We start from the raw sequence: 57064 nt of genomic DNA on the forward strand, positions 1-57064 counted from the left end.
CAACCGCATGGCAATATAGGTCGCGTTATTGCTCATGAAGCTTTCCTTATGTGGATCAATAATTTGCCACACGCCATCAATAAAGGTAACCGTCCAGTTATGATATTCACGCGACCGAAGAACAGAGTCTTCTTTAACTACAAAACCGGACACCCCTTGTGTTGGTATGCCACTACTTCGATTAAGCGCCGTTAATAGATACATGTATTCAGTGCAATCACCTGATTTGGAGTTGATGGCGTATGCTGCCCCTCGATCATTTTGAACAAACCCTGCATCAGTGAGATTTTGGGTAACCCATTTAAAGTTAGCTTCGGCTGTCTCATATGGATCAGCCCCTTGAAGCTGTTTTGAAAGATTTTTAATTTTTGGTAAATCTAGTTCAATATACTGATCTGCCCTAAGGAAGCGTTTGGTGTCTATGTTTGGCAGTCGATTAGGTGATTCAGACATTCCAAGGCTGACGTTGACAGTGATCGTCTTCGTCCCATATGGCGGTATATCGCTTAGCGTAAACAAAAGGCGCTGATTACCCTGCCCATCGATTTCCAATCGAAAATCATTGGCCGATTGAATATCAAGTATTTTTTGGGTAGAAGTCTGCTTTACTGGCGCATAGGACCAGAAATCTGTTTGCTTGATGTATTTTCCCGACACATTCTTTATCAGGTAGCTGTACCTGATATTACGTTCAATTGGGTAGGCTGGTAACGCATTGGGCTGATTTTCAACAGGCTTCCACCATATCCAGTAAGCAGATACTGTGGCAAATAGAAGCAGGGTAAAAACAGCACTCCATGGCAATCGAAAACTCATTATATTTTACATCCCTGACGAACGAGAGGCCCACGCCTACTCTTTGCTAACTGTAATCCACGGCTAGTCAAATATTGCTTGTATCCAGCCAGCCCACCTTGAAGGAAAAACACCGGGTTTAATTTGTGTATTTCTTCTGTCACGCCAGGTTTCGGCCTCTCTCCGCTATGAGTAACAACAACAATATTCACTGGCACTCTTAAATCATTACCTGTGCTCAAAGACTGGATTCTGGTACGTAATTGCGAAGCGTTTAAATGTAGTGGGAATACGTACTCACTTTGCACAACCCACTTAACCGCTTGAACGTCGGCATCATTTGTCAAAAACAACCACATCTGTCGATTTTGTGAGTACAACAATTCTCGTGGGGAAATTTGATCGCCCAGTAATCCAGGCGCATCAGGATCCGTCACTATCGCTTTACCATTTTCAGCCCAAAGACTAATGCCGCCAATAAGTACTGAAACATCCTTAAATCCACTCTTCTTCAGACGTTGGCAAGTTTTGATGATACTTTCGTAATTTTGCCCATCATTGACGAGTAGTAATCTTTCTGTTGTCAGATAAGATTTTGTTCGTATGGCGTACTCAGGGATATTGATGGAATTGGGGATATGCGAGAGTCGATATAATTGGGATGGGCGAACGTCTACAACCTTGATTTTGTTATCCCATAATGCACGCTGAATACTCGCAAGCCGGACCAGGCAGCGATTTGAGTCATTGCTATCTGGAATATCCCAATAAACAGACGGATGTCCTGGACTATCTACCTCAACCGCATCGTCACTGGCCGGATCGAGAATACATGTGTAGGGCAGCTTGCTTGTTTCCGTTACCCTGGCAGGAGAGTTCTCTATTTCTTCATTAATGTGATTTACCGATGTATCTGTAGCAGTGGCAACACCAGAGATAAAAAATATTATAAATAGCGCCGACTTAAAAGATCCCACTTTGTTCCGTTTTATTATGTATGGCAGCCGCATAAGCCGATGAATATCCCTATCATGTAGTCAGCAATAATCTGGAAATGACGACTTATCAAAGCCTACATTTCGAGTAATAATTCCATATTAGACGAGACACTTTATGCCAACTTGGCCCTAATATACAGTAGCTTGTACTCTTTATTATCTCTAAGGCTTTTAATCCTATACAGCAATCCTTGCAAAAAATATCCCTACCGTCAACACGAGAATAATGGGAAGTAGTTTAGAGGTACTTCTTGAACGTACTCGCGGTCACCGCCACACTCAGCGCAAACAGCATGGCAAACGGCAGTACGACAAATGTCGGATGCAAGCTGAATGGTAAAGCGAGATAGGTGACCCAGGCCAACATGTAGTGGTCAAGTTATTTTGGCTACTACACCATCCGGTTATTCCAAGCAAGACAATCAGCCCACCGGCCAGATCGCTGACGCCGGACGATGGGAAACTTAGGACAATCGCGCGGTTATCAAGAGCCCCCTAGTCATATTTAGCAAATATCCCGCATAAACCCTCGCCCAATATCGGCCGGGGAGTAATCACTAGGTTACATCCCGAGACCTTACGCTTATATGTTCTATATTAGTTCCATAATATCCCTATCCCCTTACAATCGTTGCCTGGGTCATTCACGGATAGCGCTGTGCCTGAGAATCCTCACCACTGGGAACGTGTCATTGCCCTGGCCGACATGAACGCGTTTTTCTGTAGCGTCGAGCAGTTGGATAATCCTGGGTTGGAGGGAAGACCGATCGGGGTGACCAATGGAGAATGGGACTCCTGCATCATCACCAGTTCATACGAGGCCAGGGCCTGGGGTGTACGCACTGGCATGCGTGTTAAAGAGGCCAGGCGATTGGCCCCTGGATTTATCCGAGTGCCTGCCCGACCTGAACGCTATGCTGAAGTTTCGTAACCGTCCGGTGATCACACCTTGTCAGTGATCGCCGGCTTCCAGTTATGGGGCAGCAGTTCATGGATGGCGTTGTTCTTCTGCGTCGGCAGACGCGCCAGCACATCCTTCAGATAAGCATAGGGATCATGTCCATTGAGCTTGGCTGACTGGATCAGTGTCATGACGGCAGCAGCACGCTGGCCACTGCGCAGTGACCCGGCGAACAACCAGTTGGAACGGCCCAGCGCCCAAGGCCGGATCTGGTTCTCCACCCAGTTGTTGTCGATGGGGACAGCCCCGTCGTCCAGATAACGCGTGAGCGCTGCCCAGCGTTTCAGGCTGTAATCCAGGGCTCTGGCGGTGCCCGAGCCATCGGGGACTTTCTGTCGTTGGGCCATTATCCAACGATACAGGCCCTCGGCGATAGGGCGCGCTTGCTCATCCCGTAACTGCTGGCGTTTATCCGGCCCCAGTAATTTCGTCTGTCGCTCCAACTCGTAAAGCTGGCCGATATAGGTCAGTGCCTGCGCTGCCAGTTGGCTCTTGTTGGCCGCATGCAGGTCGAAGAACTTGCGCCGGATAATGGGCCATGCAACCGATTCCGGTGATGCCGTTGCCGAAGCCGGCCTTGTAACCGGCATAGTCATCACAGGAGGACTCTGCCGACACCAACCGTGAAATAATGGACACTGAAAACTGATGAAAACCGGACAATCTAAACTGACAAAAAGCGGTCAAAGTTCGCTGTTGTTGACACTGCTTCCCGCAGCGCGTCGACTAGGGGCTGGAGCTGTACGCCGCAGGCCCCCACCCACTCGGCCAGTGTGGAACGCGGGAGGGTCAGTCCGGCACGGCCGAAGATGCGTTCCTGCCGGTGCAGCGGCAGGTGGTCGGCGTACTCGTCAAAAATGGCGGGCGAAATAATTCGTATGAGCCAAACTGTCAGATTTCCGAAAATTTTCCGGCTTTTTCACAAGTCGACTATTTCCATTATGACATCTGGCATGTTTTATCGGGCTGTTGTCGGGCACTTTTCGGGCTGTTGTCGGGCACTTTTCGGGTTGTTGTCGGGCAGTTGTCGGGCACTTTTCACAGCCCCATCGCCTTTTTTATCGGGCTGTTATCGGGCTATTATCGGGCTATTATCGGGCAGTTATTGGGCTGTTTTCGGGCACTTTTCACGGGCTTTTTTGAATGTGACACAGATTGCCTAAATGTCCGCGAATTATGATGACATCCACTCCTTTTTTGGAGGGTTCTACTAACGATAGTATGCCCTTTTGCCCCCTCTAATATCATTACTGCTCCACTCATTAATTTTTTTTCATTCATTCATGACATGCACCCCCCTATTTGTCATGACCGATTTGGTACTACGCTTTTTTCAGGCACTCATTTCTCCGATTTTTCTCTTTTCGTGTCGTTTTTCCGCCCTTCCTTGCACGATATTGGTGCAATAATAACAGAGTCTACGCGGATTAGTGTGGGTCATTTTTGGTGAATTTCGGCAACGGTGGCAAGAAGGCGGCGATGATTTTCAGCTTCAGATACTCCTCATCGCGATAGCCATAGGCCCGCCGCTGCAGGACACGAATCTTGTTGTTAAGGCCCTCATCTAAACCGAGACTGACCTTGTTGTCAGGATCACAGTAGGAGACGATACCATCCCAATGTCGCTCGATCATGCGCGCAAACTTGCGGTAGGATTCCAGCCGCTGCCACTTGAGGGCGTCCTGCCAGCGCTCGAAGAAGGCCCGCGCCCCGCGTTCGCTGCGGTAGTCCCAAAGCTGGCCGAAGGACTCCTTAAGCAGGTAGGCGGTGTTGAGCCGCTTGTTGGCGGCGAGCAGCTTCTTGAGCGCATGGCGGCCATCCAGGGAGAGGGGACGTTGCGGGTAACGGAGTTGCGAAACGGCTTCCACATGTCCATCACGGCCAGTTCGATGCGGGCGGCCTTTTTCGGCCCCAGGGCAGCGAAAAAGCGATCAAGGTCGGCCTCCTTGCGCCCCTCACCGCCGACCCAGATGGGACGGCCCCGTTCAAGGTCGCTGACGATGACCCGGTAATTGTGGCCTTTGCGGATGGAGATCTCATCGATGCCGATGGCGCGCGGGGCAGGCATGCCGGCACGGGCCACCTGCTGTTGCATGTAGAGCTTGTCGAGATCCTTCACCGTGCCATGGTGCAGGCGCTCCATTTCGGCAACCGCCTTGTTAGGCATGTCGCGGCACAGCTTGCCGACATGCAGGGCAAAGCGCTGGGTATAGCGCGGGTTCTTCGCCAGCCAATCAAGGTGCTCTACATGCACGCCGCCGCACCTCGGACAGTTGACACGCCAGCGCTCGAACTCCAGGTAAATCCGCCAGTCGGCCACCGAGAGATCGCGTATCCGCTGAGTCCGTTTGTCGTAACGGCCGCGGCAACGATGGCCGCAGCCGGAACAGATGCCCGTTTTTTTCGCCGTTCGAGCGTGACAACCCGTGCGTAGCGATCGCCAAAAACGCCACCGAGTGTCGCGCGGGCTACAAAGCCCGGCATCGAAAACAGCTCACGCACCGTGCTGGGAGATTTCATATGACTACCCTGCTACTTGGACGAAACACGTTTCTTGCCACTCACAAAATGAGAAAACACCGTAATTATAGGGCTGAACTGCTATGAAATCCCATTTTGGCACCCACACTAATCCGCGTAGACCCACTTTTTTCAATACGATCTGGTCATAATTTTCGAGAATTTCTTCAGTGGTTCTTGGCTATTAGGTACGACCTAAATAAAAGGAAATATCGAAATGTCAGATCATACATATGCCGTCGGCATCAGATGGGTAAAACTCTCAAGGTATTGTGAACTCACTGGTGACACTAGAGATGCTGTTCATAGTCGGAGGCGCCGGGGAAAGTGGATTGACGGCCGCCAGTGCATCGTAAAAAGCGGGACACTATGGATCAACGTAGAAGCGGTACAACGTTGGATCGAGACAGATAAACCAAACTGATAAATCTCCTGTCAGTGCAACATAACTACAGATAGTCACAACCATGCTTGCGGCGTTTTTCAGCTGTGGTTTCATACCACCTCGGAGGTGATAAATGAAGTCAATACACGTTAAAGAAGGCGCCGCGTGGCTGCTATTGATCGGCGAGTACGCACTGGTTGTCGCGTCCGCGACGGTACTCTATTTATCCTGGGCTTCACCCCAGGCAAAGGAGGTTGTCGAGCCGGCGATTAGGGTCTTTCTGACATGAGCGAGAACGTAATCCGGCTTGAAGTTTTCACGGATCGGTCGTGTGAGAGATGCCGACTTATGTCGCAAATTCTTTCAACCCAGGCCGAGGGTGCAATTTGGAAAATATGCTGGCGTTGCCCAATTCCAACGTGCACCGAAGATGCCTACTTGCGCCTGATCGATCTTCAAAGATTCAGTGGACCTGGAAGGTGCGGTCCTGAAGCGAAATTCTGGGTCGCAAAGTGGCACTGGGAATGACTTTTTTGAAGAAACAGGGGTAGCGAAAATGCGTTGGGTGAAATTGGCGAAGTATCTCGAAATGAGCGGGGACACCAGGAATGCTGTTCACTCGCGACGGAAACGTGGCGAGTGGCTTGATGGTGTTCACTGCCAGGTTCGTGGTCGAGTTCTTTGGGTTTGTGTGGAGGCTGTGGAAAGATGGGTGAAAGGCCAGAAAAACCCCCTCGCGGCGTAACAGTTAGAAAATACGCCTCTGGGAAATCAGTTATTCAGGTCCATTTCAAATTTCGGGGAGCCCAATACCGCGAAGTTTTGCACGGTATGGATCCCGCCAAAAAGAACCACCTGAAAGCCGCCGGAAACCTGAAAGCCGAGATTGACTCGGCGATCAACCGCGGCCGTTTTGTTTATCAAGAATTTTTCCCGAACTCGAAATCCAAAAAAGCAGCCCTCCTCACCAACAAGGGCAGCGACATCACGATCGGGGAAGTCTTCGACGATTTGGTGAAAGTGAAAATCCGGAATCGCGGGAGCGTCAAGGAAAAAAGTTTTTACGAAAAATGCGTGAACATCCTGAAACCCAGGTTCAAGGATCTCAGGATTGCCGACCTGAAACCCTCTCACATAAAAACGTGGATCTATGACCAGGAGACCACCGAGAAGACGATCAGGAGTCGACTCACCCCTCTTCGCGATGCCGTCAAATTTGCCCTCGACGAACAGATCATAGAAAAAGACCCTTTCGTCAACATCGTGATCGAGCGCCTAGTGGCGGACGAGCAAAAAAACACTGGATCAAAAGCCGACCCTTTTTCCCAGAAAGAGATTGGGGCAATAATAGACACCGCCGACGAAATCTACGGCCCGTCAATCCGTAACCTGTTGGAATTCGCATTTTTCAGCGGCCTCCGAACCTCTGAATTATTTGGGCTACAGTGGGATATGGTTGATTTTGAGGCGGGGGTAGTAAAAGTCCACCGGGTAATCGTGGACCGCGTCGAGAAAGAGACGACGAAGACGGAAGCCGGCAAACGCGACGTCATTATGACCGCCAGAGCCCGAAAAGCGCTTCTCGATCAGCAGGCCTATACCAGGCTCGCAGGAAAATACGTTTTCGTTCGACCTGGTGGGCTCGGCCACTTTTTCGACTACGAACATCTCTCGCGGCGTTGGAAGAGAATCTTGAGAACCTGCAATGTCCGCTACCGTGTCCAGTACCAAACGCGCCACACCTACGCCTCCCAAATGCTTTCCGGTGGCGAGAATCCCTTTTTTGTGGCCCAGCAGATGGGGCATGTCGACGTCGAGATGGTTAACAAGCGATACGGGAAATGGATCTCAAATGGAGAAAAAACGGGCCAACACCAATTCACGGCGGAGTTTGCAAAATGAGGCCCGAATTGCACGCCTGTTGCACGCGCCGCCCGGTATATTCTATAACTCTTTGTTTTAATTGGCGATACGTGGAGGTTCAAGTCCTCTCCTCGGCACCATATTGAAAGACCATCACAGACTACCAAAAGTGATGAAAGGCCCTGTTTTTACAGGGCTTTTTTTGCGCCTGCCAGGCGGGCTATCTCGCCGGTTTCAATGGTGACTTGGTGGGTGCCGTAACGGAATGTCTTCTTGTTCTGTCTCATTGGATATCCTTCTGTATTTTCTCGTGTGTATTCTTGAGTCGGTTTGCAAAGCCGGGTTGCCCGCCGTGCGGCCGAGATCCGGCAACCGCGCCGCTATGGCGGCGGCTCGCCGCCCCTGGCCTTTACGATCATCGGTTGCAACCGGTAGCCCTCCCGTTCGGCGATCGCCTGTAACACCTCGATGGATACCTCCGCCGGCGCCTCCACCTCCGCATAGGCCCGCTTGTACAAGACGTAGCATCGGACACCCGGCAGCCGGCTCAGAGCGCCGCGCAGGCGCTCGGCGCAATAGATGCTTTTCAGCCCGTGGACACGGAATTCCCGCCTGATTGTTTGTTCGTGAACCATTCTCCGTTATGCCAGGAACTGCTCCCGCAGGATGCGCTCCTCCAGATGGTGCTCGGGATCGAACAGCAAGGTGATCGGGCTGTCGGCCGCCTCCTGGACCGTGACACGGCGCACGTCGCGCACCTCGTGAAAATCGGCCACCGCGCTTACCGGCCGCTTGTAAGGTTCCAGTACCTCGAACTCGATGCACGCAGCGCGTGGCAGCAAGGCGCCGCGCCAGCGGCGCGGCCGGAAGGGGGATACCGGGGTGAGCGCCAGCACGCCCGCGTCCATCGGCAGGATCGGGCCGTGGGCGGACAGGTTGTAGGCCGTGCTGCCCGCCGGGGTGGCCACCAGTGCGCCGTCGCAGGCCAGCGGATCGAGACGCACCACGCCATCAACCTTGATGCGCAGGGAGGCCGCCTGTCGGCTCTCGCGCAGCAACGACACCTCGTTGATGGCCAGGGCGATGACAATTTCGCCCTCGGCGGTCTCGGCACGCATGCGCAATGGCGTAAGCGTCATCGCCACCGCCTGGCGCAGGCAATCGTCCAGTCCCTCCGCGCGATACTCGTTCATCAGAAACCCGACGGTGCCGAGATTCATGCCGAACACCGGCAGGCGGCGCGGCAAAAACCGGTGCAGGGCGTGCAACAGGAAACCGTCCCCGCCCAGCGCGACGATCACCTCCGCCTCGTCGAGCGGCACGGGCGAATAGCGGTCGGAAAGTTCCGCCAGCGCCCGCTGGGCCGCAACCGTCCGGGCAGCGACGAATGCCGCCTTTTCCGGGTTCAGGGAACTGCTCAGGGTCGGCTTGCTCATGCGCCGTCGTGCAGCCGTTCGCCGTGCTCGCGTGTCTCGCGCAGCGCGATATCGGGCCAGCGTTCGCCGGTGAGCTGCAGGATGGCGTTGGACTCGGCGAGGAACACGGGATTGCCGTCCACGTCCGCCGCCAGCCGCGCCGGATTGCCTTTTTCGAACTCACGCAACGCCTTCCGGTCCGGCGCGCGCACCCAGCGGGCGGCACGGACGTTGACCGGCTCGAACAGGGCGGGCACGCCATACTCGGCCTGCAGCCGGTGGCTGACGATCTCGAACTGCAACTGGCCCACCGCGCCCAGCACCGGCGGCCCACCCTGGGACAGCTGGAACACCTGGATGGCGCCTTCCTCGCCCAACTCCTTGAGCGCGTTGTTGAGCTGCTTGGCCTTCAGCGGATCCTTGAGACGTGCCCGCATGAACAGCTCCGGCGCAAAATAGGGGATGCCCTTGAAGGCGAGCGGTTCGCCCTCGGTGAGGGTATCGCCGATGTGGAATTGGCCATGATTGTGGATGCCGATCACATCCCCTGCCACCGCCTCTTCCAGTACGGTGCGCTCGTTGGCCATGAAGATGAGCGGGTGCGGGATCTTGAACTGGCGCGCTGTGCGCACCTGGGTCACGCGGGTCTCCGGGGTCAGACGACCCGAACAGATGCGCAGGAAGGCGATGCGATCCCGGTGGCGCGGATCCATGTTCGCCTGGATCTTGAACACGAAGCCGCTGAATGCCGGCTCCAGCGCCTCGATCTGACGCACGCCGCCATTGCGCGGCTGCGGTGGCGGCGCCCAGGCGATCACGGACTGCAACAGTTCGCGTACGCCGAAATTGTTGATCGCCGATCCGAAAAACACCGGGCTTTGCTCGCCCCGCAGATACGCCGCGTGCTCGAACGGTTCGCAGGCGCCGCGCACCAGCTCCACCTCGCTGCGCAACGGTACCACTTCCATGGGGTAATGCGCATCCAGCACCGGGTCGTCGATGCCCTTGACCGCCTCCACCTTGGCATGGTGGTGGCCCTCGCCGGGGCGGAAGCGGTGCATCTCGTCGTGCAGCAGGTGGAACACGCCGCGGAACGACTTGCCCATGCCCACCGGCCAGGTGATGGGTGCGCAGCGGATGTTGAGTACGCTCTCGATCTCGTCGAGCAGCTCGACGGGGTCGCGCACCTCGCGATCCAGCTTGTTGATGAAGGTGATGATGGGCGTATTGCGCAGCCGGCACACCTCCAGCAGGCGGATGGTCTGAGCCTCCACACCCTTGGCCGCGTCGATCACCATCAGTGCGGCGTCGACCGCCGTCAGCACGCGGTAGGTGTCCTCGGAGAAGTCCTGGTGGCCCGGCGTATCCAGCAGGTTGATCACGTGGCCCTGATACTCGAACTGCATCACCGAGCTGCTCACCGAGATGCCGCGCTGCTGTTCCACCGCCATCCAGTCCGAGGCAGCGAAACGGCCGGACTTGCGCGCCTTGACCGTGCCGGCCAACTGAATCGCGCCGCCGAACAGCAGTAACTTTTCGGTGAGCGTGGTCTTGCCCGCGTCCGGGTGCGAGATGATGGCGAAGGTGCGTCGCCGGCGGATCTCGCGCGCCAAGGGTTGGTCGGATGTTCTAAAGTTCACCGTCTCTTGCATAAAACTACCAGCAACGGCCTTTCTTGAGCAGGAACAGAAGATGATCAAGGGGGCTCGGCCGGCTGATCAGCGGCCCCTGGCCCTCGTGGCAACCGGCCTGGCGCAGGAACTCGAGCTGATCCAGCCGCACTACGCCTTCGGCGCCGACTCGCAGGCTTTGCTTCTGCGCCGCCAGGCAGATGTCGCGGATGCGCCCGGCGCTGGCCGCGTCGCCCGGGGCCTGTTTCACCAGATCTTCGTCAAGCTTGATCGCCTGGACAGGAACCTCGTTGAGATGGGTGGCCTTGAAATCGGCGCTGGCCACGTGGTCGATGGCGATGGCATGGCCCTTGGCGGCAAGCCGTTGCAGCAGCGGCACCACTGTGCCAGGCGACTTGCTCAAGGCCTCGCACGGAAACTCCAGGCGCAGCTGCTCCGGCTTGAGGCCGCTGCGGGACAGGAACCCCTCGAGCTGCGCGGCCGATGTGTCGTTCGCGCAGGTCGCCGCCGAGATGTTCACCGCCACCGGCAGGGCGGTCACGGCCTCGGTCGCCAGCCGGTCCATCGCTACGACGACCTGTTCGAGCACGGCATGGTCAAGCAACCAGTTCGCTTCGGCTTGCTGCGCGGCCCGCAGCACGTCGGCGGCGGTGAGCTGTTGGCCAATGCCGCCGTTCCAGCGCACCCGCGCCTCGATGGCGGTGATCGCGCCGCTGTCCAGATCGACGATGGGCTGGAAATGAGCCTCGATTTGTTGGTGACGGATGGCCTGTTCAAAATCAATTATTTGCATGGATAGGTCGTCTGCTCCTTCGGTTGGATAGTGTTGAATGAAAAATCGGCGGCCGCCCTTCCGTTTGGCGCGGTACATGGCCTGATCGGCACAGTGCAGCAGGTCGCTGGCCGTCTCATGGCCTTTGGGACCGAGGGAAGCACCGATGCTCACCGAGAGCCTGTGCTGCTGACCCGACACACTGAACGGCACATCGAAGAGCGCCAGCAGGCCGCGGCAAAGGGACTCGGCCTGCGGCAGCGGATCTGTCTGCGGGGGGATCAGCACGGCGAACTCGTCGCCGCCAAGCCGGGCGACATCCACGCCGCCTTCGGCCTCGTGGGCCAGCGCGCGCAATCGTTTGCTGAAATCGCCCAACAGCCTGTCGCCCGCCTTGTGGCCGTGGCTGTCGTTGACGGCCTTGAAGCCGTCCAGATCGAGAAACAGCACCGCCAGTCGCGAGCCGGCATCCCGGCAACGATAGAGGGCGTTGGCGACGCGTTCGCGAAACGCCTCGCGGTTCAGCAGCCCGGTGAGCGTGTCATGGTGGACCATCCGCTCCAGCTGCTCCGCATAGTTCCGATGGTGCGAAACATCCGATAACAACAGCAGCCAGCTAGCATCTTCGGGTAGCTGCTCGGGCAAGGGACTGACGGAAGCGAGCAGCGCCAGCCTTGTCCCATCCTGCTTCTGGCCCTCTACTTCCCCCTGCCAAAAGCCGTTGCGGGTCAGTTCGGGGCGCGCCCGGTTCATCAGATTGGTCCCGGCGGGAAGAAAAGGCACCGGCGACGGTGTCAAACCGCTCAGGTCGTAGCCGGTAATGCGGGTGAAAGCCGGATTGGTCCACAGGATGTGGCCAGCATCGTCGAGGATCGCTGCCGCCTCGCCCAGGCTGTCCAGCAGGGTCAGGGCATCGCCGCCACCGGCTGGCCCGGTCAGCGCGAACGCGAGGCAGGCCACGCCCTCTGGCCGGCCAGCACTCGCCAGGGGCAAGGCCGCCATCATCACCGCGAAGGGTTGCAGGTTGTGTGGGTGGCGGCCGTGAAAGATGAAGGCCCGGGTCTCACCGGAGCAGGCGCGGCGCAGGTTGTGCAGGGTCTCTTCCAGCGCATGGGGCGAGGCCAGGCGCAGCAGGGCCTGCCCCCTGGCGGTACAGACATCGAGACCGAACAGCGAAGCGAAGACGGGATTGGCGTGCTGAATGACGCACTGCAGATCGCACAAGGCAAGGCCCACCGCCGGGTTTTCCAGCAGCGCATGCCATGTATCATCCATAGTGGTATCGGGCCGGTCCGCGTGCATCCGTCATTTGGGCAGCCGGCCGGCGCACCAAACGTCTGGCTGCGTGGCCGGCTGTTCGTGCCGGTACGGGGAGGGATAGAGAACGCACACCCCTGCCTACGGCGCGATACAACCGACATCGCGTAGCGGGAAAGACGTGCCCTTATTCAACCGGCCTGGGCAAAAGCGTGGCCGGGAAGCGTGAGACCGTATTTACCGACGAAGACGTCGGGGTCCGGAACGGCGGGCGCCACTCCTGGTCAATGAATGCGGCGAAGGCTATCATAGATACTGAGTTTGGGCCAAGCATTCAGAGTTCATTGATTAACAACATGCCGGATATCGATCATTTTCGTGATAAACTCCTCGCCGCCCGTGATGCTATCCAGGGCCTGGCGGATGCCCGCAAAGCCTCCACCGCCACCGTGGTGCTGGATCAGACCAGCGTCGGCCGTCTCTCGCGGATGGATGCCCTGCAGCAGCAGGCCATGGCGCAGAACACCCGCCAGCGGGCGGAACAGGAACTGCGCCGCATCGAGACGGCGCTGCACCGCTGCGACGACGGCAGCTACGGCTACTGCACCGACTGCGATGAACCTATCAACCCGCGCCGCCTGGAGTTCGACCCGGCGGCCACCCTGTGCATCGTCTGCGCTGAAATGCACGGCAGATAAGCAGTAAACCCACCAAACACACAAGGTCTCAGGGGGCCAAACTACTGGTCCCACTATTTTAATTCAGAGTAAGAAGTGTGGATTCGTTTTTTGATAAATGTCAGAATATTTAATTACTCCAGATTTTCGAACTAAAAGAGCTCTCTTGAAAATGACGCAATACAAACAATCGATCACCCCGCCATAGCGCTTTCCCCGGCGCATCCAGTCGCATCACCTTGCATTCGCCATTCCTCCATACCCGTCCGCTACGCCGGGCAGGGTCGTTTTGTTCAATAGGAAAGTAGTATGGTTCATTCACTCCGTGCCCAGTGGTTCGGCAACATTCGCGCCGACCTGCTCGCCGGCATCGTCGTCGCACTGGCCCTCATCCCCGAGGCGATCGCCTTCTCGGTGATCGCCGGGGTCGACCCCAAAGTGGGCCTGTACGCATCATTCTGCATCGCGGTGGTCATCGCCTTCGTCGGCGGACGGCCCGGCATGATCTCCGCCGCCACCGGCGCCATGGCGCTGCTGATGGTGACGCTGGTCAAGGATCACGGGCTGCAATACCTGCTGGCCGCCACGCTGCTCACCGGTGTGCTGCAAATTCTGGCGGGTTATCTCAAGCTGGGTTCGCTGATGCGTTTCGTGTCGCGCTCGGTGGTCACCGGCTTCGTCAATGCGCTGGCGATCCTCATCCTCATGGCGCAGTTGCCAGAGCTTACCGGCGTGACCTGGCAGGTCTACGCAATGACCGCCGGCGGCCTGGCGATCATTTACCTCTTTCCCTATCTCACCAAGGCGGTGCCATCGCCGCTGGTCACCATCGTGGTGCTGACGGCCATCGCCATGTTCCTGCATTTGGATATCCGCACCGTGGGCGACATGGGCGAGCTGCCGGACACCCTGCCGGTGTTCCTCTGGCCCGAGGTGCCGCTGAATTTCGAAACCCTGACGATTATCTTGCCTTATTCGGTGTCGCTGGCGATGGTGGGCCTGCTGGAGTCGTTGATGACGGCAACCATCATCGACGACCTGACCGATTCGGACAGCGACAAGAACCGCGAGTGTAAAGGCCAGGGCGTGGCCAATATCGCCTCCGGCCTGCTGGGCGGCATGGCGGGCTGCGCCATGATCGGCCAGTCGGTGATTAACGTGAAATCCGGCGGGCGTACCCGTCTCTCGGCGCTGGCCGCCGGCGTCTTCCTGCTCATCATGGTGGTATTCCTTGGCGAGTGGGTGGCGCGCATCCCCATGTCGGCACTGGTGGCGGTGATGATCATGGTGGCCATTGGCACCTTCAGCTGGGGATCCTTGCGCAACTTGAAAATACACCCGAAAAGCTCCAGCCTGGTGATGATCACCACCGTGGTGGTGGTGGTCGCCACCCACAACCTGGCCTGGGGCGTGTTCGTCGGCGTACTGCTGGCGGCGATGTTCTTCGCCAACAAGGTAGCCCAGTACAAGTACGTCACCTCGCAACTGAACGAAACGGGTACTGTGCGTTCCTATCTGGTGGTCGGTCAGGTATTCTTTGCCTCGGCGGACAAGTTCCTGGAGTTTTTCGATTTCAAGGAAGCGCTGGACAAGGTCGTTATCGACCTGACCCAGGCGCACTTTTGGGATATCACCGCCGTGGCGGCGTTGGACAAAGTAGTCCTCAAATTCCGCCGAGAGGGCACCGAGGTTGAACTCATCGGGCTCAACGAGGCCAGCGCCACCATCGTGGATAAATTCGCCGTGCACGACAAGCCGGACGCGGTGGAAAAATTAATGGGTCACTGACCGGAAAGGAATTACCATGACCAAGACCAATGTAATCGCCTGTATTGACGGCACCAAGGTCTCCACCGCCGTCAGTGACTACGCCGCCTGGGCCAGTCTGCAACTGGCCGCGCCGCTTATTCTGCTGCACGTACTCGATAAGTCAGCCTACCCGGTGAAGGGCAACCTCAGTGGGAACATCGGATTGGGCAGCCGCGAGGCCCTGCTGCAAGAACTGGCGGAGCTGGATGAAAAGCGCGGCAGGCTTGCATTGGAACAGGGGCGTGTCATGTTGGAAACCGCGCGACAGCAAGCACTGGCCGATGGGGTCAGCGAGCCTGTCGTGCATCAGCGTCATGGCGATCTGCTCGATTCCCTGTTATCTATCGAGCAGGACACTCGACTGTTGGTATTGGGCAAACATGACGAGAACCTGGGTGCGCACGTGGGCAGCCGGCTCGAAACCCTGGTCCGCAGTCTGCATCGGCCCATGCTGGTCTGTCCGGCGGCTTACAAGAGGCCCGAGCAGGTCATGATCGCATTCGACGGTAGTAAAACGGCCCACAAGTCAGTGGACATGGTCGCCGGCAGCCCGCTGTTCCGCGGTATGCCGTGCCATGTGGTGATGGTCGGCACCGATGCTGCCGCGCACCGAGAGCAACTGGACTGGGCCCGGCAGACCCTGGAAGCATCCGGCTTTGACGTCAGCACCACGCTACGGGAAGGCGATGTCGAGGCTACACTGTGCGATTACCGTCGCGAACACGCCATCGACATCCTCGTCATGGGTGCCTACGGCCATTCGGTCATCCGCCGCTTCCTGGTCGGCAGCACCACCACGGCCATGATACGCAACGCTCAGATACCCGTATTGTTGCTCCGTTGAATCATCCGCAACCAGACATTTTCTCTTTACGTCGGCAATGCCGCCGTAAAGCCTGACCTTTCACAGGGCGCTCCGCGTTACTACAAACGCAGCGCCAAATGTGCTATTTTTCCTAACCTGACAGTCCGTATTGTCAGCTTGGCGGTAATTGTAATCCGCCACCCTGCCCTCACCCGCGATTCGGGTTCGGGCCGGTCATTCCAGAGCGCACAGTGCGTTGCCGAACAAGCCGGTTTTCGGCTCGGGATGCAGTGAGCCGCCGCGGATGCACTGGTCGACACCCAGTTTGCCACCGATGCGGATCCCGATCCTCGTTATTTCAAAGGCCGCGCCTGCCGCCCTTATGTGTGCCTGGATGCCCCTGGCCGGAATGCCGGGTGCGACCAACCGGCAAACAGGTCGACGACTAAACGACAAGTGAAGATTAGTGTGTTCCAAAATTAAACAGATGCCGGCACAGGAAGCAAAGCGGCTTGGCGCGCTGATCCAGGCCTATGTGCACGCGCGCTGGGTTGGGTCCGGCGATACAGCGGCGGCCCAGCTGGAAACAAGCCTGGAACCCGGGCTCAGGGACCGCATAGACGTCCTCGGCCTGGATGGTGAACGGCTGCTGGACCTGAGCGCAGAGGCGGTGCTGGCCGAACTCGAAAAACTCGAACGGGCGGCGACCCGGGAAGACGCGCGCGTCGCAGCCGCGGCGGACCGGGTTCGCGCCCGGGAGGTAAATCGTCATGACGCAACGAACCCTGCACGGCGTGACCCTGGAATGCGTCCGGGGCGACATCGCCAACCAACCGAACATGGACGCCGTCGTCAACGCGGCCAACGCTGAGCTGCGCATCGGCGGCGGCGTAGCGGGCGCCCTGCACCGGGCCGCGGGCCCTGGGCTGGAGGCGGAATGCCGCCCACTGGCACCCATCCGCCCGGGCGAGGCTGTCATCACCGGCGCCCACGACCTGCCGAACCGCTACGTGATCCACTGCCTGGGACCGGTCTTTGGGCGGGACGAGCCGGCGGACGCGCTGCTGGCGGCCTGTTACCGCAACGCCCTGGACCTGGCGGAGGCCAAGGAGATCGCATCCCTCGCCTTTTCCTCCATTTCCACCGGGGCGTTCGGCTACCCGATGGAGGCGGCGGCGCATATCGCCTTTGCCGCGCTCCGGAAGGCGTTGCCCCGGCTCTCCCATGTGCGGCACATACGTTTCGTATTGCATGACGAGCCCAGCCGCCGGTTGCACGAAAGGGTGCTGGACGGGCTGGGCGCGGGTCCGGCCAACCCATCAGAAGGAGACAAGACATGACGGCAAAACAGGTCGAATTCAGTGAACGGGCGCGCGAACGCCTGCTGGCCGGGGTCACCAGGCTGGCCGACGCGGTGAAGGTCACCCTCGGTCCGCGCGGGCGTAACGTGGTGCTGGAGCGCGCCTTCGGCGCGCCCACCGTCACCAAGGATGGCGTCTCGGTGGCCAGGGAGATCGAGTTCGAGGACCGCTTCGAGAACATGGGCGCGCAGGTACTGAAGAATATCGCGGTCGCCACGGCCGACGCTGCCGGGGACGGCACGACCACCGCCACCGTGCTGGCCCATGCGATCCTGCGCGAGGGCCGCAAGATGGTGGCCATCGGCGCCAACCCCATGGACCTCAAGCGCGGTATCGACCAGGCCGTGGCCGCCGCGGTGGACGCGCTGAAGACGCTCTCCCGACCCTGCACCGACAGCCAGGCCATCGCCCAGGTGGGCACCATCTCCGCCAACGGCGACACGACCATCGGCCGGATCATCGCCGAGGCCATGGAGCGGGTCGGCAAGGCGGGCGTGATCACCGTCGAGGAAGGCTCCGGCCTGGAAGACGCGCTGGGCGTGGTCGAGGGCATGCAGTTCAACCGTGGCTATCTGTCCCCCTATTTCGTCACCGACCAGCAGGCCATGACCACCGAGCTGGATGAGGCGCTGATCCTGCTGCACGACAAGAAGATCGCCAATATTCGCGACCTGTTGCCGGTGCTGGAGGAAACGGCCAAATCCGGAAAACCGCTGCTGATCGTCGCCGAGGACGTCGAGGGTGAGGCCCTGGCCACCCTGGTGGTCAACAACATGCGGGGCATCGTCAAGGTGTGCGCGGTCAAGGCCCCCGATTTCGGCGACCGCCGCAAGGCCTGGCTTGCGGATATCGCCGTACTGACCGGCGGCACGGTCATCTCCGGGGAGGTGGGCCTGTCGCTGGAAAAGGCCACCCGGGACGAGCTGGGCTCTGCGCGCAAGGTTCGGATCACGAAGGATGACACCACCCTGATCGACGGCGCCGGGCAGGCGGATGCCATTACGGTGAGGATCGATGAGCTCCGCGCCCGGATCGCGGAGGCCGGCTCCGACTACGACAAGGAGAAGCTGCAGGAGCGTGTGGCCAAACTCTCCGGCGGCGTGGCCGTCATCAAGGTGGGCGCCGTCACCGAGGTGGAGATGAAGGAGAAGAAGGCGCGCGTCGAGGACGCCCTGCACGCCACCCGCGCGGCGGTCGAGGAAGGCATCGTGCCGGGCGGCGGCGTGGCCCTGGTCCGCGCCCTGGAGGCCACGCGGGATCTGAAGGGCGGCAACCACGACCAGGACATCGGCATCGGGATCGCGCAGCGCGCCATGGAGGAACCGCTGCGCCAGATCGTGGCCAACGCCGGCATGGAGTCCTCGGTGGTGTTGAACAAGGTGCGCGAAGGCCAGGGCGATTTCGGCTACAACGCCGCCACCGGCGAGTACGGCGACATGATCGCCCTGGGCATCCTGGACCCGACCAAGGTAACCCGCACCGCCCTGCAAAATGCCGCCTCCGCCGCCGGCCTGATGATCACCACCGAGGCCATGGTGGCCGAGGCGCCCGTGGAGACAACGACGGCGCCGGAGATGAATGAGATGGGGATGATGTAGCGTCGCCCTCTGAGACTGGAGAAAACGAATCCCGCATGACTACCGCTGAAACCAAAGAAAGGGCCCGTCTGGGAGCGTGTCAGACGAGCATCCGCAACGCGCTTGACCAGATCGACACACGGCTCAACGACTACGCGCGGGAAATCCAGACCCGCAAGGAGTACCTGTGGGAGGCCCGGCGTGACATGGATCACATCGAGAAGATCGCGGTGCGCCAAACCATCGAGCAGACCCTGGATTCCGCCGGGGTGCTCAAGGCCCAGCAGCAGAAGTTGCACAAGCTGATGCGCTCGCCCTATTTCGGCCGCTTCGATTTCCACAAAAGCGGCGAAGCGAATAGTGAATCGGTCTACATTGGCGTGCACCATTTCCGTGACGAGGTCGCCCGCGAAACCTTGGTCTACGATTGGCGCGCGCCGATTGCGTCCATGTTCTACGACTACGAGACCGGCCCGGCGCGCTACCAGGCCCCGGCGGGCGAGGTCGAGGGCCAACTGACGCTCAAGCGCCAGTTCCGCATTCGTAACGGCGAGCTGGAGTTCGTGCTCGAATCGGGCGTCCACATCGTCGATGATGTGCTGCAGGAAGAACTCAGCCGCGCCAGCAATGACGAGGGCATGAAGAACATCGTCGCCACCATCCAACGGGACCAGAACGCCATCATCCGCAACGACGACGCGCATACCCTGATCATCCAGGGGGTGGCGGGTTCCGGTAAGACATCAATCGCGTTGCACCGCATCGCCTACCTGCTTTACCGCTTCAAGGACACGCTCAGCTCCGACGACATCCTGATCATCTCGCCCAATCGCGTGTTCGCCGCCTACATCGGCAACGTGCTGCCGGAGTTGGGCGAGGAACAGGTGGCCGAGATCGGGATGGAAGACCTGGCCGATGAGCTGCTTGATTCCCAGTATCGCTTTCAGACCTTCTTTGAGCAGACCACGCAGCTTTTGGAGAAGAACGATGAGGCGCTCAAGGCGCGCATCGCCGCCAAGGCAACACCGGATTTCCTGCGCCAGATCGATCGCTATGCCGAAGAAATCGAGAAGAGCTCTTTCCAGGCCGCCGAATGGCGCACCGGCCGCAAAATCGTGCCCGACTGGTTCTTCGCCGAGACCTGGCAAAAGCATCGCGGCGTGGGGCTCACCGAACGCATCGCCCGCATGGTCAATGCAACCGAGAGCCAGATCGGCATTCACTACAACTACGATCTGCGCACCGACGAGCGGCAATCGCTACGCGAGACCATCCGCGGCATGGTGCGCAAGATGACCTTGCGCCAAGCCTACCAGGGCCTGTACGAATGGATGGGACAGCCGGAGCTGTTCAAGCCCGCCGGCGGCAAGCTCGAATACGCGGATGTGTTTCCACTGATCCACCTCAAGATGCGCCTGGAGGGTGTCCGAAATCCCCGTTCAGCGGTGAAGCACCTGCTGATCGACGAGATGCAGGATTATACGCCCGTGCAATACGCCGTTCTGGGCCGGCTGTTCTCCTGCCGCAAGACGGTACTCGGCGATGCGACCCAGTCGGTCAATCCCTACAGCAGCTCCACCGCGGAACAGATCGGCCGGAGTCTGAAATCCGCCACCGGCGTCAAGCTCACCAAGAGTTTCCGCTCAACATGGGAGATCATGCAGTTCGCGCTGGCGATCTCGCCAAACCCGGAGCTGGAGGCCATGAAGCGGTACGGTGAGGCACCACGGGTGGTGAGTTGCAAACGCCCCGCGCAGATGATCGAGCGTATTCGTGACGAGATCGAGGCATTCCGAGCATCCGACCACCACAGCTTGGCGATCATCGCCAAGACGCAGAAGCAGGCGAACCGGCTGCACAAGTCACTGGTGGACACCGGCGTCGAGGCGCGCCTTCTCGCTGCCGACAGCGCCGGCTTTTCCAATGGGTTGATCGTCTGCACGGCACACCTGGCCAAGGGACTGGAGTTTGATCGTGTCATCGTCGCTGGCGTGAGCGCGAGCAATTACCACACCGAGATGGATCGCAACCTGCTGTACGTGGCCTGTACCCGCGCCATGCACCGGTTGACCCTGACCTGCGTTGGCGCACCGGCAAGTTTCATACCGCAGAGGGCGGATGCGGCGGCTTGCGCAGCAGAATGACATCCGTGCCGATAAAGTCGGCCTCGCATCCATTTCGGCCGGCCCACCAGGCGAAAGTCTCGAGGGAAAAAAAACAGACATGGGTCGGGTCGAGTTTATAATGCCAGTTTGCGAAGGCGCCCTGATCGCTGACCAGCTTGGTCATCAATCCCAACCAGCCGCCGGGCCGGAGCAGATTCCATAGCCGCGTCAACACCTCGCCCGGTGCGTACAGATGCTCGGCCACCTCGCTGGCGGTGATAAAATCGTAGGTCCGCTGCAGCACGCGGCCATCCGGGGCGTAGAATGGATCGTAGATGGCCATGTCATAACCCGCCTCGGCGAACATCAACGACAGGGTCGGCCCCGGCCCGCTGCCGAAGTCCAGCCCCCGTGCCGGCGGCGCCACCCTTTCTCGCATGGGTTCGAACAGCCGCGACAGAAATCGGCGGTATCCCGGGTCGCCCGGGTCGTTGTCGTGCAGGTCGTAATGCGCCTTCTCCACCGTCGGTGACAAGCGATAGGCGGGCGGCACGAACACCAGCCGGCAACGGCCGCATTGCCGGTAGGGCCGGCGCTCGTCCTGGTGATAGAAGACCGTGTGTCCGTGGCGGCATAATGGACAGGGCATGGGCAATTATTTCTCCATGGTTACGGCGTAACATTATATCATTCCCCTCATGGCCTACCGTTTTCTGCACCTCACCGGCGTTCAGCAATCCGCTCAGCAACGATATACACCGCCTCCAGCTCGCTGCACCCACACTCGCGCATAATGGCCGCCCGTTCCACCTTCTCATGCTTCTCGGTCATCGCAAGGGCGAGTGACAGTGGTGGCGGCACATTGTGGAACAGGGCTTCCAGGTTGTCCGAGAGCACCACGCCCTCCACGTAGTGGTGGATGACTCGGTGGTGCGGGAATAAAATATGGTGAGGATGCGGGGTGGTTACAGTGTAACCACTCGTTGGCGGCTACTTACGATTTATCGAATGATGGTAATGGCCAACTCAGTTACCTGGTTGACGATGGCAGGAGGCGCTTTTTCTATCAACGTCACATCCCTGCTCTCAAAGTCCAGTGACTTCATTTGATGGATCAGAACAGCGCCCTGGGTTGACAGACCCTTGAGAACCACCTCGAGCTTCATGCCTCTGATGGTACTGGTGATGGGCGCCACAATGGCAAACCCGGTATGTTGATTGAACAGCTTCCGGGAAATGACGAATGCCGGTCGGCGTTTCATGATTTCCTTGCCGGCACTGGGATCAAAGTCGAGCCAAACGATGTCCCCTTTCTCAGGGATATACATCAAACTTCCTTACCGACGGGCGCAGCGTCGATCCACTCCCTGTCTTCATCCGTAATGCGGAAGCACTCTTTCGGGCTCTCGGCCAACAGGGCTTCCAAGGTGAGTTCCTCCTGGATGGGGGTCAAGGTGATCTTGTTGTCCTCGATGGTCAGGTCAAGTTTCGAACCCACATGAAGCCCTAAGGTTTTCACGATGGCCTTGGGGATGCTTACAATATTCGCGCCCCCTGATTGACGTACGACAACCGATGTCATGATGATTCTCCAGCTAACTAATGTTTTACGATTATATAACATATGATTTGTTTTACAATAGTAAAACATCGAGTATGGACAGCCCGTATTCCATACATCGGTCGGTAGAGCGGTCACGAAGGGTACTGAACAGGCCGGGTGGTTACAGTGTAACCACCTCCCTATCGCGCGTCCTGTGTAGCCCCCCTGTTTTTTATCGTACGTGATATATTGCGTGTATTGGCGCACTGCGCATCTTGATTTATCACGTACGGTAACTTTTTATTGCCGCCAGCTGATCCAGATGCTATTTTTTACCGTACGGTATCTTTATTGAGAGTACAGCCATGGCGCAGGATGACATCACTTATGGAACGGTCCAGACCGCCGAGGAACTCGGCCGCCTGGTGCGCACCCATCGCAAGCAGCGGCACCTGACGCTGGAAACCGTCTCCGGCCTCGGTAATTTGAGCACACGTTTTCTGTCGGAATTCGAGCGCGGCAAGGAGACAGCCGAGATCGGCAAGGTCCTGAAGGCGCTGCGCACGCTGGGTCTGGAGGTGATTATCCAACCGCGCGGCCAGGCGGGTGCACGGGGCCGTTCCGGCAAGGTCGGCGGGGGCATCTTATGAGCGATCCAGATGTGTTGAATGTTTGGTACGAGCAACACCTGGTTGGTGTCCTCCAGCGTAACCCGGTCGGAGCCGTGGGTTTTCACTACGATCCCGACTGGATCTCGGGCGGCGGCTTCGCGGTCTCCCGTTCCCTGCCGCTGGCAACGCGGGAATTTGCTCCTGAGGAAGGCAGCGCCCAGCGCTGGTTTGCCAATCTGTTGCCCGAGGGTGGAGTGCGCGAGCACATCGTTCGCGACCTCAAATTGCCAAATACCGATTTCGACCTGCTGCGCGCCATCGGTGGTGAGTGCGCCGGCGCGCTTTCAATCCTGCCCGTTGACCGGCAACCATCGGGACAGCGGCACTACCATGCACTCACGGACAAGGAGCTGGCTGACCTGGCAGCGCGGCGGGGGCAGAGCTATGCGTCCTGGCCGGCAGACGAGCGCCCGCGGCTGTCGCTCGCCGGCGCCCAGGACAAGTGCCCGGTGTTCCTGCGCGGCGATCGCTACTCCCTGCCCCAGGGCGAAGCGCCCTCCAGCCACATCCTCAAGTTCGAGCTGGCCGACTACCGCAATCTGCCCGCCTATGAGACCTTCACCACCCAACTGGCTGCGGCCATCGGTTTGCCGGTCGTGAACATCACCCTGCGGTCAATCGGACAGACCCGCTATGCGCAGATCACCCGCTATGACCGCATATGGGATGAACACGGCGAGGTGCAGCGACTGCATCAGGAGGATTTTTGTCAGGCCCTGGGCTACGGGCACGAGAAGAAATACCAGGAACACGGCGGGCCATCCTTCGCCCAGTGTTTCCGTCTGCTGCAAGAAGTTTCCAGCGAGCCGGCCATCGACACGCAACACCTGCTACGCTGGCAGATTTTCAACGTGCTGGCGGGCAACTCGGACGGCCACGCCAAAAATCTCTCTCTACTGCATCTGCCTGATGACACGACGCGTCTGGCACCGTTCTATGATCTGGTGTGTACCCGCGCCATCGCGCGCATCGGCTACCATCTCGCCTTCAATGTGGGTGGTGAGCACAATCCCAGTGTGATCATACCCGCCCACTGGAAGGCGCTTGCCCAGGCGTGCGACGTGCGGCCGCAATTCCTGGACAATCTGGTGCGTGAGACTGCGGCGGGTTTGCTGGAAAAGCTCGGGACGGTACGGGAGGTATTTGAATCTCGTTACGGCGCCTACCCAGCGTTGCAGCGCATTGAACGGGTCGTCACCACACAGTGCCGGCGTAGCGAGAAACGGTAGGGCTGCGGTGTTTGAGGGACACGGCAACCGACAGATTGCATATTCCGGCCCAACCTGAACACCCATTCCGGTTCAACGTGAACACCTGTTCTGATTGAACGTGAACACCCATTCCGGCGCAAGCTGAACACTTTTTCGGTTTTTCCGGAATCGGTGTTCACGATCCCGGAATCATCGTTCACGTTCAACCGGAATATTTTCCAACGCATTGTTTTTCAACCTTTTTGGTACCCTATCTCGCTTTTGGGGGAGAGGCCATGCCTGCGAAGAGGACTGCAATGCGAAAAATCCGAGATATTCTGCGCTTACGGCTATCGGCCGGGTTGTCGATCCGTGCTATCAATGCCAGCACCAAGGTCAGTGTCGGGGCCATCCAAAAGCTGCTGACTCAGGCCAAGGCGCTGGAGCTTGACTGGCCGTTGCCGGCCGAGCTCGACGACAGCCAGCTGGCCCGGCTGTTCTATCCCGAAGCCGACACCCGCGTCTCCTCCCGCTATCAGGCCCCCGACTGGGCGAGCATCCACCAGGAGCTCAAGCGCAAGGGGATGACCAAGCAGTTGCTGTGGGAGGAGTACACCCGGCAGTACCCCAACCGCTGCTACAGTTACTCCCAGTTCTGCGACCGCTACAATCACTGGCGGGGGCTGCAGAAACGCTCCATGCGCCAGAGCCATCGGGCCGGCGAGAAGTGCTTCGTCGACTACTGCGGCCAGACGGTGCCCATCATCTGCGCCGACACGGGGGAGTTCCGTACCGCCCAGGTCTTTGTCGCGGTACTCGGTGCCTCCAACTATGATAACCGAAAAATGGAGCGCGGATGGCGCGCCTCCAGGGCGGCGACGGCGTCACCCCGGATGCAGCCGCGACCAGGCCCGGCGGCCTGGTCGGCCGCAGCACTCCTATGTGCGGCATCGAACAGACCCGGCCTGACCCTGCAACTAAGCTTGCATATGAGCCTCAAAAGGATTTCGGTATGGATTGGGATGTGATTGAACGCCATTGGAAGCCGTTCAAGCGCAAGGTGGAACGGCTATTGAACAATCTCAGCGACACGCACCTCGACGCGCTTTTTGCCAGGCGCGTTGACGGCACCACCAGCGACCGCATCGGCCGGCAGGTCGGCCGCATTGGCAGCAGCAAGACCAGGCAGAGTGCCCGCAGCGTCGCCGCCGGTGAGATTGGGTCCGGCAACTCCCCGGCTGCCACGGTCCCGGCCGCGACTACCGTGCTTTTCGTGGAACAGGAGCCCGGTGTTTCCGGGCTGATCCAGGCGGGACTTGCCGGCGCCCAAGGTAGCGCGTTCCATGTCGAAAGGGTGACGCGGCTCGCCGACGCGCTGCAACGCCTGGCCAGGGGGGGTATCGAGGTGGTCATGCTTGACCTTGCACTTCCCGATGGCCAGGGTCTCGAGGTGTTCGACCAGGTGACCGAGGCCGCGCCAAACGCCCTGGTTTTTATCCTGACTCCGGCAGGCGATGAAGAGCTGGCGCGCCAGGCCGTGCAGCGTGGCGCGCACGACTATTTCCTCAAAGGCCATGTAGACAGCCACTGGTTGTCGCGTACCCTGCGTTACGTGTTTAACTACAAGGCCACCCGGGAAGCACTGCTGAGCAGTGAGGCGCGCTTCCGCGCGATAAGTGATGCTTCCCCGCTGGGTATCTTCGTCTCCGACGCCCAGGGGAGTTGCGTTTATACCAACGCGGCCTACCAAAGCATCAGCGGGCTGAGTTTCGAACAGACGCTGGGCACGCGTTGGAGCATGGCGATTCACCCGGAGGACCGGCAGCGCGTGATCGACGATTGGCGCGCGGCGGCACTCAGCAATGCGCCGTTGCGGGCAGAGTTCCGCTTTCAGCGGCAGGATGGGAGCGTGGTGTGGACGCGCGTCAACAGCGCCGCCATGGGCGACGGCGCGGCGCCGCACGGTCATGTGCAGACGGTCGAGGATGTCACCGCGCGCAAGGCGACGGAGTTCGGGTTGCGGAAGGTGGAAGAGGCCTTATTCGTGGAGAAGGAGCGCGCCCAGGTGACGCTCAACTCCATCGGTGACGCCGTGCTGTGCACCGATCTCCTCGGCAACGTCACCTATTTGAACCAGGTGGCGGAGACCATGACCGGCTGGTCCAGCGAGGAGGCACTGGGGCGACCCTTTGCCGAGGTATTCAGGATCATCGACGGCAAGACCCGCCAGACCGCCGTGAATCCGGCGCAGCGCGCCCTCGACGAGGACAGGACCGTGGGCCTCGCCGCGGATAGCGTGCTGATCCGCCGCGACGGGTCCGAGTCCGCCATCGAGGACTCCGCCGCGCCCATCCACGACCGCGACGGTAAGGTCAGCGGCGCGGTGATTGTCTTCCATGACGTCAGCCAGTCGCGAGCCATGGCGTCGAAGATGGCCCATCTGGCCACGCACGACATTCTCACCGGCCTGCCCAATCGCGCGCAGTTGACGGAACGGCTCGCCCAGGCCATCGGGCTGGCCCGAAGGCACGGCAAACAGGTCGCGTTGCTGTTTCTGGATCTGGATGATTTCAAACGCATCAACGACTCGCTGGGGCACCCGGTCGGCGACCGGCTGTTGCAGTCGGTTGCGGAACGCCTGCTGGCCAGTGTGCGCAGCACGGACATGGTATGCCGCCAGGGCGGGGACGAATTCGTGATCCTGCTGGACGAGATCGAGCATCCGCGGGGTGCCGACCTGGTTGCGGATACCCTGATCGCCGCATTTGCCGCGCCGCATGTCATCGATGGACAAGAGCTCAGTGTCACCATGAGCATCGGCATCAGCGTGTATCCGGGCGACGGCAACAACGTGGAGGCGTTGATAAAGAACGCGGATACCGCGATGTTTCACGCCAAAGCGGGCGGCCGCAACACCTACCAGTTTTTTAGCACCGACATAAACATCCAGGTGACTCAGCGTCTGGCCGTGCAGGGCCGCCTGCACCGCGCCCTGAAGGAGCACGAGTTCCTGCTGTACTACCAGCCGCAGATCAACCTCGCGTCAGGCGCAATGACCGGCGCCGAGGCGCTCATCCGCTGGCAGGATCCGGAGCTCGGACTCGTATACCCTGGAAATTTCGTGGCGATTGCCGAAGAATACGGACTCATCGTGACGATCGGCCGCTGGGCGCTGCGCGAAGCCTGCAGGCAGGTGCGGGCCTGGCAGGTTGCCGGTCTGCACGTCGTGCCCGTGACCGTCAATGTTTCCGCAATGGAGTTCAGGCACGAAGGGTTCATCGAGGGCGTCGCGCAGATCCTACGGGAGACCGGCCTGGAGCCGGGCCTGCTGGAGCTGGAACTGACCGAAACTGTCCTCATGCACAACGCCGAGTCCTCGGCTACTGTGCTTAACGCGCTCAAGGCCATAGGCGTGCGCCTGGCCATCGATGACTTCGGTACGGGTTATTCGAGCCTCAGCTATCTGAAACGCTTTCCGATCGACACCCTGAAAATCGATCAGTCCTTCGTGCGCGACATCGTCAACAACTCGGATGGCGCAACCATTGTGAGCGCGGTGATCGGCCTGGGCAAAAACCTCAAGCAACGGGTCATTGCCGAGGGGGTGGAGACACCCGAGCAGCTTGCATTCCTGCGCGATCAAGCGTGCGAAGAGGGACAGGGCTTTCACTTCAGTCACGCCGTGCCCGCCGCGGCCTTCGCACAGCTGCTTGAGAGCGGACAACGCTGGTGAGCGAGCCGCATTTCTAAGCGCAATTCTACCGCGGCCGGAATCTTCAGGCTCCTAGCCCAGCGTCCGGGCGTAGCTGGCTTTGTCGGCTGCGTAACACCCGCAGGAAGCGGCCTCCAGGCCGCGGCGGTCGAGAATTCTGATATCGCCGCGGCTATAGCGGATCAGCTCGCGATTCTGTAGCGAAGTGGCGGCCTTGGTGACACCGACGCGCCGCACCCCCAGCATGTAGGCCAGGAATTCATGGGTGATATGAAACGTGTCGGAGTGCGCGCGATCCTGCGTCATCAGCAGCCAGCGGGCGAGGCGCGCCTCCACCACATGAAAGTGGGTGCAGGCAGCGGTCTGCGCGAGTTGGCCCAGCACCACGTAGAGGTAACGCTTCAATTCCCGTTGCAGAGCGGGGGTCTGGTCGAGCTCGCGCCTAAACGGCACGGTGTCCATGCGCAGCGCCTGGCCGGCGCCCAGTACGACGGAGCGCAGCGGCGACACATCCACCCCGAGCAGCAGGGAGATCCCCAGCATGCCTTCATCGCCGACCAGCCCTAGCCCTACTTCCAGGCTGGCGCGACTGTCGATCGGCGCTACCAGGGAAATGAAACTTTCGGTGGGGAAGTAGACGTGACATATGCGCTCGCCGGGTTCGGCCAGGACGTCGGCAAACGCCAGCTCGACCGGAGCGCAGCCTTCCAGAAAACGCTCGCGGTGTTTGCGCGGCAAGGCCGCAAGCAGACGGTTGACGGCAGGGACGGGGCTGTTGTTGGGCATACAAACTATCCTGATTTGTCGACTTGGCGGTGCAATACCTATAGCCAATACGGACCAGGGACGATGGCCGCCCGAGGATGGGTACTCCATACTATGGGCTGAAATCGTGCGCTGTCCGGACGCCAGCGCACATAAGTCACCCGCCGGGCGCCACCTGTGTACGCGGGGGCACTGAACATTGCGCTGAAGTCGGTGCTACTCATTGTCCGTCGAGGCGCGGGATGCCGCGATTCCGACGGGCAAGATGCATATGACTCAGACAATGCAGATAACGACCCGCAATGCCAGAACGCAGATTACGCCAATGATCAGCGATCGAAACTAGCCAGATTGAATCGACCCGAGTTTTAAGGTGGTTCCAAACCTTGAGCGAATGGAACCGAATCAAACGCGCTATAGCTTGCCCAGCAGCAACAGAATAACCACGATTGCCAGCACCAGCCCAAAGATACCGCTGGGCGCATAACCCCACCCACGACTGTGCGGCCAGGTTGGAATCACGCCAATGAGCAACAGAATCAGCACGATCAACAGAATTGTTCCTAATGACATTTCACATCTCCCAGGTAAGGTGAAGCGAACCAGTGTCAGGAAATGCCCTGGCAACACACCAAGCCAGCTTACCCCGGCAAACCGGCGCCCTTGTTCCGACAGTTTTACCCGTTTGCTTTTTCGAGGTGGCGTTGCCTGACCAGACTAGATGGCGACCGGCCTTGACTGCGGATGTCATCGTCCATTTCCTTATAGCTAATGTCACTCAGACGAAGGCCCTCGTCTGTACGATGCCGCACATAAAAAGATGATGCCTATGCGTGTATTTTCAGCCGGCAAGGATTGATGGCAGATGTCGGCATCGAGGGCACAAAAATCTCCCGAATCAATCCATAAACCAACAAGGTGACGGAGGCAGCTCCCCGTCAACCCTGCAACCTGCGTCTGCCAAGCCTGGCCGACCGTGACGCGACGGCTGTAACCGCCAGCACAACCACACCGCTTACTACAACTGCGCGTTTTGTCCCGGCGGCCCGCATGAAGGGTTGCTGCCATGTGCCGCTCAGTATTTGCATTACCTACCGTGCTCCGGTATTGAGCGTCAAATATTACTTATTATCGCCCTGCGCCGTATCCTTGATGGCCTCACCGGCTTTTTCGATCTGATCTCCAGCCCGCTCCGCCGCATTGTCGATACTCTCGCCGGCTTGCTCCGCCGGGCCCTGTTTCTCGCAACCGGGGAGCGCTACAAGCAACGCACTTACCACCAGGGCTGCGCTGACGATCTGGACTGGTTTCATGATTCATACCTCTTGTTGAACGACTTGAATTGCAATGAGAGCAACTATGCCGGTCATTTTCACTATGGGATCAGAACGCTGCGCGACTGCAACGCACCAGCCGGTCAGGGCGGGCGCATCGCAGATCGATCATCATTCATCATTTGTCATCGTCCTTGTTGACCTCGTGACCGATGATGCCACCAACGGCGGCACCGCCGACGGTTCCGACCGTGCTGCCGCCGGTAAGAACGGCCCCGCCCACGGCGCCGACACCGGCGCCGATAGCGGTGTTTTTGTCCTGTGTCGACATACCGGAACAACCTCCCAAACCGAGCAGCATTGCTGCGGCAACTGCACTGAGCGCGTATTTCTGTATAGTTTTCATTGGATTACCTTTTCCTGAAGCATTGCAGTTGCGCGGCGTCGTAACGGATCAAGTGCGGCTTGCAAGCATCGCACTCCGCTACAGCGAACACACCTCGCATGCTGGCTCCGACAGTCCCAGCCTACAGTGGGAGCACCTCGTCGTCTGTCTGCTGGCGTACATACCCGGAACGTGGGTGCACCCCGGCCGTGCCACATACACCGACCTCCCGACTGGCGTCTCTGCGCTGTCGCGCACACACACGAAATAGAGGGTATATACTGGTCTTATTACCGGCAGCACCCGATTCCGCCACGTCCGTGAGGAAGCTTGATCGCAGCCAGAAGCTCGGAGTTCGCCCATGCATGACCCACACGGCCCCTGTCAGAACCACCTGCTCACCTCCCTCCCGGAGGAGGAGTACGCGCCTCTGATCCCGTATCTTGAACTGGTCCCGATGCCGCTCGGCATGGTGCTCTACGAGTCTGGCCACGAGTTGCGTCATGTCTATTTTCCCACTACGGCCATCGTCTCCCTGCTCTACGTCATGCTCGATGGCGCATCGGCCGAAATCGCCGTGGTCGGCAATGAGGGGATCATCGGGGTCGCCCTGTTCATGGGCGGCGAAACCATGCCCAACCGGGCCGTCGTGCAGAGCGCCGGCCATGCCTATCGTCTAAAGGGACAACTGCTCAAGCAGGAATTCAATCGCTCCGGCGAGCTGCAGCATCTGTTACTACGTTACACCCAGGCCTTGTTGACCCAGATGGCACAGACCGCGGTGTGTAACCGGCATCATACACTCGACCAGCAACTCTGCCGCTGGTTACTGCTGAGCATCGACCGCCTGCCCTCCAACGAATTGGCCATGACCCAGGAATTGATCGCGAATATGCTCGGCGTACGCCGCGAGGGTGTCACGGAAGCAGCGGGCAAACTGCAGAAGGCCGGCCTGATCAGGTATCAACGTGGCCACATCACGGTGCTCGACCGCGCGGGGCTGGAGGCGCGGGCCTGTGAGTGCTATGCGGTGGTGAAGAAGGAATTCGACCGTCTGCTCCCGGAGGTCGGCATCTGCTGACCCGGTTGCTCGCGTGCCGGGTCACCATGAACCCCGGGCATTCCTGGAGACTGCTTCCCGCGGCTGTTACACGGCCGACAATGCCAGCCACACCGGGAATAATGGGTTAGCGTGGCAAGTCGCGCAAGCGGGCGTCGAACTCCGCGACGCGATCGAGCAGTTCGAGTACCAGCGCGGCACCGGAAAGGTTCACGCCGGGGTCGCGCTGCCGTTGCTGCGCGATGCGGGTGTGCCGCAGGCTGCAGGATTTTAGTTGGGACTGTCCCACATCACGTCACATTCCGCCTTTGCCGCCGCCTTGAGCAATTCGATTAAAGGCAAGGCGCGGTGCGGGAGAGTGACGGCTGGTTCGTCGTCCTCTGCATCCGCCGTCTCCGCTTCAGGCGACCTCTTTTCTGCCGCGATCGCCACCTGCAGACGTGCCAGTGCCGCCGGGACATCCTCTGCAAGCAGAGCGCCGGGCACCGTACCGCTGTGCCCCATCAGTTTGAGCAGGCAGAGTGCCACGTCACCGAACATCGTTATATCCGCGTAGGCTGGAGAGGAAAAGGTGACTAGCATGATTAGGACCTCCTTGATGCTCGCGTTATAGGCAGCCGCCTCGCGTCCGCCGGTTTACCCTTCCTGGCAAGGCAGGCAACCCAAAGGATAGTCGCTGTATCAGCGAACGTCACTCGGGGATGACCAGCCGCCGGCGCATTCACCTGCATAGTGAGTGAGAAAATCGAGAAACGCCGGCTCCGGCAAGGGCCGGCTGTAGTAGTAGCCATGGAAGATATGGCAACCCTCCCGCTGCAGCAGCTGCGCCTGGGTCCGTTTCTCCACCCCCTCCGCCACCACGGTCAATCCCAGGCTGCGGCCCATGCCGATGATCGCCTTGACTATCGCCTTGTCATTCTCGTCCACTTCAAGATCCCGGACAAAGGAACGATCGATCTTCAGTTTGTTGATGGGCAGTTGCTTGAGGCTGCTCAGCGATGAATAGCCGGTGCCGAAGTCATCGATGACGAGCCCCAGCCCCCGCTGTTTCAGACGCGCGAGCGCCTCGGCCACCGGCTTTGATATCTCCATCACCAGGCTCTCGGTAATCTCCAGCTCCAGGGCGTCCGGCGTCAGACCGGCGTCGGCCAGCACCTCGGTGATCAGTTGCGGTAGCGACCACCGACTGGCCGGTGGGAGACCGGTGGGTGAACCATTACGGGATCGGCCGGTCTCACCAGGGGCGGCAGGCATATCTGCCGCACTGCGTCCCCCGGTCCGGAGAGAACCGCCCCATGGCATGTACCGACTATTGCACCCGCCGCCGCTGCCGTCATCTGGCGCTGCTGCTGGTGCTGGCGGTCGCCATGCTGCACGGCCCCACCACCTGGAGTGGCATGCTCTCCCCGGTGAATCCAGGCATACAGGCGACAGCCGCGTCCGGGGATACGGACTGCTGTCCCGGGCTCGTCGGGTCCGCCACGGCCGCCTGCGTGCTTTGCCTCTCCGCTCCCCCCGCCCAGGGATGGGATAGTCTGCCGATGCCATCCGGGGGTGCTGATTTCCAGCGCCTGGACCACCACCTGATTCAACGCGTCACCGTACCGCCCCTGCGCCCACCCATCACCGGCTGATCTCCCCTCACTGCCACCCCGGTTACCGGGTCCGTCGACGATGGCGCCGCCCTCGTCGATCCATTGTCATACTGGAGATCCATTGTGAAGTATCGCTATCTGATTCCCCTCGGCTTGTTCCTGCTGATGGCCGCATTGCTCGGTCGCGGCCTGTTTATGAACCCACGCGAGGTCCCCTCGGCCCTGATCGACAAGCCGGTGCCCGCGTTTGATCTGCCGACCCTGCGCGATCCCGAAAAACGCTTCACCCAAGAGATGTTCAACGGCAAGGTTGCACTCTACAACGTCTTCGCCAGCTGGTGCACCGCCTGCCGCTATGAACACCCGCTGTGGATGGAGTTTGCCCGGGAAGGCGAGTACCCGCTGTATGGCTTCAATTACAAGGACCGGCGTGAAGACGCACTGGCGTGGCTGGCCGAACTGGGCGATCCCTACGTGGAGATCGCTTACGACTTTCCGGGACTCAGCGGCATGGACTGGGGTGTCTACGGGGTGCCGGAGACATTTATTATCGATAAGTGGGGGACGATCCGCTATAAGCAGATCGGCCCCATCAGCCGCGAGATTCTTGACCAGACCATCAGACCCCTGCTCGCCCGACTGCGTCAGGAGACAGGCGCCCCGGCGATGCAATGATTCCTCCCGCCCCCGGCCCGATAATGCCGGCCGGGGAGCGGGTTGGACAGGAAACCGTCCGCGGATCAGGGCCTGGAAGGAAATGGCTCTGTCCAAGTTACTTGTTGGTGTTGATGTATTTTGGTGAATCACCCGTAGGAGCGGCTCCGCCACGAACAATGCCGTGATTTTGTAGGAGCGCCTCTGGCGCGAAGGCTTTTCGCGGCAAAGCCGCTCCTACAGGTCGAGGGATTGTTACGCCGTGGTACACATCCCAGGAGCGGCTCCACCGTGAAGATTGTAGCCAAAGTCGCTCCTGCAAAAGCACCACCCTCGGGCAACACCTAACTGGTACATAGCCAAAGAAATAACGGTTACAGGTTGCTTAGGGCTCGCGCAAGAATAATTCCGCAGTACCGAGGGCGTCACTGGGCCATGTCGGCAAGGCACGCTTTGCAGGCAATGGCCGCTCCCTTGCCAACAAGCGTAACGCCGCCGACGGGGTCCAGTGGCGACCGAATACCGGAACTTATTCTTGCGCGAACCCTTAGCCCGGGGATCACCCCCCGGGCTGCGTTCGGGTCAGTTATCCTGGCCGGATGATGGACCGGGTTTGTCGGCGCCGCCGGCGCCCTGGCAGCCCGACTGGCCGTGCCCCTTGTGCAGGCACATCCCCATCAGGCACATCACCGCACAGGGCGCCAGGGCGAGGATCAGCGGGGCTGCCCCGGCCGCCACCAGCCACGCCCAGTTGAACCAGGCTCCCAGTCCCAGCAACACCGCGCCCAACACCAGTTGAACCCGTCGTTGCGACAACCCGTGCCGCAGCAGCAGATAAAGATCACGTCGGAGCGGACGCCCTGCATTATTAATCATGGCTTGCCGCCCTGCCCGGCGGCTGGTGACACGGCGGCTTCCGGGGCGCTATTCAACAGGGCCATCTGATGACCGATGCCGGTGATGGGAATCTCGCCGACAAGTTGCAGATCACGCTGACTCACCACCCACAGCTTGGGGTCCCTGCGGCTGGAGACATAGATCTTTCCCGTATCCTTCACCGTGACCAGATGGTAGGGGGCGGGCCCGAGCGGCAGGGTGCGGATGACACCCGTCGCCAGCTGAATCGCCGCCAGCCTGTTTGCCCCCATTACCGACACATAGAGCTGGCTGCCGTCATCGGATATATCGAGACCGTGCGGATCCTGGCCCACCGGATGGCGACGCACCACCTCCCCGCTGTCGATATCCAGTTCGACCACCTGGCCTGCACCGTTGGCCACCACATACAGGCTCGACTCGTCCGGCGACAGCACCATATGCTCCGGCGCCTGGTCGACCAGCAGATTGCGCCGCACGATCCAGCGGCTGGTATCGATTTCGCTGACCGTGCCGTTACCGGTATTGCTCACCCAGAGCCGGCTGCCATCGCCATTGGAGATGACGTAATTGGCCACCGGACCAGTCGCCACAACACCGGCCAGTTCACCGCTGTCAAGATCGACCACGCTGATGTTGCCGCCGCCCGGGTGGGTGGAGACGCCGTAGCGGCCATCCCTTGTGATCAACGCGTGGTGCACCGGTCCCGGGAGATCGATTTGTCGCAGGATACGCCGGTCGCTGGAGTCGATCTGATAGGCGGTACCGCGCAGGTCGACGCTGCCTGCCATCTGGGCTCCCGCTTCGGCCGCGGGCGCGTGATGGGCGCGGTGTTCATCCTCGGAAATCCCGGCGGGCTTGGGCGGCACCTGCGCCGCGGCACGCATCTCCAGACTGCCGGCATAGAGCCGGTTGCCGTCGGGCGCGGCCGCCAGTCCATGGCTGTTGTTTATGCCGTCGATCTCGCCGACGATCCGATCGATGGCGCTGTCGATAATGAGTACCCGATGCGCTTCACCGGTCGGTACGGCGACGTTGGGAGCGGCGGAGAGACCCAGCGGAGCCAGGGCCAAGGTGAGCGTAGCGGCAGCCGTCACGCAGCTGCGATGCAGAATACAACGGATCATAGTGCTTTCCTTCAATTCTCAGGGAGCGGGCCAACCCCGCTTATCGGCGGCGAACGTCAGCAGGCGTGCCGTTCGCGGTTCACATTCAGTTGCTGAAGGGCGGAGCCGGACCGCCCGAGGACGATCAACCGGCTGCTAGACCGGGAAGGGAAGCAGCAGTTTCCGATAGAGGAGATAGAGCGGAGGACGGGTGAAATCAGCGCCCGGCCGAGTCATGGGGAACCGGGCTTCCACGGTCTCTTGCGGCAGATCAGAATCAGACCAAGCGCGTGCATACGGATCCGGTGCAGCGCCATTCTCATCAGCCATGGGCGTAAGTCGGGAGAGTGTCGGTAACGGGCGGGTCAATCCATCCTGGCAGCGCAGCGTGCGATGGTCGGGTAGATCCTCGGCGTGAAGCGCGCGCTGCCCGGTCGCCGGCGCCACCCGGTGGCTGTCTGTATTGGTGCACCAGGCGGCTGCCAGGGTACTCGACCATAACCAGAGAAAAGCCAGCAGCACGGCCATTACGCCGTGCCATCGCCGGGGTATTTCTGCTGTAGCGTGGTTGGGTGACCGCATGGGTAATCCGCTAGCGTTACACGACAATGCCGGTAGGGAGGTACTTTCCCATGGCCGGCCCTTTACTAAGGGCTCGCACAAAAATAAGTTCCTGTATTCAGTCGTCCCTGGACCCCGCCGACGGCGTTACGCTTTTTGGCAAGGGATCAGCCATTGCCTGCAAAGCGTGCCTTGCCGGCGGGGTCCAGGAACGCCCTCGGTACTACGGAATTATTCTTGCGCGAGCCCTAAGCTCAGAAGGTTGACCACCAGCGAACACCAGAGTTCACACACCCCGGCCAATCACCTGACGCGCGTCAATTTACCCGCTCAAGTTTCGGAGTTCATTTCACAAAGCCCGAATCGCTGAATTCGTAGGGTGGATAAGCTTGCGCATCCACCATGAATCGGATGGCGGTGGATGCGCTGACGCTTATCCACCCTACAAGTACTGCGAACTCAGACACTTGAGTTTGAACATAATTACCATGCGTGAGGCCAACGTGTTTTTGCAATCAACAGGTTAATCGGCATTTATTGCTGAATTTGAACTCAGAAACTTGAGTTACCCGGATGAGGTCCGCTTCAACGATCGTCCTGAGGACCCGACGTAGAGCGGCAGCCAAGCCACCACAAGCCACCCTCTCCCGTTGCGGGAGAGGGATCAGCCTAGCGCAGTGAGGTCAGGTGACCTCGACCCGCACCATCTCATCACCCGCTTCATCCGACAGGTGCACCGCGCAGGCGATACAGGGATCGAAGCTGTGGATGGTGCGCAGGATCTCCAGCGGCTGTTTGGGATCATGCAGCTGGTGGTTGTCCTGCAACGCCGCTTCATAGGCGCCCGCCTTGCCTGCGGTGTCCCGCGGGCCGGCATTCCAGGTGGAGGGCACCACCGCCTGATAGTTCTTGATCCTGGTATCCTTGATCACGATCCAGTGACCCAACGCACCGCGCGGGGCCTCCATGTAACCCGCCCCCTGGCACTCGCTGGGCCAGGTGGAGGGGTCCCACAACTTGTCGTTGAAGGTCTTGCTGTCCCCGGCCTTGATATTGGCAATCAGATCGTCATACCAACCCTGCATGCCATCGGCCAGAATCTTCGATTCCAGGGTACGGGCCGCCGTGCGCCCCAGGGTGGAGAAGAGTGCCTCGATCGGCAGGTCGAGCTTTTTCAGCGCGAAGCCGGCCAACTCTTTGGTCGGCTCATGTCCCTTGGCGTAGAGCAGCAGCACCCGCGCCAGCGGCCCCACCTCCATGGCGTGGTTCTTCCAGCGCGGCGATTTGAGCCAGGAGTAGGCCTGCTCCACGTCCAGCTGCTTGTAGGGCGGTGTGGGGCCGGTGTAGTTGAGGGTGGTCTCGCCGTCGTAGGGGTGCAGCCCCTTCTCCTTGCCCCCTTCATAGTCGTACCAGGAGTGTTTGACATACTCCTGAATCTGCGAGGCATCGTGCACGTCGACCTCATGCACGGTACTCAGGTCGCGATTGAGTATGACGCCGGCCGGGAACAGAAAACCGGACGGATCGTTCATGCTGGTGGCCGGCAGGTCGCCATAGCACATGAAGTTCCCCAGTCCCTCGCCGCGCTTGAACCAGTCCTTGTAGAACGAGGCGACGGCCAGGGTGTCGGGCAGATAGACCTGGTCCACGAACTGGCGCATCTGGTTGATGATGTCCTGCACCTGGGAGAGCTTCTTGGCATTGATGGCGGAGTCGGAGTTGAGGTCGATGGGCGACGCCACCCCGCCGACCAGGAAGTTGGGGTGCGGATTCTTGCCGCCGAAAATGGCGTGCAGTTTGGCCACGTCGCGCTGCCAGGTGAGGGCTTCCAGGTAGTGCGCCACCGCCATCAGGTTGGCCTCGGGCGGCAGTTTGTAGGCCGGGTGGCCCCAGTAGGCCTTGGAGAAAATGCCCAGCTGACCGCCATCGACAAAGCCCTTCAGCTTCTTCTTCATGTCCGCGAAATAACCGGGTGAGGACTTGGACCAGCTGCTGAGAGACTGGGCCAGTTCGGAGGTCGCCTTGGGATCGGCGCTCAGGGCCGAGACCACATCCACCCAGTCCAGGGCATGCAGGTGATAGAAGTGCATCACATGGTCGTGGATATACTGGGCCCCGATCATCAGGTTGCGGATCAGCTGGGCATTCTTGGGGATCTCATAATTCAGGGCATCCTCGACGGCACGGATGGAGGCCATGCCGTGCACCAGGGTGCAGACACCGCAGATGCGCTGCACGTAGGCCCAGGCATCGCGCGGGTCACGTCCCTTCAGGATGGTTTCGATACCGCGCACCATGGTGCCGGATGAGTAGGCCTGCCCGATCTTGTCGCCATCCATCTGCGCCTCGATGCGCAGGTGGCCCTCAATACGTGTGATCGGATCAACGACAATGCGTTCGCTCATAGCTCTGTTCTCCCATAACCGCCCCGCTTCATGCCGGACGGCGATTCGCGCCAATGGCGCTCCTGCGATCTGTTGTTATGAACCTGCCCCTCGAATGGTTACGGGAGGTTCGACATTATTCCGGTGTCTCCGGCGGCTCTTCATCCACCACCAGGTGGTCCGCGATCAGCTCGGAGAGTCCGACCACCGGCAACTCGATCCGGTACTCCTCAAGCCCCTCCTCGATCACCAGCCTGCAGTTGGCGCAGGCGGTGACCAGCACATCCGCGCCGGTTTCGGCAATCTGATCACGTTTCCGCTTGAACGCCTTGATACGCAGGCTGTCGGCATCCTCGTTACTGGAAACACCGCCACCGCCACCGCAACACCAGGCCATCTTGCCGTGCTCTTTCATGTCGACAAAATTGGTGGTGACCATATTCATCAGGCGCCGCGGCTCCTCAATGATGCCGCCCTTTCTGGCGATCGAGCAGGGATCGTGGAAGGTATAGCAGTCGGTTTCCAGATCCTTGGTCTTGATGCGACCGGCCGCGCGCAGTTCGTCCAGCAATTCCAGGATATGGATCACCCGGAACGGCAAGCGCCGGCCGATCAGGTTGGGACCTTCCCAGCGGATGGCGGTATAGGCATGTCCGCACTCGGGACTGATGACATTTTTCACCTTCAGCCGCTCGGCGCCGTCAACAATACGCTGTACCAGGGTGCGGGCGATATCGCTGGAACCGATCTGGATACCGGAATTGGTCGCTTCGAATGCGGTTGAGCAGAGCGTCCAGCTGACCCCGGCCTGTTTGAATATTTTGGCCAAACCTTCCAGATACTCCGGAAAGTTCATGATCTCCATGGACGAGAGCAGTGCCAGGTAATCTGCCCCCTCCACATCCATCGGGATCTTCAGGCCGCTATCGGCCTCGATGTGGCGGATCTGCGCCTCCAGCGCACTGAGCTTGACCCCCATGGGACTGCCGATGGTGACCGCACGGGTGGCTGCACCCTGAACCCCTTCCGGCGAATTACCCGAAGCCACCATGCCCTCCCGCGCCTTGCGCACCATGTAAACGATGTCGTTGCCGACCGGACAGATCATGGAGCAGCGGGCACACAGTGTGCAGCTGTCATAGAGCAGTTCCTGCCACTCCTGCAACAGTTCGTCGGTCACCGGCTTGTTCAGACCCAGGACCTTTTTGATCTTGCCGACCAGGGTGTACTCCGACTCCCAGACCCGCCGCAGTGGCTCCAGCTTGTAGATCGGGGTGTATTTCGGATCACCGGTCTCGGTATAGAACAGGCAGGCCTCTGCACACATGCCGCAACTGACACAACTGGAGAAGAAGGCTGCAACAGGGGCGTCGATCTGTTCTTTCAGGGCGTTGATACCCCGTTCAAGTGTGGCTTCACTCATGACTCAACCCCCCGACGACCACTCATCGCGCCGTTATACCAACGCGAAAGGAAAACAGTGAACGTATGCATCAGCTTGGTGAACGGGAAGGCAATCATCAGCGCCTCCACACTCAGGATGTGCAGACCCAGGATCACCGGGTAGGGATTCACCATGCGGTGATAGGCCAGATAGCCGGTCAGTATGGGCAGGAAGGTCAATGTCCAGACCAGCCAATCTTCCCAAGTGGTGATCTTCCGCATGACCGGATTCATGATGCGGTGCCAGAGTGCAGCTAACAGCCCGACAATGGCCAGCACGGCGGCGGCGTCCACGATGGGTGTTGGCAGGCCCGGCCAGCTGAATCCAAACGTGGCCCGGAACAGTTCTATATGGGGAACAAACATAATCAGACTGACCAACAGGCCGATATGAAACATATACCCTGCCACGACCGTCAGCGGCTGCCGCCTGAAGGTCCCCAAATCAGGAATGGAACGGGTGAGTATGGTTTTCATGCCCGGGCCAAACTCGCTGCCCTTGGGCTCGGCCAGATTCTGTTTGCGTCCCAGGGCCAGAATCTCGAACAGTCGCAGGATGACGCCGATGACAAAAATGGTCACGGCGATATCGAACGCCGTGCCCCGCGTCCAGATGAGAAAGTCCATCGGTTCATTCATGATTTTTTCTCCAGATCATCAATGGTGACGGTACCGTGTGCCTTCTGTGCCTCATCCTTGGTTTTGTAGTTGAGGCCGGCGGCGGCGGCGCCCAGTACCAGGCCGGCCGCGGCGGCAAAGGCCACCGTCTGCGAATTGTCGCTGATCGGCACCGAGAGGGCGTTGTAGAAGCCGCCGGCATCCCAAAAGCGCGGTTCGGAACAACCGAGACAGCCATGTCCCGACTCGACCGGCCAACTGGTCCCCTGATTCCACTTGGTGGTGGCGCAGGCGTTATAGGTCATCGGCCCCTTGCAGCCGAGCTTGTAGAGACACCAGCCGGCCTTGGCCCCTTCATCGTCAAAGGTCTCGGCAAACAGGCCCTTGTCGTAGAACGGGCGGCGATAGCAGCGGTCGTGGATGCTCTGCCCATAGAACACCTTGGGACGGTTGTACTGATCCAGTTCGGGGATCGCGCCGAAGGTGAGGAAATGCGCCAGCACACCGGTGATCACGGTGGGAATCGGCGGGCAGCCGGAGACATTGATAATCGGCTTGTCCTTGATGATATCCGAGACAGAGACCGCACCGGTGGGATTGGGATTGGCCTGCGGCAGGCCGCCGAATGCCGCGCAGGTACCCACCGCGACGATGGCCGCCGCGTCCTTTGCCGTCTCTTCCAGCATCTGCAGATTGCTGATGCCGGCGATGGTGGAGTAACCGGGATTGCCCAGCGGAATCGAGCCGTCCACCACCAGGATGTAGTTCCCCTTGTTTTCGTGCATGGCCGCCTCGCGGGCCGCCTCCGCCGCCTCACCGGCCGCCGCCTGCAGGGTGTGGTGATAATCCAGGGAGATATGATCAAAAATGAGGCTCTCGACCGATGGCGAGTGGCTGCGGGTAAGGGATTCGGTACAGCCGGTGCACTCCTGAAACGAGAGCCAGATGACCGAAGGGCGTCTGGCCCGCTCCAGCGCCGCGGCAATCGCCGGCACCATGCTGGGCGGCAGTGCCATGAGTGAGGCGGTTGCCGTACAGAACTTCAGAAAACCGCGCCGCGAAACCCCGTGACGCCTCAGGCTGTCACCCAGGGTGCTATTTTCAGCCATGTTACCTCCCTTTTTATTACTGATCTCTGTGACTCTGTGTCGTTGTTCTCGTTGAGTGCAGGGCCGGATCACCGGATCTGCAACCCGCTCATTCCGGCCCGTGCGTCTCGGTATTCAATACCGAATCGAGGGCATCGAGGCTCTGGTTCATATCCTCTGTCTGGGCGCGCAACAGTGCTGGAATCTCGATCACCTCAAGCTGGAAGGCGATCCGCTCCGCCTCGCTGTTGTAGTGATCGACGATCCAGACGCCGCTGAAGCGGGACTCCCGGACCGTCGTCCTGCCCAGGACATCCAGCGTCGCCACCACCTCGCCCTCGCCCAACAGGGAGAGCAGGCGCTCTTCGTCACCCGGACCGAAGGGGATCGCCCGCAGATCGATAATGGTGGAGTCGCCGGTGCGTAGCAGCCGTTCCAGCGCATGCCGCACCTCATGCAGCAAGGGCAGCGTGTTGTGTGTCATCCCCGGCATTACGCGATTGGAAACCGCCTCGGAGCCCTTTTGTTCGAATACGCTCATATTCTTAAATTATCCTTTGCCACAAGACTATCCCGATTGTGTAGACCCCATGATGACCCAGGTCACGTAACCTTTTACTTTCTAAATAAACATTTTACCCATTTAATAACAGTAACTTAGCCTCACCACACCCGTGGCGCCGGCGCTTGTTCCAATGGCCGCGCCGCAGCCCGGTCAGCGGGGAGCGCCGGACCAGCGATCAAGCAACTCGATCACCTTGCCCACCGCCTGCGGTATCGCCTGAGCCACCGCCGCCGATGGCTGCTCGCCCCAATCCAGGCTCTCGGGTTCAATCCCCACCAGCGCACGTTGTTCCGGATAATGTTCAGAGAGACGGGCGATATCCAGCAGGTCGGTAAGGCCTACTTCATGGACGCTTTGCCGATTGCCGGTGAGGTAGCGATCCATTTCACTCGCCTCGTAACAGACCACACTGCCGGGACGCCCCCCTGTCCGGGCCGCATCCACCACGATCAACCGGGCATGTTCCGCCAGCAGGCCCGCCAGTGAAAAACTCAAGGTACCGCCATCGACAAAGGCCACATCCTGCCGTTGCGAAAACCGCTCCTGCAGGTGGTTGATCACATGGACGCCCACCCCTTCATCCGTCAACAGGGTATTGCCGATACCCAACACCAGCGTCGTTTTTTTCTCATTCACCCAGGCTCATCCCGATAAACATTATTTAGCCTTATATTAATTTATTATTTATTTCTAATCATATGACATCAATCAACATTTGCCCGATCTTGAGCTGCCATTCCGAGGCTGTAATAAATTGACTCAACCAACTACCTGTTGTGAGAAAATTTTCACCCAAGCACAATATATTGTGTTTTATTGAAAATCCTTTTTTTTCCGTGACTTATCATAATCCACCGGTCCCACGACATATCCAAGTCATTGATTTTACTATTTATCAGCTTTTTCTTATGCCCCATAAACCGACTTGACAGGGACCGCCAAGGATCCTAATCTCCACACATCCAAACACAACATATTGTGTTTTCATGCCAGACACGGAAAGTAAAGACACAATATATAGGAGTCATTCATGAGAACAGACGGTCCAGTGACAATCCGCCCATGCCGCCGCATTGGCACAACCATCCATACCCAAGCAGATACGTATTACACTTACTAAATGCAGGTGATTGTTCGCCCCGGTGTTGAGAGACCGGAATAGGCGTACAACGCAAAAATCATATATAAATATAAGAGCCGAAGGATTTATGTGACATGAAAAGCGCCCACCTTAAAGCTGTAGCCACCGCTGCCGTGGAGATTCCCTTGCAACCCGCCTCACTCGATATCTGGAACACCAAGTACCGGCTGAAGGCAAAAGACGGTACGCCCGTTGACAAGGACATCGACGGCACCTACCAGCGTGTTGCCAAGGCACTGGCCGAGATCGAGCTCACCCCCGAACTGCAGCAGGAGTGGGGCGAGCGTTTCCTCTGGGCCCTGCGGCGCGGCGCCATCCCGGCCGGGCGCATCACCTCCAATGCCGGTGCCCTGGAACACAAACCGGCCACCTCCACCATCAACTGCACCGTCTCCGGCACCATCTATGACTCCATGGACGAGATCCTGGGCAAGGTGCATGAGGCGGGACTGACGTTGAAAGCCGGGTGCGGCATCGGCTATGAGTTCTCCACCCTGCGCCCCCGGGGAGCCTATGTGAGCGGTGCCGGCGCCTACACCTCCGGCCCCCTCTCCTTCATGGATATCTACGACAAGATGTGCTTCACCGTCTCCTCCGCCGGTGGCCGGCGTGGCGCCCAGATGGCCACGTTCGACGTGGGCCATCCCGATGTCATGGACTTTATCCGCGCCAAGCGCGAGGCCGGTCGTCTGCGCCAGTTCAATCTCTCGCTGTTGATCACCGAAGAGTTCATGGAAGCGGTGAAACAGGACGCCCAGTGGGATCTCGCCTTCCCCATCTCGGAGAAGGAGCTGCAGGATGACCAGATCGACCTGACCGACGGCAAACAGATCATCTGGCGCGAGTGGCCCTACAAGGAGGGCTTCATCGTCGACGAGACCGGCACCAAGGTTGCCTGCAAGATCTACAAGACCATCCGCGCACAGCGGCTGTGGGACGTCATCATGTCCTCCACCTACGACTATGCCGAACCGGGCTTCATCCTGATTGACAAGGTCAACGAGATGAACAACAACTGGTTCTGCGAGAACGTGCGCGCCACCAACCCCTGCGGCGAACAGCCCCTGCCCCCTTATGGCGCCTGCCTGCTGGGCTCGGTCAATCTGACCACGTTCGTCCGCAACGCCTTCACCAAGGAGGCAACCTTCGACTGGGCGGAGTTCCGCGAAGTCGTGGCCGTGTTCACCCGCATGCTGGATAACGTGGTGGAGATCAACGGCCTGCCGCTGGAGGAGCAGCGCAAAGAGATCGAGCACAAGCGCCGTCATGGCATGGGCTATCTGGGCCTGGGATCCTCCATGACCATGCTGGGCATGCAGTATGGCGACGCCGCGTCGCTGCGCTTCACCGAAAAGGTGACCAAGGAGCTGGCGATGGTCGGCTGGCAGACCGGCCTTGAACTGGCCCGGGAAAAAGGCCCGGCCCCGATCATGGAGCAGGAGTTCAGCGTCACCAAGGAGATGCTCACCCTGCGTCCGGAGATGGCTGTCGACAACTGGAAGATCGGCGACAAGGTCAAGGGCAAGATCCTGCATGCGAAATACAGCCGCTACATGCAGCAGATCGCCGCCGAAAACCCCGCATTGGTCGAGCAGATCGCCGAGGATGGCTGCCGCTTTACCCACCACAGCTCCATCGCGCCCACCGGCACCATCTCCCTCTCCCTGGCCAACAACGCCAGCAACGGCATCGAGCCCAGCTTCGCCCATCACTATGCGCGCAACATCATCCGCGAAGGCAAGAAGAGCAAGGAGAAGGTGGACGTGTTCAGCTTCGAGTTGCTGGCCTATCGCGAGCTGATCAACAAGGAGGCCATGCCCTACTCCGAGGAGACCGACAAACAGTTGCCGGACTACTTCATCACCGCGGATCAGGTCTCGCCAAAGCAGCACGTGGATGTACAGGCGGCGGCGCAGAAATGGATCGACTCCTCCATCTCCAAGACCGCCAACGTCCCCACCGATTTCGATTACGAGGCATTCAAGGATATCTATCTCTATGCCTACGAACAGGGCCTGAAGGGCTGCACCACCTTCCGCTTCAATCCGGAGGCGTTCCAGGGCGTGCTGGTCAAAGAGACGGATCTGGCCAACACCACCTACAAGTTCACCCTGGAAGACGGCACGGTGATCGAGGCCAAGGGCAATGAGGAGATCGAATATGATGGCGAGATGCACACCGCCGCCAACCTGTTCGACGCCATGAAAGAGGGTTACTACGGCAAGTTCTAGGCCGCGTAACAACCGATAAAAAAACATCAGACCCGCGTCTGACCCCGCGTCTGACCAAGAAGATTCAACCGCTCAGTCCCAACTGACAAGGTTAAGCAATATGGCAATCAAGATTGACAGTAAAATCGTAGGCTTCAGCGTCGCCAAAGAGGAAGAGCCCGCGGCGCCCGTCGAGGCCAAGACCCCGGAAAGCAATATCATCCACATGCATGAGAAGGTCGCCCGCCCGGAGATGCTGTTCGGCTCGACCTATAAGATCAGCACCCCGCTTTCCGAGCACGCGCTCTACGTCACCATCAACGACATCATCCTCAATCACGGTACCGAGCATGAGGTACGCCGTCCCTATGAGGTGTTCATCAACTCCAAGAATATGGACCACTTCCAGTGGATCGTGGCCCTGACCCGGATCATCTCGGCGGTGTTCCGCAAGGGTGGCGACGTCACCTTCCTGGTGGAAGAGCTGCGTTCGGTATTCGATCCCAGCGGTGGTTATTTCAAGAAAGGCGGCAAATACATGCCCTCGCTAGTGGCCGAGATTGGCGATGCCATCCACTGCCACCTGGTGATGATTGGCCTGCTCAAGGAAGAGGGTCCCGATGAACATCAGCAGAAGTTGATCGATGAAAAACGCGCCCAGTATGAAGAGTCGATCAACCTGCGCGACAAGGAGCACGACAGCGACTTTCCCGAAGGCGCGCAGCTGTGCAAGAAGTGCAACACCAAGGCGGCCATTATGATGGACGGCTGCCTGACTTGCCTGAACTGCGGTGATTCGAAATGCGGATGACCTGCGCCAGGTAACAGAAACCCACAAAAGGCCCGTATATTGCGCGGGCCTTTTGTTATAACCCAAGTTTCAGAATTCATTTCACAATGCCAGAGTCGCTGAATTCGTAGGGTGGATAAGCTTGCGCATCCACCGCCATCCGAATCATGGTGGATGCGCTGACGCTTATCCACCCTACAGGTACTGCGAACTCCGAAACTTGAGTTGTAAGGGGCAATTTCTGAATTTGAGTTTGTCGAGCAGCGGCTTTGTTCACCATAGCGGAAATTTTGGACTAACTTAATAGAAGCGCTAATGACAATTGAGAGGGTATGGAGATGGTCAAGACACTACACCACTATATAGGCGGACAACGGGTCGAGGGTACCAGCGGCCGCTATGGTGACGTGTTCAATCCTGCGACCGGTGAGCTCAGCGCGCGGGTGCCGTTGGCATCGGCAGATGAGGCAAGCCGGGCGGTAGCGGTCGCTGACAAGGCGTTCGCCACCTGGCGGGATACCCCTCCACTGCACCGCGCCAGGGTACTTTTCCGGTTTAAGGCGCTGCTCGACCAACACCTGGAGGAACTCGCCGAACTGGTATCCGCGGAACATGGCAAAGTGATCAGCGATGCCCGGGGTTCAGTGATTCGGGGCATGGAGGTGGTGGAGTTTGCCTGTGGCGCCCCCCATTTGCTGAAGGGTGGTTTCTCCGAAAATGTCGGTACCAATGTGGACAGCCACTCGATGCGCCAGCCACTGGGCGTCTGCGTGGGTATTACACCCTTCAATTTTCCCGCCATGGTCCCCATGTGGATGTTTCCGCTCTCGATCGTCTGCGGTAACACCTTTATCCTGAAGACATCCGAGAAAGTACCCTCCACCGCCTTGCGGCTGGCCGAGTTGCTGAGCGAAGCGGGACTGCCGGACGGTGTGTTGAACGTATTGAACGGTGACCGGGAGGCGGTCGACACGCTGCTCACCCACCCCGGGGTAGCAGCTGTAAGCTTCGTCGGTTCCACGCCGATTGCGGAGCACATCTATCAGACGGCTTCCAGCCACGGCAAGCGGGTCCAGGCCCTGGGTGGCGCCAAGAACCACATGGTCGTCATGCCGGACGCCGATATGGATCAGGCCGCCGATGCACTGATAGGGGCCGCCTACGGCTCCGCCGGTGAGCGCTGCATGGCAATCTCCGTGGCGGTGGCGGTCGGTGATCAGACCGCCGATGCCCTGGTCGAGAGACTGGCCCCCCGGGTGGAAAACCTGAGGATTGGCCCCGGCACCGACCCCGCCGCGGAGATGGGCCCCCTGGTCACCGGTGAACACCGGGACCGGGTCAAAGACTACGTGGACCTGGGCGTTGCCGAGGGGGCACGGCTACTGGTGGATGGTCGCGATCGGACGATCGATGGCCATGAAAACGGTTTTTTTCTCGGCGGCTGCCTGTTCGACCGGGTGTCGACCGATATGCGCATCTACCAGGAGGAGATCTTCGGCCCGGTACTGTGTGTGGTGCGGGTGCCCGATTTCGAGACCGCACTGAGGATGGTCAATGACCATGAGCTTGGCAATGGCACCGCAATCTTTACCCGCGATGGCGATACCGCGCGCACCTATGCATCGCGGGTACAGGTCGGCATGGTGGGCATCAACGTGCCGATTCCGGTCCCCATGGCGTTCCATAGTTTTGGTGGATGGAAACGCTCGCTGTTCGGGGACATACATGTGCACGGCATGGAGGGCATCCACTTCTATACCAAGCTGAAGACCATCACTTCACGGTGGCCCCAGGGTATTCGTTCCGGCGCGGATTTTCATATGCCGATCATGAAATAGACGACTCATTATCCGCCAATCGGCAACTGCCCGGCCAAGGCCTCCCGGGGCTTGACGCGGATGTACTCGCCGAAACGGGCGGAATCCACCATTACATACACGATGGAGCGGAGGTAGATATGAGCAAAATCGGATTCATTGGCGTGGGCATCATGGGCAATCCCATGGCCGGACACCTGCAGGCAGGGGGCCACCAGCTCTACCTGGTGAGACACCGTTCACCGCTACCCCGGGAGCTGCTCGACAGCGGAGCGGTGGCGTGTGACTCCGCCGAGGCGGTTGCGGAGCAGGCCGATATCGTGATCACCATGGTGCCCGACACACCCCATGTGGATCAGGTGCTGTTTGGGGAGAATGGGGTGGCTGCAGGATTGAGCCCCGGTAAACTGCTGATCGACATGAGTTCCATCTCGCCGATCGAAACCAGGGCCTTTGCATCCCGGATCAATCAGCTTGGCTGCGATTATCTGGATGCCCCGGTATCCGGCGGTGAAGTGGGCGCCAGGGCCGCCGCACTTACCATCATGGTGGGGGGACCGGAGAGCGCATTCGAAAAGGCCAAACCACTGTTCGAACTGATGGGCAAGAACATCACCCTGGTCGGTGCCAACGGCGCCGGCCAGACCTGCAAGGTGGCGAATCAGATAATCGTCGCCCTCACTATCGAGGCGGTGGGCGAAGCGCTGCTGTTCGCATCCAGGGCGGGGGTAGACCCGGCCGCGGTGAGACAGGCACTGATGGGCGGTTTTGCCGGTTCAAAGATCCTTGAGGTGCACGGCGAGCGCATGATCAAACGCACCTTCGACCCGGGATTCCGTATCGCCCTGCATCAGAAAGACCTTAACCTGGCGCTCACCGGCGCCCGTGAACTGGGCCTGAGCCTGCCGAATACGGCCACCACCCAGGAGCTGTTCAACGCCTGTGCCGGAGATCTCGACCACTCCGCGCTGGTCAAGGCGCTGGAGGCGCTGGCAGGCCACCAGATCGCGTGAGGTCGCACCGGCGGACGGACTACTGCCGGGAATTCTATAGTGCATCACCCCCTCCTCTCACCGGAGGAGATCTACCGATACGAGGAACTAAACCATGCCAACCGTCCATGTCACCGTTGATCAAATGGATCACTCAGCGTCCCAGGGGCAGGTTCGTGATCACTTGCACATCATGGACCGCCCGGAAGCAAAGGGCGGACAGAACAAGGGCCCCATGGGTGGTGAGACACTGTTAATGGGTCTCGGGGGCTGCTTCATGAGCAATCTGCTGGCGGCGGCCAAGGCGAGGAATATCGAGATCAACAACGCCACGGCCAACATCGCCGGGGAGCTTGCCGATAGCCCGGCCCGCTATACCGATATTCACATGATAGTCACGGCGCAATGCTCCGCGCCGGCGGAACTGGAAAAACTGGTTACCATCGCCGAGCGCGGCTGTATAGTTGCAAATACCCTCGCCAAGGCGGTCAACCTCACCATCGAATGTGGATAGCCCTGCCCTTTACCCACAAATGCCGATGACACGCGTGTAGGATGGGTGGAGGCGCGGCACCCTTGTTGACGGCTATTCGCGGCGATCGGGCGGGCCGTAACCCATCTTCGGATGCGTATGCGGATGCAGGTGCACGATGGGTTGCGCGCCGGAGAGGGAGCCGGCGGAGAGTTCATGGAGGCGCTCCACCCATCCTACGCCAGAATGCGGCCCCACTTATGGGTAAAGGGCAGGGATAGCCCGGCAGGCAGTTCCCCGGCTAACAGTGACAACCGGTCGGCAGCGGAGTACGTCGGACAGGCTGGATTTGCGGGTGCCTTTATGCCGCAAGGCAGCCCGCCGGTTATCCGCTGCCGTTGTTGCCTTTTTCGCGCAACATGCGCCAGAAATCGTATATCGCAAGCAGCGCGACCAAGCTGATAACAATGATCAGATCGATGTCCGGCACGAACCAGGCGACTACCGCAAGGAAAGCGATCATTGTCGTCAATGCCATGATGGCCATGATCTTGTCTGTCATGTCACTCGACCTTTATCAGACCTGACACATTCAGGTTCCCAATGTATTGACCAGCCAACGCGCAGTGCGTAGCAACCGCCCGTCGGCGTGGCGGCGGCCGACCAGCTGCACGCCGATCGGCATTCCGTTGACGCCAGTCAGCAACGGCACGGTCACTGCCGGCACGCCGAGGAAAGACCACAGGACGTTAAATGCCGAACTGCCGGTACTGCCGAAGCCGGCTGGTGCCTCGCCAGCCGCAGCCGGTGAGACGATCGCGTCATAGCGATCAAACACCTCCTCCAGCCCGGCATAGAGAATTTCGCGCCAGTTGTGGGCGGCAAGATAATCGACGGCGCTGATCCGGCGCCCCTCTTCGATCGCGCTACGCGTCTCCTCCGCAAGACGGTCAGATCCGCGTTCGTAGTAGTGTCGCAGATTGTGTGCAATCTCGACCAGCATGATGCGACGATGTGCCGCGGCACCCTCGCTGAAGATCATCGGCAACTCAACCTCATCGCAGTGCTCGCCGAGTGCCGCAACCAGCTCGGCGAAACCCGCGGCGCAATCCGCCTCGATCCCGCTCCAGGCAGGTGTCTTGACGAATGCCAGCTGTGGCGTCACCGGCGGGTCGGACAGTGCGGTGTCGAGAATCCGTGGCGCAGCCGCAGGTACCGTGTCTGGATCGGCCGAATCATAACCGGCAAGCACATCGGCAAGCAGGGCGACATCCTCGATCGTTCGACCGAATGTCCCTACGGTGTCGAGTTGTCGCGAGGTGCGCAACACGCCGCTACGCGGGATCAGGCCGAAGGTTGGTTTGAAGCCGACCACGCCACAATACGAGGCGGGCCGAATTACCGAACCACCGGTCTGGGTACCGACCGCGAACGGCACCATGCCACTCGCGACCGCCGCCGCCGAGCCCGCGGAGGAGCCCCCCGGGGTATGTGCCAGGTTGTGCGGATTACGCGTCTTGGCAGGCGCAAGGTAGGCACATTCGGTGGTGACTGTCTTGCCGAGTATCACGGCACCGGCGGCACGCAGGCGTGCCACCAGCCAGGCATCCTCGGTTGGACGACGCCCGGCATCGAGCGCGTTGCCATTCTCGGTCGGCAGGTCCCGGGTATCGATAATATCCTTGATGCCGACCGGCAGGCCGTGCAGCGGCCCGAGCGGTCGTCCGGTCTGGCGGTAGGCATCGAGCCGCTCCGCCTGACTCATGGCATAGCCTTCGTCGAGGCTGGACCAGGCCTGGACCGCATCTTCGCATGTGGCGATCCGGCGCAGGCAGGCGACGGTCAGCTCGACAACGCTCAGCGCACCCTCGGCGATCCGCTGGCGTGCCGCCAATGCACTCAGGTCGGCCAAATCGGGGGGATTCGTTGCTATTTTTTGTTGTTCAACGGCCATAGATCAGGTCCGGCAGCCAGAAGGTGATTCCGGGGAAGTTGTACAGGATTACCATGGCGAACAATACCATGGCGAGGTAGGGATAGTTGCCCTTGAAAATCTGGTTCAACTGCACGTGCGGCGGCGCGATGCCCTTCAGGTAATAGGCCGACATCGCCATCGGGGGGGTCAGGAACGAGGTCTGCAGATTGAGTGCCACCAGGATGCCGAAGAACAGTGGATCGATACCGAAGTGCGGCAGCAACGGCAGGAATATTGGAACGAAGATGATGATGATCTCGGACCACTCCAGCGGCCAGCCGAGCAGGAAGATGATGATCTGCGCCATGATCAGGAACATCACGGGCGAGATGTCCAGGCCGGTGACGTATTCGCTGATGATCTGCTCGCCGCCGAGATAGGAGAAAACCGAGGAGAAGGTCCAGGAGCCGACGAACAACCAGCACACCATCGCTGTTGTGCGCAAGGTCAGATAAACCGATTCTCGCAGCCGCTGCCAGGTGAACGCCCGGTACACGAAGGTAAGCAGCAGTCCGCCAAGGGCGCCGACCGCGGCCGCCTCGGAGGGCGTGGCCAGGCCAAACAGGATGGCGCCCAGAACCGCCAGGATCAGAAAGGCGAGCGGAAAGAACGAGGTTAACAGCCGCACAATAATCTGGCCGACAGTGAATTCACCGACCTCCGCGCGGGTCGGCTTTGGTGCCAGTTGCGGCTGCAGCGTCGAGCGGCCGATTACGTAGATCACGTAAAGGCCCGCCAGCAGCAGACCGGGCAACAGCGCACCGGCATACAGTTTGACGATAGACACACCAGACGCCGCCGCGTAGACGATCAGCATGATCGACGGCGGGATCAGAATGCCCAGCGTGCCACCGGCACAGATGACCCCGGCGGCCAGGCTGGTGTCATAACGCGCCTTGAGCATCGCCGGGAAGGCCAGCAACCCCATCAGGGTCACGACCGCACCGACAATGCCGGTGGCGGTGGCGAACAGGGTGCAGGTAATCAGCGCGGCCACCGCCATCGAGCCGGGTACGTGGCGGGCGGCGATGTTAAGGGTATGGAACAGTCGCGCGACGATGTTGGCGCGCTCGACGATGTAGCCCATGAAGAGGAACAGCGGGACGGCGGTGAGCACGTCGTTGGCCATCACCGAGTAGGTCTGGTTGACGAACAGGTCGAAGATCCGGTTGTTGAACAGCCCGTCGATCCACAACTGGATCTGTGTCCACTGGTCCGGATCGCCGTTTTCGATGGCCCGGTTGTAGGTGCGCCACATCCGGTGCGGATCGAAATAGGCGTAGTAGCCGAACATGATGCCCATCGCCATCAGCGTGAAGGCGACCGGAAAGCCGAGCAGGATGATGAACAGGAAGATCGCCAGCATCGACAGTGCGATTATCGGATCTGACATGGCTCAGTTGCGCTCCTCGTCATCGGGTTTTCTTTTTGTGTGCCGCCGCCTTTCTTCCAGTTCGTGATGCTGCTCTTCCAGATCGTGCGCATCCTCGCGCGCTACCTGTGAGGCGAAACTGCCGATCTCCACGGCACCCTCGCGCGCCAGCTGCACCTCCGTTTCCTCGATGTCCTCGGCGGCCACGAGCCATTCGCCGGTGCGGATGCAGATGATGCAGCGGAAGACCTGTGCGATGCCCTGGATGAACAACAGGATGCCGGCTACCACAATCACGGTCTTGAACTGGAAGATCGGGATGCCGGCCGGGCTGTTGACGCTGACCTCAAGGTAGCGCCAGGAGCGCTCGGCATACTTCCAGCCGGAGATGATCAGCGCGAGGACGCCCGGGAAGAAGAACAGGAAATAGAGCACCAACTCGACGCGCGCCTGAGTCCGCGGTTTCCATAGCCGATAGATGAAGTCGCCGCGCACATGCCCGCCACGCGACAGCGTGTAGGCGCCGCCCATCATGAACAGCGTGCCGTAGGTAATATATGACAGATCGAACGCCCAGCTGGTGGGGGCGTTGAGGCCGTAACGCACCAAGACTTCGTAACCAACGCCGATCGCCATGACCAGGATCAGCCAGGCGAATGCCTTGCCGAACCACGCCGACAGGCGGTCGGCAAACTGTATGTAGCCGAGCATGCTTTTTCCTATATCCTTAGGGCTGCGTGTAAAGGTCAGGCGCCACCCTGCGGCGATATCTCACCGATAGCGCCGCAGGGTTGGTTGCCCCGGTCACAGCCGGTCAGAGCTTCAGCTTGCCCGGGAAGTAGTGGTTGTATGCCAAGTTGTAGTCCGGCGAGTTCATCAACTCATAGAACACGACCCGGTCGACCCAGGCACGCTGGCTGTCCAGCACCTTTTTCATATAGGGATCCTTCTCCAGGTCGGGGATGATCTCATCCCAGGCCTTGAGCTCCGCATCCAGGATCTCCTGAGAGGTACGGTGCACCGTGACGCCCTTCTTTTGTATTTCCACGAGATCCTTGGAATAATTGTCCAGCGCAATGGCGGTATTCGCCGTGCTTGCCGCCTCCACGCCGTGCTCCAGGATCGCCCTCAGGTCTTCATCCAGGTCGTCGAAAAAGTCCTTGTTGAACAGGAACTCGAAGCTCTCGCTGGCCTGGTGATAGGACGACAGGAAGTAGTGTTTGGCCACGTCCGGCGAGCCGAATCGCAGGTCCGACGAGGGGTTGTTGAACTCGAAGGCGTCGATCACGCCGCGTTCCATCGCCGGCACGATCTCGCCACCGGGCAGCTGGGAGACGCTCATACCCATCTTCTGCATCAGGTCCGCTGCCAGGCCCACGGTGCGGTACTTGTAACCTTTCACCTCCGACGCCTTGGTTATCGGATTTTTGAACCAGCCGAACGGCTGCGCCGGCATCGGGAAGCCGAGGAAGCCATAGACGTTGAGACCCATGATCTCCTGGGTCAGCTCGCGGTAGAGGTCCTTGCCACCGCCGGCATGAAACCAGGCCAGCATGGTGGTGGCACTGCCGCCGAACACCGGGCCGGTGCCGAACAGCGAGGCCCCCTTGTGCTTGCCGTACCAGTAGACCGGCACGGTGTGCGCCGCATCGAGCACGCCGTCGCTAACCGCGTCCATGACCTGGAACGCCTTGACAACAGCGCCTGCGGGTAGCAGGTCGATCTTCAGGCGGCCGCCCGACATGCGCTCCACACGCTCTGTATACTGGCGGGCAAAATCCATCCAGATATCGGATGAGGGCCAGGAGGTCTGCATCTTGACGACCAGCGGGGCTGCCACGGATATCATCGGGAAGCCGGCCGCAACGGAACCAGCTGCCACGGCAAGACCGCTTTTTAGAAACTTACGCCGGCTGGTTGATGCTGTCTTCACTTCCGAGCCGGCCACCATGTCACAATTGTTTTTTTTGTGTTTCATGTAGTTATCCTCCTCACGTGGGTATTACCGCCTAATCATTTAATTCAGTCGATATAACATATAACCATGCTCCTTCACTTACCGACATCCATTGAATTATCAGAAACAGTATAGGCAATCGACTTCTCTCCATCCGTACAACTGGTAAAAAACACCCCCCTCTGCCTAGGCTAACCTGTCAAGAGGTTCCTGTCCGGAGACAATTGCATCAAGATTATCCAGTGCCCTGAAACCCATGGCATCCCGGGTTTCCCGTGTGGCGCTGCCGATATGAGGCAGCATGAATATGTTTTCCAACTCCTTGTAGCGGGGGTCAATATTCGGTTCATTGTTGAATACATCGAGTCCGGCTGCAAAAAGCTTGCCGGAGCGCAGGGCCGCGATCAGGGCGTCGTCATCCACGATGGCCCCCCGTGCGGTATTCACGAGTATCGCCCCATCCGGAAGCAAGCCAATGCGTTCAGCATTCAGCAGATGGTGTGTTTCAGGAGTGGCCGGACAATGGATCGAGAGAAAATCGCACTGGGGCAGCAGCTGTTCCAGGTGCTCATGGTAGACGGCACCCGCTTCGAGTTCGGATGAGAGCCTGCTGCGATTGTAGTAGTGGATCTCCATGTCGAAGCCGCGGGCGCGTTTAGCCATGATCTGGCCCACCCTGCCCATTCCCAGGATACCCAGACGTTTGCCAGTGACCTGAATGCCAAGCTGGTAGGTCGGACTCCAGTCGCCCCAGGTCCCGAAACGGATCGCATGTTCCCCCTCGTACGCCCTTCGGGCCGCTCCGAGCAGCAACAGCATGGCAATCTCCGCCGTGGCATCGCTGAGAACATCCGGTGTGTTGGTGACCGTGATTCCACGAGCTTTCGCGGCATTGAGGTCGATGTGATCATATCCCACCGAGAAGCTGCAGATTGATCGCACGCTGTCCGGCAGGCGCTCTATAACCTCGGCGGTTAACTTCTCTGTGTGGCAGGGAATGATTGCGTCGGCACCGGCGGCCAGTCGCACCAGCTCGTCACTGGTATAGAGCTTATCTTCGCTGTTGAAACGGGCATCGTAATCACGCTCCAGACGCGCCTCGACCGCAACCGGGAGCTTTCGTGTCACTAGTACAACGGCCTTTTTGCTCATATGAATTCAATCTGTCATTCAGTAGCGTCCATACCCATATATCACCCTACCCATGCGGTGACCGAAAACACCCATAAATTCCCAATGCAAGTCGGCATGACCATTACTAATGGCCTTTTATGGCGCCTTATGCAACTAATTTATAACAGTGTAGGTGATGTTTTCCCAACCGACAAAAAAAAACAGATAAAAATTGTCTCGAATAGAATGTAATCGTAAGGAGCTGCCTGCGTTACCCCGATCAGATGAACCCCTCCGCAGGATGGAGAAGGCATCACAGACCCCAGCCCTGAGAGAATTCCCGCCGGACTATGTCATACTCTCTAATGATGACGATCGGAGCCCCCATGAGCAGGCGATTGACCGGACCATGAACACACTAAAAGATTACACTCTGGGTTTTATCGGACTAGGCCTGATGGGGCGACCCATGTGCCTGAACCTTCATAAGGCCGGCGCCCGTCTGATTATCCATAACCGCAGCCAGGAAACCGCAAGACAACTTGAAAGGCCGGGCATCGTGGCCGTCCCATCACCGGCAGAGGTCGCCCGCTCCGCAAACATCATCCTGTTGATGGTCGCCGACACCCCCGCGGTGGAGCAGGTCCTGTTCGAAAAATCGGGCCTGATCGAGGGTCTGCGGAAGAATGCTTTGGTCATTGATATGGGGACGACCGCCGTCGTTCCCACTCGGGAGTTCGCCAGACGCTTGAACGAAACCGGCGCCGGTTACATCGACGCGCCGGTATCAGGCGGCGAAATCGG

Annotated in this window: 54 protein-coding genes and 4 pseudogenes (1 of these 58 cut by a window edge); 22 read left to right on the top strand and 36 right to left on the bottom strand. The window is 59.4% G+C overall.

Annotation, left to right across the window (positions count from 1 at the left end; genetic code table 11):
• The 3 genes from O9K64_RS10285 to O9K64_RS10295 form a co-directional block, all read right to left on the bottom strand.
• Positions 1-816 (bottom strand): transglutaminase-like domain-containing protein (locus O9K64_RS10285; protein ID WP_275097980.1); only part of this gene is annotated, 816 nt, incomplete at its 3' end.
• Positions 816-1772, bottom strand: a complete 957-nt coding sequence (locus tag O9K64_RS10290) for a rhodanese-like domain-containing protein (protein WP_275097981.1) — start codon at positions 1770-1772, stop codon at positions 816-818. The genes O9K64_RS10285 and O9K64_RS10290, both read right to left, overlap by 1 nt.
• Before the next feature lie 259 nt (positions 1773-2031).
• Complete coding sequence (locus O9K64_RS10295; protein ID WP_275097982.1) at positions 2032-2160, bottom strand: DUF4400 domain-containing protein; 129 nt, start codon at positions 2158-2160, stop codon at positions 2032-2034.
• 339 nt (positions 2161-2499) lie between these two features.
• Here O9K64_RS10295 and O9K64_RS10300 point away from each other — a divergent pair, with 339 nt between their 5' ends.
• Entirely contained in the window at positions 2500-2724 is a 225-nt protein-coding gene (locus O9K64_RS10300; RefSeq protein WP_275098117.1) for a hypothetical protein, read from the top strand.
• Between the two features lie 11 nt (positions 2725-2735).
• On the opposite strand, the pseudogene tnpC reads toward O9K64_RS10300, so the two are convergent.
• Positions 2736-3604 (bottom strand): annotated as a pseudogene (gene tnpC, locus O9K64_RS10305) (IS66 family transposase); the annotation flags it as partial.
• On the opposite strand from tnpC, the gene O9K64_RS10310 reads away from it, so the two are divergent.
• Positions 3590-3934, top strand: a complete 345-nt coding sequence (locus tag O9K64_RS10310; RefSeq protein ID WP_275097983.1) for a hypothetical protein — start codon at positions 3590-3592, stop codon at positions 3932-3934. The pseudogene tnpC and the gene O9K64_RS10310 overlap by 15 nt on opposite strands.
• Positions 3935-4181: 247 nt before the next feature.
• On the opposite strand, the gene O9K64_RS10315 is transcribed toward O9K64_RS10310, so the two are convergent.
• On the bottom strand, positions 4182-4622 hold the full coding sequence (locus tag O9K64_RS10315) for a transposase (RefSeq protein WP_275097984.1): 441 nt from the start codon (positions 4620-4622) through the stop codon (positions 4182-4184).
• Positions 4623-4639: 17 nt separating this feature from the next.
• A pseudogene (locus O9K64_RS23780) lies at positions 4640-5074 on the bottom strand (helix-turn-helix domain-containing protein); the annotation flags it as partial.
• Positions 5075-6367: 1293 nt separating this feature from the next.
• On the opposite strand from O9K64_RS23780, the gene O9K64_RS10325 reads away from it, so the two are divergent.
• On the top strand, positions 6368-7561 hold the full coding sequence (locus O9K64_RS10325; protein WP_275097985.1) for a site-specific integrase: 1194 nt from the start codon (positions 6368-6370) through the stop codon (positions 7559-7561).
• Positions 7562-7902: 341 nt separating this feature from the next.
• On the opposite strand, the gene O9K64_RS10330 is transcribed toward O9K64_RS10325, so the two are convergent.
• From O9K64_RS10330 to O9K64_RS10345, 4 genes are read right to left on the bottom strand one after another with little or no spacing between them, the layout of a single operon-like run.
• Positions 7903-8157: a hypothetical protein gene (locus O9K64_RS10330; protein WP_275097986.1), complete on the bottom strand. Its 255-nt coding sequence runs from the start codon at positions 8155-8157 to the stop codon at positions 7903-7905.
• Positions 8158-8163: 6 nt separating this feature from the next.
• Positions 8164-8958 carry an NAD kinase gene (locus tag O9K64_RS10335; protein WP_275097987.1) on the bottom strand — a complete coding sequence of 265 codons (795 nt, stop codon included), beginning with the start codon at positions 8956-8958 and terminating at the stop codon, positions 8164-8166.
• Positions 8955-10577: a peptide chain release factor 3 gene (locus O9K64_RS10340; protein WP_275097988.1), complete on the bottom strand. Its 1623-nt coding sequence runs from the start codon at positions 10575-10577 to the stop codon at positions 8955-8957. The genes O9K64_RS10335 and O9K64_RS10340 overlap by 4 nt, the downstream gene beginning before the upstream one ends.
• 16 nt (positions 10578-10593) lie before the next feature.
• Entirely contained in the window at positions 10594-12615 is a 2022-nt protein-coding gene (locus O9K64_RS10345) for a putative bifunctional diguanylate cyclase/phosphodiesterase (RefSeq protein ID WP_275097989.1), read from the bottom strand.
• 338 nt (positions 12616-12953) lie between these two features.
• Between O9K64_RS10345 and O9K64_RS10350 the strand changes: the two genes are divergently transcribed.
• The 3 genes from O9K64_RS10350 to O9K64_RS10360 all read left to right on the top strand — a co-directional run bounded on the left by O9K64_RS10350 (position 12954) and on the right by O9K64_RS10360 (position 15927).
• The gene (locus O9K64_RS10350; protein ID WP_260291630.1) at positions 12954-13295 is read left to right on the top strand and encodes a TraR/DksA family transcriptional regulator; all 342 of its coding nucleotides are present in this window, start codon (positions 12954-12956) and stop codon (positions 13293-13295) included.
• A 288-nt stretch (positions 13296-13583) separates the two neighbouring features.
• Positions 13584-15062 (top strand): SulP family inorganic anion transporter, encoded by a 1479-nt coding sequence (locus tag O9K64_RS10355; RefSeq protein WP_275097990.1) that lies wholly within the window; start codon positions 13584-13586, stop codon positions 15060-15062.
• Positions 15063-15078: 16 nt separating this feature from the next.
• Complete coding sequence (locus O9K64_RS10360) at positions 15079-15927, top strand: universal stress protein (protein WP_275097991.1); 849 nt, start codon at positions 15079-15081, stop codon at positions 15925-15927.
• A gap of 424 nt (positions 15928-16351) precedes the next feature.
• Here O9K64_RS10360 and O9K64_RS10365 read toward each other — a convergent pair whose 3' ends face one another.
• Complete coding sequence (locus O9K64_RS10365; protein WP_275097992.1) at positions 16352-16660, bottom strand: hypothetical protein; 309 nt, start codon at positions 16658-16660, stop codon at positions 16352-16354.
• Here O9K64_RS10365 and O9K64_RS10370 point away from each other — a divergent pair.
• The 3 genes from O9K64_RS10370 to O9K64_RS10380 are packed head-to-tail and all read left to right on the top strand — an operon-like array spanning position 16659 to position 20970.
• A complete protein-coding gene (locus O9K64_RS10370; RefSeq protein WP_275097993.1) occupies positions 16659-17228 on the top strand; it encodes a macro domain-containing protein in 570 nt (189 codons plus the stop codon). The two genes, O9K64_RS10365 and O9K64_RS10370, sit on opposite strands and share 2 nt — an antisense overlap.
• Positions 17225-18847, top strand: a complete 1623-nt coding sequence (gene groL, locus O9K64_RS10375) for a chaperonin GroEL (protein WP_275097994.1) — start codon at positions 17225-17227, stop codon at positions 18845-18847. The genes O9K64_RS10370 and groL overlap by 4 nt, the downstream gene beginning before the upstream one ends.
• 35 nt (positions 18848-18882) lie before the next feature.
• Positions 18883-20970 carry a HelD family protein gene (locus O9K64_RS10380; RefSeq protein WP_275097995.1) on the top strand — a complete coding sequence of 696 codons (2088 nt, stop codon included), beginning with the start codon at positions 18883-18885 and terminating at the stop codon, positions 20968-20970.
• Here the strand turns inward: O9K64_RS10380 and O9K64_RS10385 are convergent.
• From O9K64_RS10385 to O9K64_RS10400, 4 genes and pseudogenes are all read right to left on the bottom strand, one after another.
• The gene (locus tag O9K64_RS10385) at positions 20927-21580 is read right to left on the bottom strand and encodes a class I SAM-dependent methyltransferase (RefSeq protein ID WP_275097996.1); all 654 of its coding nucleotides are present in this window, start codon (positions 21578-21580) and stop codon (positions 20927-20929) included. The two genes, O9K64_RS10380 and O9K64_RS10385, sit on opposite strands and share 44 nt — an antisense overlap.
• Positions 21581-21651: 71 nt before the next feature.
• Positions 21652-21843, bottom strand: a pseudogene (locus tag O9K64_RS10390) (hypothetical protein); the annotation flags it as partial.
• An 89-nt stretch (positions 21844-21932) separates the two neighbouring features.
• Positions 21933-22259, bottom strand: a complete 327-nt coding sequence (locus O9K64_RS10395) for a type II toxin-antitoxin system PemK/MazF family toxin (protein ID WP_275097997.1) — start codon at positions 22257-22259, stop codon at positions 21933-21935.
• Positions 22259-22513 carry an AbrB/MazE/SpoVT family DNA-binding domain-containing protein gene (locus O9K64_RS10400; RefSeq protein WP_275097998.1) on the bottom strand — a complete coding sequence of 85 codons (255 nt, stop codon included), beginning with the start codon at positions 22511-22513 and terminating at the stop codon, positions 22259-22261. Before O9K64_RS10400 ends, O9K64_RS10395 begins: the two co-directional genes overlap by 1 nt.
• Positions 22514-22839: 326 nt before the next feature.
• Here O9K64_RS10400 and O9K64_RS10405 point away from each other — a divergent pair, with 326 nt between their 5' ends.
• The 4 genes and pseudogenes from O9K64_RS10405 (at position 22840) to O9K64_RS10420 (ending at position 28068) form a co-directional block, all read left to right on the top strand.
• Positions 22840-23124, top strand: a complete 285-nt coding sequence (locus tag O9K64_RS10405; RefSeq protein ID WP_275097999.1) for a helix-turn-helix domain-containing protein — start codon at positions 22840-22842, stop codon at positions 23122-23124.
• Positions 23121-24374: a type II toxin-antitoxin system HipA family toxin gene (locus O9K64_RS10410; RefSeq protein ID WP_275098000.1), complete on the top strand. Its 1254-nt coding sequence runs from the start codon at positions 23121-23123 to the stop codon at positions 24372-24374. Before O9K64_RS10405 ends, O9K64_RS10410 begins: the two co-directional genes overlap by 4 nt.
• Before the next feature lie 257 nt (positions 24375-24631).
• A pseudogene (locus O9K64_RS10415) lies at positions 24632-25168 on the top strand (IS21 family transposase); the annotation flags it as partial.
• Between the two features lie 179 nt (positions 25169-25347).
• Positions 25348-28068 carry an EAL domain-containing protein gene (locus O9K64_RS10420; protein ID WP_275098001.1) on the top strand — a complete coding sequence of 907 codons (2721 nt, stop codon included), beginning with the start codon at positions 25348-25350 and terminating at the stop codon, positions 28066-28068.
• Between the two features lie 51 nt (positions 28069-28119).
• On the opposite strand, the gene O9K64_RS10425 is transcribed toward O9K64_RS10420, so the two are convergent.
• The 4 genes from O9K64_RS10425 to O9K64_RS10445 form a co-directional block, all read right to left on the bottom strand.
• Positions 28120-28785, bottom strand: coding sequence for a Crp/Fnr family transcriptional regulator (locus O9K64_RS10425; RefSeq protein WP_335342272.1), 666 nt, complete (start codon positions 28783-28785; stop codon positions 28120-28122).
• Between the two features lie 441 nt (positions 28786-29226).
• On the bottom strand, positions 29227-29385 hold the full coding sequence (locus O9K64_RS10430; RefSeq protein ID WP_275098003.1) for a DUF3309 family protein: 159 nt from the start codon (positions 29383-29385) through the stop codon (positions 29227-29229).
• 548 nt (positions 29386-29933) lie between these two features.
• Positions 29934-30125 (bottom strand): hypothetical protein, encoded by a 192-nt coding sequence (locus O9K64_RS10440; protein ID WP_260291612.1) that lies wholly within the window; start codon positions 30123-30125, stop codon positions 29934-29936.
• 139 nt (positions 30126-30264) lie between these two features.
• Positions 30265-30492, bottom strand: a complete 228-nt coding sequence (locus O9K64_RS10445) for a glycine zipper 2TM domain-containing protein (RefSeq protein ID WP_275098004.1) — start codon at positions 30490-30492, stop codon at positions 30265-30267.
• A 340-nt stretch (positions 30493-30832) separates the two neighbouring features.
• Between O9K64_RS10445 and O9K64_RS10450 the strand changes: the two genes are divergently transcribed.
• Positions 30833-31552 (top strand): Crp/Fnr family transcriptional regulator, encoded by a 720-nt coding sequence (locus O9K64_RS10450; protein ID WP_275098005.1) that lies wholly within the window; start codon positions 30833-30835, stop codon positions 31550-31552.
• Positions 31553-31658: 106 nt separating this feature from the next.
• Here the strand turns inward: O9K64_RS10450 and O9K64_RS10455 are convergent, their stop codons facing one another.
• The 3 genes from O9K64_RS10455 to O9K64_RS10465 form a co-directional block, all read right to left on the bottom strand.
• On the bottom strand, positions 31659-31820 hold the full coding sequence (locus O9K64_RS10455; RefSeq protein WP_275098006.1) for a hypothetical protein: 162 nt from the start codon (positions 31818-31820) through the stop codon (positions 31659-31661).
• Positions 31802-32113, bottom strand: a complete 312-nt coding sequence (locus O9K64_RS10460) for a DUF1840 domain-containing protein (protein WP_275098007.1) — start codon at positions 32111-32113, stop codon at positions 31802-31804. The genes O9K64_RS10455 and O9K64_RS10460 overlap by 19 nt, the downstream gene beginning before the upstream one ends.
• 99 nt (positions 32114-32212) lie before the next feature.
• Positions 32213-32785 carry an EAL domain-containing protein gene (locus O9K64_RS10465; protein WP_275098008.1) on the bottom strand — a complete coding sequence of 191 codons (573 nt, stop codon included), beginning with the start codon at positions 32783-32785 and terminating at the stop codon, positions 32213-32215.
• Positions 32786-32826: 41 nt separating this feature from the next.
• Here O9K64_RS10465 and O9K64_RS10470 point away from each other — a divergent pair, with 41 nt between their 5' ends.
• Together O9K64_RS10470 and O9K64_RS10475 are read left to right on the top strand one after the other, a co-directional pair.
• Positions 32827-33165, top strand: a complete 339-nt coding sequence (locus tag O9K64_RS10470) for a hypothetical protein (RefSeq protein WP_275098009.1) — start codon at positions 32827-32829, stop codon at positions 33163-33165.
• Between the two features lie 84 nt (positions 33166-33249).
• Positions 33250-33801, top strand: coding sequence for a DsbE family thiol:disulfide interchange protein (locus O9K64_RS10475; protein ID WP_275098010.1), 552 nt, complete (start codon positions 33250-33252; stop codon positions 33799-33801).
• A 561-nt stretch (positions 33802-34362) separates the two neighbouring features.
• Here O9K64_RS10475 and O9K64_RS10480 read toward each other — a convergent pair.
• The 8 genes from O9K64_RS10480 to O9K64_RS10515 form a co-directional block, all read right to left on the bottom strand.
• Positions 34363-34656, bottom strand: a complete 294-nt coding sequence (locus O9K64_RS10480; RefSeq protein ID WP_275098011.1) for a hypothetical protein — start codon at positions 34654-34656, stop codon at positions 34363-34365.
• Positions 34653-35783 (bottom strand): YncE family protein, encoded by a 1131-nt coding sequence (locus O9K64_RS10485; protein WP_275098012.1) that lies wholly within the window; start codon positions 35781-35783, stop codon positions 34653-34655. Before O9K64_RS10485 ends, O9K64_RS10480 begins: the two co-directional genes overlap by 4 nt.
• A 1223-nt stretch (positions 35784-37006) precedes the next feature.
• Positions 37007-38728 (bottom strand): nickel-dependent hydrogenase large subunit, encoded by a 1722-nt coding sequence (locus tag O9K64_RS10490; protein ID WP_275098013.1) that lies wholly within the window; start codon positions 38726-38728, stop codon positions 37007-37009.
• 115 nt (positions 38729-38843) lie between these two features.
• A complete protein-coding gene (locus O9K64_RS10495) occupies positions 38844-40130 on the bottom strand; it encodes a (Fe-S)-binding protein (protein WP_275098014.1) in 1287 nt (428 codons plus the stop codon).
• Positions 40127-40789, bottom strand: coding sequence for a hypothetical protein (locus tag O9K64_RS10500; RefSeq protein WP_275098015.1), 663 nt, complete (start codon positions 40787-40789; stop codon positions 40127-40129). The genes O9K64_RS10495 and O9K64_RS10500 overlap by 4 nt, the downstream gene beginning before the upstream one ends.
• Positions 40786-41877, bottom strand: a complete 1092-nt coding sequence (locus O9K64_RS10505; protein ID WP_275098016.1) for a hydrogenase small subunit — start codon at positions 41875-41877, stop codon at positions 40786-40788. Before O9K64_RS10505 ends, O9K64_RS10500 begins: the two co-directional genes overlap by 4 nt.
• Before the next feature lie 88 nt (positions 41878-41965).
• Positions 41966-42397: a hydrogenase expression/formation C-terminal domain-containing protein gene (locus tag O9K64_RS10510; protein WP_275098017.1), complete on the bottom strand. Its 432-nt coding sequence runs from the start codon at positions 42395-42397 to the stop codon at positions 41966-41968.
• 174 nt (positions 42398-42571) lie between these two features.
• Positions 42572-43057: a HyaD/HybD family hydrogenase maturation endopeptidase gene (locus tag O9K64_RS10515; protein ID WP_275098018.1), complete on the bottom strand. Its 486-nt coding sequence runs from the start codon at positions 43055-43057 to the stop codon at positions 42572-42574.
• Positions 43058-43636: 579 nt separating this feature from the next.
• On the opposite strand from O9K64_RS10515, the gene O9K64_RS10520 reads away from it, so the two are divergent.
• The 5 genes from O9K64_RS10520 to O9K64_RS10540 all read left to right on the top strand — a co-directional run bounded on the left by O9K64_RS10520 (position 43637) and on the right by O9K64_RS10540 (position 49885).
• Positions 43637-45793 carry an adenosylcobalamin-dependent ribonucleoside-diphosphate reductase gene (locus O9K64_RS10520; RefSeq protein WP_275098019.1) on the top strand — a complete coding sequence of 719 codons (2157 nt, stop codon included), beginning with the start codon at positions 43637-43639 and terminating at the stop codon, positions 45791-45793.
• Positions 45794-45893: 100 nt separating this feature from the next.
• The gene (locus O9K64_RS10525) at positions 45894-46583 is read left to right on the top strand and encodes an NrdJb (protein ID WP_275098020.1); all 690 of its coding nucleotides are present in this window, start codon (positions 45894-45896) and stop codon (positions 46581-46583) included.
• Positions 46584-46900: 317 nt separating this feature from the next.
• Positions 46901-48400 (top strand): CoA-acylating methylmalonate-semialdehyde dehydrogenase, encoded by a 1500-nt coding sequence (locus O9K64_RS10530; RefSeq protein ID WP_275098021.1) that lies wholly within the window; start codon positions 46901-46903, stop codon positions 48398-48400.
• Entirely contained in the window at positions 48346-49392 is a 1047-nt protein-coding gene (locus tag O9K64_RS10535) for a 2-hydroxy-3-oxopropionate reductase (protein ID WP_275098022.1), read from the top strand. The genes O9K64_RS10530 and O9K64_RS10535 overlap by 55 nt, the downstream gene beginning before the upstream one ends.
• Before the next feature lie 94 nt (positions 49393-49486).
• Positions 49487-49885 carry an OsmC family protein gene (locus tag O9K64_RS10540; protein ID WP_275098023.1) on the top strand — a complete coding sequence of 133 codons (399 nt, stop codon included), beginning with the start codon at positions 49487-49489 and terminating at the stop codon, positions 49883-49885.
• A gap of 343 nt (positions 49886-50228) precedes the next feature.
• On the opposite strand, the gene O9K64_RS10545 is transcribed toward O9K64_RS10540, so the two are convergent.
• The 6 genes from O9K64_RS10545 to O9K64_RS10570 form a co-directional block, all read right to left on the bottom strand.
• Complete coding sequence (locus tag O9K64_RS10545; protein WP_275098024.1) at positions 50229-50405, bottom strand: hypothetical protein; 177 nt, start codon at positions 50403-50405, stop codon at positions 50229-50231.
• Positions 50406-50435: 30 nt separating this feature from the next.
• Entirely contained in the window at positions 50436-51797 is a 1362-nt protein-coding gene (locus tag O9K64_RS10550) for an amidase (RefSeq protein ID WP_275098025.1), read from the bottom strand.
• A complete protein-coding gene (locus tag O9K64_RS10555; protein WP_275098026.1) occupies positions 51787-53211 on the bottom strand; it encodes a TRAP transporter large permease in 1425 nt (474 codons plus the stop codon). Before O9K64_RS10555 ends, O9K64_RS10550 begins: the two co-directional genes overlap by 11 nt.
• 3 nt (positions 53212-53214) lie before the next feature.
• Positions 53215-53901: a TRAP transporter small permease subunit gene (locus O9K64_RS10560; protein WP_275098027.1), complete on the bottom strand. Its 687-nt coding sequence runs from the start codon at positions 53899-53901 to the stop codon at positions 53215-53217.
• 103 nt (positions 53902-54004) lie between these two features.
• Positions 54005-55168, bottom strand: a complete 1164-nt coding sequence (locus O9K64_RS10565) for a TRAP transporter substrate-binding protein (RefSeq protein ID WP_275098028.1) — start codon at positions 55166-55168, stop codon at positions 54005-54007.
• 165 nt (positions 55169-55333) lie between these two features.
• A complete protein-coding gene (locus tag O9K64_RS10570) occupies positions 55334-56299 on the bottom strand; it encodes a 2-hydroxyacid dehydrogenase (RefSeq protein ID WP_275098029.1) in 966 nt (321 codons plus the stop codon).
• Positions 56300-56669: 370 nt separating this feature from the next.
• Here O9K64_RS10570 and O9K64_RS10575 point away from each other — a divergent pair, with 370 nt between their 5' ends.
• Positions 56670-57064, top strand: partial view of an NAD(P)-dependent oxidoreductase gene (locus O9K64_RS10575; protein WP_275098031.1) — the start only. It continues 481 nt past the right edge of the window; 395 of the gene's 876 nt are visible here — the first part of the coding sequence; its start codon is at positions 56670-56672; its stop codon lies beyond the right edge, outside the window.

Origin of the sequence: Sedimenticola hydrogenitrophicus (assembly GCF_029017505.1) — a bacterium.
Lineage (GTDB): Bacteria > Pseudomonadota > Gammaproteobacteria > Chromatiales > Chromatiaceae > Sedimenticola > Sedimenticola hydrogenitrophicus_A.

What these genes read in the sequence shown, in the direction of transcription:
- O9K64_RS10560 (WP_275098027.1), bottom strand. Translation starts at nt 53,901, where the DNA reads ATGCTCGGCTACATACAGTTTGCCGACCGCCTGTCGGCGTGGTTCGGC.
- O9K64_RS10365 (WP_275097992.1), bottom strand. Translation starts at nt 16,660, where the DNA reads ATGACGATTTACCTCCCGGGCGCGAACCCGGTCCGCCGCGGCTGCGAC.
- O9K64_RS10470 (WP_275098009.1), top strand. Translation starts at nt 32,827, where the DNA reads ATGGCATGTACCGACTATTGCACCCGCCGCCGCTGCCGTCATCTGGCG.
- O9K64_RS10330 (WP_275097986.1), bottom strand. Translation starts at nt 8,157, where the DNA reads ATGGTTCACGAACAAACAATCAGGCGGGAATTCCGTGTCCACGGGCTG.
- O9K64_RS10510 (WP_275098017.1), bottom strand. Translation starts at nt 42,397, where the DNA reads ATGAGCGTATTCGAACAAAAGGGCTCCGAGGCGGTTTCCAATCGCGTA.
- O9K64_RS10450 (WP_275098005.1), top strand. Translation starts at nt 30,833, where the DNA reads ATGCATGACCCACACGGCCCCTGTCAGAACCACCTGCTCACCTCCCTC.
- O9K64_RS10460 (WP_275098007.1), bottom strand. Translation starts at nt 32,113, where the DNA reads ATGCTAGTCACCTTTTCCTCTCCAGCCTACGCGGATATAACGATGTTC.
- O9K64_RS10445 (WP_275098004.1), bottom strand. Translation starts at nt 30,492, where the DNA reads ATGAAAACTATACAGAAATACGCGCTCAGTGCAGTTGCCGCAGCAATG.
- O9K64_RS10555 (WP_275098026.1), bottom strand. Translation starts at nt 53,211, where the DNA reads ATGTCAGATCCGATAATCGCACTGTCGATGCTGGCGATCTTCCTGTTC.
- O9K64_RS10385 (WP_275097996.1), bottom strand. Translation starts at nt 21,580, where the DNA reads ATGCCCTGTCCATTATGCCGCCACGGACACACGGTCTTCTATCACCAG.
- O9K64_RS10505 (WP_275098016.1), bottom strand. Translation starts at nt 41,877, where the DNA reads ATGGCTGAAAATAGCACCCTGGGTGACAGCCTGAGGCGTCACGGGGTT.
- O9K64_RS10565 (WP_275098028.1), bottom strand. Translation starts at nt 55,168, where the DNA reads ATGAAACACAAAAAAAACAATTGTGACATGGTGGCCGGCTCGGAAGTG.
- O9K64_RS10345 (WP_275097989.1), bottom strand. Translation starts at nt 12,615, where the DNA reads ATGGATGATACATGGCATGCGCTGCTGGAAAACCCGGCGGTGGGCCTT.
- O9K64_RS10550 (WP_275098025.1), bottom strand. Translation starts at nt 51,797, where the DNA reads ATGGCCGTTGAACAACAAAAAATAGCAACGAATCCCCCCGATTTGGCC.
- O9K64_RS10440 (WP_260291612.1), bottom strand. Translation starts at nt 30,125, where the DNA reads ATGAAACCAGTCCAGATCGTCAGCGCAGCCCTGGTGGTAAGTGCGTTG.
- groL (WP_275097994.1), top strand. Translation starts at nt 17,225, where the DNA reads ATGACGGCAAAACAGGTCGAATTCAGTGAACGGGCGCGCGAACGCCTG.
- O9K64_RS10410 (WP_275098000.1), top strand. Translation starts at nt 23,121, where the DNA reads ATGAGCGATCCAGATGTGTTGAATGTTTGGTACGAGCAACACCTGGTT.
- O9K64_RS10540 (WP_275098023.1), top strand. Translation starts at nt 49,487, where the DNA reads ATGCCAACCGTCCATGTCACCGTTGATCAAATGGATCACTCAGCGTCC.
- O9K64_RS10380 (WP_275097995.1), top strand. Translation starts at nt 18,883, where the DNA reads ATGACTACCGCTGAAACCAAAGAAAGGGCCCGTCTGGGAGCGTGTCAG.
- O9K64_RS10350 (WP_260291630.1), top strand. Translation starts at nt 12,954, where the DNA reads ATGCCGGATATCGATCATTTTCGTGATAAACTCCTCGCCGCCCGTGAT.
- O9K64_RS10570 (WP_275098029.1), bottom strand. Translation starts at nt 56,299, where the DNA reads ATGAGCAAAAAGGCCGTTGTACTAGTGACACGAAAGCTCCCGGTTGCG.
- O9K64_RS10490 (WP_275098013.1), bottom strand. Translation starts at nt 38,728, where the DNA reads ATGAGCGAACGCATTGTCGTTGATCCGATCACACGTATTGAGGGCCAC.
- O9K64_RS10370 (WP_275097993.1), top strand. Translation starts at nt 16,659, where the DNA reads ATGACGCAACGAACCCTGCACGGCGTGACCCTGGAATGCGTCCGGGGC.
- O9K64_RS10335 (WP_275097987.1), bottom strand. Translation starts at nt 8,958, where the DNA reads ATGAGCAAGCCGACCCTGAGCAGTTCCCTGAACCCGGAAAAGGCGGCA.
- O9K64_RS10480 (WP_275098011.1), bottom strand. Translation starts at nt 34,656, where the DNA reads ATGATTAATAATGCAGGGCGTCCGCTCCGACGTGATCTTTATCTGCTG.
- O9K64_RS10355 (WP_275097990.1), top strand. Translation starts at nt 13,584, where the DNA reads ATGGTTCATTCACTCCGTGCCCAGTGGTTCGGCAACATTCGCGCCGAC.
- O9K64_RS10395 (WP_275097997.1), bottom strand. Translation starts at nt 22,259, where the DNA reads ATGTATATCCCTGAGAAAGGGGACATCGTTTGGCTCGACTTTGATCCC.
- O9K64_RS10520 (WP_275098019.1), top strand. Translation starts at nt 43,637, where the DNA reads ATGAAAAGCGCCCACCTTAAAGCTGTAGCCACCGCTGCCGTGGAGATT.
- O9K64_RS10545 (WP_275098024.1), bottom strand. Translation starts at nt 50,405, where the DNA reads ATGACAGACAAGATCATGGCCATCATGGCATTGACGACAATGATCGCT.
- O9K64_RS10420 (WP_275098001.1), top strand. Translation starts at nt 25,348, where the DNA reads ATGGATTGGGATGTGATTGAACGCCATTGGAAGCCGTTCAAGCGCAAG.
- O9K64_RS10430 (WP_275098003.1), bottom strand. Translation starts at nt 29,385, where the DNA reads ATGTCATTAGGAACAATTCTGTTGATCGTGCTGATTCTGTTGCTCATT.
- O9K64_RS10495 (WP_275098014.1), bottom strand. Translation starts at nt 40,130, where the DNA reads ATGAGTGAAGCCACACTTGAACGGGGTATCAACGCCCTGAAAGAACAG.
- O9K64_RS10325 (WP_275097985.1), top strand. Translation starts at nt 6,368, where the DNA reads ATGGGTGAAAGGCCAGAAAAACCCCCTCGCGGCGTAACAGTTAGAAAA.
- O9K64_RS10400 (WP_275097998.1), bottom strand. Translation starts at nt 22,513, where the DNA reads ATGACATCGGTTGTCGTACGTCAATCAGGGGGCGCGAATATTGTAAGC.
- O9K64_RS10360 (WP_275097991.1), top strand. Translation starts at nt 15,079, where the DNA reads ATGACCAAGACCAATGTAATCGCCTGTATTGACGGCACCAAGGTCTCC.
- O9K64_RS10525 (WP_275098020.1), top strand. Translation starts at nt 45,894, where the DNA reads ATGGCAATCAAGATTGACAGTAAAATCGTAGGCTTCAGCGTCGCCAAA.
- O9K64_RS10295 (WP_275097982.1), bottom strand. Translation starts at nt 2,160, where the DNA reads ATGTTGGCCTGGGTCACCTATCTCGCTTTACCATTCAGCTTGCATCCG.
- O9K64_RS10500 (WP_275098015.1), bottom strand. Translation starts at nt 40,789, where the DNA reads ATGAATGAACCGATGGACTTTCTCATCTGGACGCGGGGCACGGCGTTC.
- O9K64_RS10465 (WP_275098008.1), bottom strand. Translation starts at nt 32,785, where the DNA reads ATGCCTGCCGCCCCTGGTGAGACCGGCCGATCCCGTAATGGTTCACCC.
- O9K64_RS10530 (WP_275098021.1), top strand. Translation starts at nt 46,901, where the DNA reads ATGGTCAAGACACTACACCACTATATAGGCGGACAACGGGTCGAGGGT.
- O9K64_RS10300 (WP_275098117.1), top strand. Translation starts at nt 2,500, where the DNA reads ATGAACGCGTTTTTCTGTAGCGTCGAGCAGTTGGATAATCCTGGGTTG.
- O9K64_RS10405 (WP_275097999.1), top strand. Translation starts at nt 22,840, where the DNA reads ATGGCGCAGGATGACATCACTTATGGAACGGTCCAGACCGCCGAGGAA.
- O9K64_RS10485 (WP_275098012.1), bottom strand. Translation starts at nt 35,783, where the DNA reads ATGATCCGTTGTATTCTGCATCGCAGCTGCGTGACGGCTGCCGCTACG.